The organism is Affinundibacterium baiyunense (assembly GCF_018139645.1).
In the GTDB taxonomy this organism is placed as follows: Bacteria; Pseudomonadota; Gammaproteobacteria; order Burkholderiales; family Burkholderiaceae_D; genus Undibacterium; species Undibacterium baiyunense.
This window is the reverse complement of record NZ_JAGSPM010000003.1, coordinates 346,029-403,699: the sequence shown is the minus strand read 5'-3', so window position 1 is coordinate 403,699 and position 57,671 is coordinate 346,029. Positions and strand designations below refer to the sequence as shown.

Annotated in this window: 42 protein-coding genes (1 of these 42 only partly in view); 20 read left to right on the top strand and 22 right to left on the bottom strand. The window is 45.7% G+C overall.

Going from position 1 to position 57,671, the window contains the following annotated elements; genetic code table 11:
- The 3 genes in view from KDM92_RS07365 to KDM92_RS07355 are tightly spaced (at most 55 nt apart) and all read left to right on the top strand, a layout consistent with a single transcriptional unit that may run on beyond the window.
- Positions 1–252, top strand: partial view of an O-antigen ligase family protein gene (locus KDM92_RS07365; protein ID WP_212683732.1) — the final stretch only. 1,041 nt of this gene lie to the left of the window's left edge; 252 of the gene's 1,293 nt are visible here — the last part of the coding sequence; its start codon lies off the left edge, out of view; it ends in the stop codon at positions 250–252.
- A 48-nt stretch (positions 253–300) separates the two neighbouring features.
- Complete coding sequence (msbA, locus tag KDM92_RS07360) at positions 301–2,070, top strand: lipid A export permease/ATP-binding protein MsbA (protein ID WP_212683731.1); 1,770 nt, start codon at positions 301–303, stop codon at positions 2,068–2,070.
- Positions 2,071–2,125: 55 nt separating this feature from the next.
- Positions 2,126–3,139, top strand: coding sequence for a M28 family peptidase (locus tag KDM92_RS07355; RefSeq protein ID WP_212683730.1), 1,014 nt, complete (start codon positions 2,126–2,128; stop codon positions 3,137–3,139).
- A 21-nt stretch (positions 3,140–3,160) separates the two neighbouring features.
- Here the strand turns inward: KDM92_RS07355 and KDM92_RS07350 are convergent, their stop codons facing one another.
- The 3 genes from KDM92_RS07350 to KDM92_RS07340 all read right to left on the bottom strand — a co-directional run bounded on the left by KDM92_RS07350 (position 3,161) and on the right by KDM92_RS07340 (position 7,303).
- Positions 3,161–3,985, bottom strand: a complete 825-nt coding sequence (locus KDM92_RS07350) for a substrate-binding periplasmic protein (RefSeq protein ID WP_212683729.1) — start codon at positions 3,983–3,985, stop codon at positions 3,161–3,163.
- A gap of 485 nt (positions 3,986–4,470) precedes the next feature.
- Positions 4,471–5,226: a substrate-binding periplasmic protein gene (locus tag KDM92_RS07345; protein ID WP_212683728.1), complete on the bottom strand. Its 756-nt coding sequence runs from the start codon at positions 5,224–5,226 to the stop codon at positions 4,471–4,473.
- 229 nt (positions 5,227–5,455) lie between these two features.
- Positions 5,456–7,303, bottom strand: a complete 1,848-nt coding sequence (locus tag KDM92_RS07340; RefSeq protein WP_212683727.1) for a DUF885 domain-containing protein — start codon at positions 7,301–7,303, stop codon at positions 5,456–5,458.
- Positions 7,304–7,625: 322 nt separating this feature from the next.
- Here KDM92_RS07340 and KDM92_RS07335 point away from each other — a divergent pair, with 322 nt between their 5' ends.
- From KDM92_RS07335 to KDM92_RS07310, 6 genes are all read left to right on the top strand, one after another.
- Positions 7,626–8,759, top strand: coding sequence for a serine hydrolase domain-containing protein (locus KDM92_RS07335; protein WP_212683726.1), 1,134 nt, complete (start codon positions 7,626–7,628; stop codon positions 8,757–8,759).
- Between the two features lie 232 nt (positions 8,760–8,991).
- The gene (locus KDM92_RS07330; RefSeq protein ID WP_212683725.1) at positions 8,992–10,350 is read left to right on the top strand and encodes an HlyD family secretion protein; all 1,359 of its coding nucleotides are present in this window, start codon (positions 8,992–8,994) and stop codon (positions 10,348–10,350) included.
- Positions 10,351–10,536: 186 nt separating this feature from the next.
- Positions 10,537–10,902 carry a hypothetical protein gene (locus KDM92_RS07325; protein ID WP_212683724.1) on the top strand — a complete coding sequence of 122 codons (366 nt, stop codon included), beginning with the start codon at positions 10,537–10,539 and terminating at the stop codon, positions 10,900–10,902.
- Positions 10,903–11,299: 397 nt separating this feature from the next.
- Positions 11,300–12,208 (top strand): retroviral-like aspartic protease family protein, encoded by a 909-nt coding sequence (locus KDM92_RS07320; protein ID WP_212683723.1) that lies wholly within the window; start codon positions 11,300–11,302, stop codon positions 12,206–12,208.
- A gap of 26 nt (positions 12,209–12,234) precedes the next feature.
- A complete protein-coding gene (locus KDM92_RS07315) occupies positions 12,235–14,376 on the top strand; it encodes a peptidase domain-containing ABC transporter (protein ID WP_212683722.1) in 2,142 nt (713 codons plus the stop codon).
- A gap of 112 nt (positions 14,377–14,488) precedes the next feature.
- Positions 14,489–14,758 carry a hypothetical protein gene (locus tag KDM92_RS07310; protein WP_212683721.1) on the top strand — a complete coding sequence of 90 codons (270 nt, stop codon included), beginning with the start codon at positions 14,489–14,491 and terminating at the stop codon, positions 14,756–14,758.
- Positions 14,759–14,964: 206 nt separating this feature from the next.
- On the opposite strand, the gene KDM92_RS07305 is transcribed toward KDM92_RS07310, so the two are convergent.
- From KDM92_RS07305 to KDM92_RS07275, 7 genes are all read right to left on the bottom strand, one after another.
- Positions 14,965–16,431 carry an N-acyl-D-amino-acid deacylase family protein gene (locus KDM92_RS07305; protein ID WP_212683720.1) on the bottom strand — a complete coding sequence of 489 codons (1,467 nt, stop codon included), beginning with the start codon at positions 16,429–16,431 and terminating at the stop codon, positions 14,965–14,967.
- A 34-nt stretch (positions 16,432–16,465) separates the two neighbouring features.
- Positions 16,466–17,785: an amino acid deaminase gene (locus KDM92_RS07300; RefSeq protein WP_212683719.1), complete on the bottom strand. Its 1,320-nt coding sequence runs from the start codon at positions 17,783–17,785 to the stop codon at positions 16,466–16,468.
- Positions 17,786–17,804: 19 nt separating this feature from the next.
- Positions 17,805–19,124 carry a sugar MFS transporter gene (locus tag KDM92_RS07295; protein WP_212683718.1) on the bottom strand — a complete coding sequence of 440 codons (1,320 nt, stop codon included), beginning with the start codon at positions 19,122–19,124 and terminating at the stop codon, positions 17,805–17,807.
- Positions 19,125–20,094: 970 nt separating this feature from the next.
- Positions 20,095–20,868 carry an SDR family oxidoreductase gene (locus KDM92_RS07290; protein WP_212683717.1) on the bottom strand — a complete coding sequence of 258 codons (774 nt, stop codon included), beginning with the start codon at positions 20,866–20,868 and terminating at the stop codon, positions 20,095–20,097.
- Entirely contained in the window at positions 20,869–22,050 is a 1,182-nt protein-coding gene (locus tag KDM92_RS07285; protein WP_212683716.1) for a hypothetical protein, read from the bottom strand.
- Between the two features lie 81 nt (positions 22,051–22,131).
- A complete protein-coding gene (locus KDM92_RS07280; protein WP_212683715.1) occupies positions 22,132–22,524 on the bottom strand; it encodes a RidA family protein in 393 nt (130 codons plus the stop codon).
- 137 nt (positions 22,525–22,661) lie between these two features.
- Positions 22,662–23,663 (bottom strand): 2-dehydro-3-deoxygalactonokinase, encoded by a 1,002-nt coding sequence (locus tag KDM92_RS07275; RefSeq protein ID WP_212683714.1) that lies wholly within the window; start codon positions 23,661–23,663, stop codon positions 22,662–22,664.
- Between the two features lie 428 nt (positions 23,664–24,091).
- On the opposite strand from KDM92_RS07275, the gene gcvA reads away from it, so the two are divergent.
- Both gcvA and KDM92_RS07265 read left to right on the top strand, forming a co-directional pair.
- On the top strand, positions 24,092–24,976 hold the full coding sequence (gene gcvA, locus KDM92_RS07270; protein ID WP_212683713.1) for a transcriptional regulator GcvA: 885 nt from the start codon (positions 24,092–24,094) through the stop codon (positions 24,974–24,976).
- Between the two features lie 103 nt (positions 24,977–25,079).
- Entirely contained in the window at positions 25,080–25,496 is a 417-nt protein-coding gene (locus KDM92_RS07265) for a hypothetical protein (protein WP_212683712.1), read from the top strand.
- A 131-nt stretch (positions 25,497–25,627) separates the two neighbouring features.
- Here the strand turns inward: KDM92_RS07265 and KDM92_RS07260 are convergent, their stop codons facing one another.
- The 6 genes from KDM92_RS07260 to garD all read right to left on the bottom strand — a co-directional run bounded on the left by KDM92_RS07260 (position 25,628) and on the right by garD (position 32,040).
- Positions 25,628–26,191 carry a papain-like cysteine protease family protein gene (locus KDM92_RS07260; RefSeq protein WP_212683711.1) on the bottom strand — a complete coding sequence of 188 codons (564 nt, stop codon included), beginning with the start codon at positions 26,189–26,191 and terminating at the stop codon, positions 25,628–25,630.
- A gap of 106 nt (positions 26,192–26,297) precedes the next feature.
- Entirely contained in the window at positions 26,298–27,026 is a 729-nt protein-coding gene (locus KDM92_RS07255) for a hypothetical protein (RefSeq protein WP_212683710.1), read from the bottom strand.
- A 459-nt stretch (positions 27,027–27,485) separates the two neighbouring features.
- Complete coding sequence (locus KDM92_RS07250) at positions 27,486–28,814, bottom strand: S41 family peptidase (RefSeq protein WP_212683709.1); 1,329 nt, start codon at positions 28,812–28,814, stop codon at positions 27,486–27,488.
- 1 nt (position 28,815) lies between these two features.
- Positions 28,816–29,283: a MarR family winged helix-turn-helix transcriptional regulator gene (locus KDM92_RS07245; RefSeq protein WP_212683708.1), complete on the bottom strand. Its 468-nt coding sequence runs from the start codon at positions 29,281–29,283 to the stop codon at positions 28,816–28,818.
- Between the two features lie 274 nt (positions 29,284–29,557).
- Positions 29,558–30,373, bottom strand: coding sequence for an NAD-dependent epimerase/dehydratase family protein (locus tag KDM92_RS07240; RefSeq protein ID WP_212683707.1), 816 nt, complete (start codon positions 30,371–30,373; stop codon positions 29,558–29,560).
- Between the two features lie 98 nt (positions 30,374–30,471).
- Complete coding sequence (gene garD / locus KDM92_RS07235; protein WP_212683706.1) at positions 30,472–32,040, bottom strand: galactarate dehydratase; 1,569 nt, start codon at positions 32,038–32,040, stop codon at positions 30,472–30,474.
- Between the two features lie 520 nt (positions 32,041–32,560).
- On the opposite strand from garD, the gene KDM92_RS07230 reads away from it, so the two are divergent.
- From KDM92_RS07230 to KDM92_RS07210, 5 genes are all read left to right on the top strand, one after another.
- On the top strand, positions 32,561–33,238 hold the full coding sequence (locus KDM92_RS07230; RefSeq protein ID WP_230408215.1) for a FadR/GntR family transcriptional regulator: 678 nt from the start codon (positions 32,561–32,563) through the stop codon (positions 33,236–33,238).
- A gap of 239 nt (positions 33,239–33,477) precedes the next feature.
- A complete protein-coding gene (locus KDM92_RS07225; RefSeq protein WP_212683704.1) occupies positions 33,478–36,186 on the top strand; it encodes a TonB-dependent receptor plug domain-containing protein in 2,709 nt (902 codons plus the stop codon).
- 259 nt (positions 36,187–36,445) lie between these two features.
- A complete protein-coding gene (locus tag KDM92_RS07220) occupies positions 36,446–37,291 on the top strand; it encodes a rhamnogalacturonan acetylesterase (RefSeq protein ID WP_230408214.1) in 846 nt (281 codons plus the stop codon).
- Positions 37,292–37,296: 5 nt separating this feature from the next.
- A complete protein-coding gene (locus tag KDM92_RS07215) occupies positions 37,297–40,107 on the top strand; it encodes a pectinesterase family protein (protein WP_230408213.1) in 2,811 nt (936 codons plus the stop codon).
- On the top strand, positions 40,107–42,038 hold the full coding sequence (locus tag KDM92_RS07210; protein WP_212683703.1) for a glycoside hydrolase family 28 protein: 1,932 nt from the start codon (positions 40,107–40,109) through the stop codon (positions 42,036–42,038). The genes KDM92_RS07215 and KDM92_RS07210 overlap by 1 nt, the downstream gene beginning before the upstream one ends.
- A gap of 37 nt (positions 42,039–42,075) precedes the next feature.
- On the opposite strand, the gene KDM92_RS07205 is transcribed toward KDM92_RS07210, so the two are convergent.
- Together KDM92_RS07205 and KDM92_RS07200 are read right to left on the bottom strand one after the other, a co-directional pair.
- Positions 42,076–43,113, bottom strand: coding sequence for a LacI family DNA-binding transcriptional regulator (locus tag KDM92_RS07205; RefSeq protein ID WP_212683702.1), 1,038 nt, complete (start codon positions 43,111–43,113; stop codon positions 42,076–42,078).
- Positions 43,114–43,454: 341 nt separating this feature from the next.
- Positions 43,455–45,023, bottom strand: a complete 1,569-nt coding sequence (locus tag KDM92_RS07200) for a tryptophan halogenase family protein (protein ID WP_212683701.1) — start codon at positions 45,021–45,023, stop codon at positions 43,455–43,457.
- A 171-nt stretch (positions 45,024–45,194) separates the two neighbouring features.
- Between KDM92_RS07200 and KDM92_RS07195 the strand changes: the two genes are divergently transcribed.
- The 4 genes from KDM92_RS07195 (at position 45,195) to KDM92_RS07180 (ending at position 51,674) form a co-directional block, all read left to right on the top strand.
- A complete protein-coding gene (locus KDM92_RS07195) occupies positions 45,195–47,642 on the top strand; it encodes a TonB-dependent receptor (RefSeq protein ID WP_212683700.1) in 2,448 nt (815 codons plus the stop codon).
- A gap of 296 nt (positions 47,643–47,938) precedes the next feature.
- Complete coding sequence (locus KDM92_RS07190; protein WP_212683699.1) at positions 47,939–49,273, top strand: GH1 family beta-glucosidase; 1,335 nt, start codon at positions 47,939–47,941, stop codon at positions 49,271–49,273.
- Positions 49,274–49,297: 24 nt separating this feature from the next.
- Positions 49,298–50,383 carry a glucokinase gene (locus KDM92_RS07185; RefSeq protein ID WP_212683698.1) on the top strand — a complete coding sequence of 362 codons (1,086 nt, stop codon included), beginning with the start codon at positions 49,298–49,300 and terminating at the stop codon, positions 50,381–50,383.
- Positions 50,370–51,674: an MFS transporter gene (locus KDM92_RS07180; protein ID WP_189345948.1), complete on the top strand. Its 1,305-nt coding sequence runs from the start codon at positions 50,370–50,372 to the stop codon at positions 51,672–51,674. The genes KDM92_RS07185 and KDM92_RS07180 overlap by 14 nt, the downstream gene beginning before the upstream one ends.
- Positions 51,675–51,730: 56 nt before the next feature.
- On the opposite strand, the gene KDM92_RS07175 is transcribed toward KDM92_RS07180, so the two are convergent.
- The 4 genes from KDM92_RS07175 to KDM92_RS07160 form a co-directional block, all read right to left on the bottom strand.
- Positions 51,731–53,455 carry a glycoside hydrolase family 43 protein gene (locus KDM92_RS07175; protein ID WP_212683697.1) on the bottom strand — a complete coding sequence of 575 codons (1,725 nt, stop codon included), beginning with the start codon at positions 53,453–53,455 and terminating at the stop codon, positions 51,731–51,733.
- A 67-nt stretch (positions 53,456–53,522) separates the two neighbouring features.
- Positions 53,523–54,434, bottom strand: coding sequence for an SMP-30/gluconolactonase/LRE family protein (locus KDM92_RS07170; RefSeq protein ID WP_212683696.1), 912 nt, complete (start codon positions 54,432–54,434; stop codon positions 53,523–53,525).
- A gap of 1 nt (position 54,435) precedes the next feature.
- Positions 54,436–55,821 (bottom strand): MFS transporter, encoded by a 1,386-nt coding sequence (locus tag KDM92_RS07165; RefSeq protein ID WP_212683695.1) that lies wholly within the window; start codon positions 55,819–55,821, stop codon positions 54,436–54,438.
- Between the two features lie 200 nt (positions 55,822–56,021).
- Positions 56,022–57,602 (bottom strand): aldehyde dehydrogenase (NADP(+)), encoded by a 1,581-nt coding sequence (locus KDM92_RS07160; protein WP_212683694.1) that lies wholly within the window; start codon positions 57,600–57,602, stop codon positions 56,022–56,024.
- Positions 57,603–57,671: the final 69 nt, after the last annotated feature.

Below are 57,671 nucleotides of genomic sequence, written 5' to 3'. Positions count from 1 at the left end.
CTGTATTGGTTTGAATTGGGTTTGGGCGGTTTAGTCGCCTTGCTTGCGATTTGGTTGACGCAATTGCGGATCGCCTTTCGTATGGTGAACTCTGAACACAGTGAGCGCGCGATGTTGGTGTCGATGCTCACATTATCTATGATGTTTGCGGCTTGTTTTAACGCGATCTTGCGTGACGGCGTATTTGCTTTCGCGATGCTGATCCTGTTAGCGATACCGATGGCTAGTGTATCGCGTACGAATTCGAAATAGAAACATCAAAATAACTCGAATAAAAAACGAATAAAAAACGAACAAATTATGGCGAAACTGAATAAACCAATTTTGAAAAGATTGTGGAGCTCGGTCACGCAATATCGCGCTTACTTGATTTTAACGGTCTTGACGATGTGCGGTACTGCGCTCACCGAGCTGGCGCTGCCTTGGGGATTAGGCTTATTGCTTGATCACGGCTTTGGTCATAACGCGTCGACTGTGTCGAGCGCATCGAAAGCGCAAGTCGTGAATTTCCCACTATGGTATGTGCCAGCGGTATTGATCGGTATCTTCGTCATTCGCGGGATTTGTACATTCACGACGAGTTATCTTATGAGTCGTATTTCCGTCAATTTGCTCAATGAATTGCGGGCCAAGGTGTTCGACAAATTGTTGCATGTGCCAGTTGGTTTCTATCATGCCGAATCGAGTGGTCGCATCATCAATACCATTATGTTTGAAGCACAGCAAATTGTTGAGATGGTTAAAGTTTCGATCACCACTTTGTTCCGCGATTCTTTGACCGTGATCGTCTTAATGGGCTATCTGATTTGGCTCAACTGGAAATTAACTTTAGTCACGATTATTTTGATTCCAGGTATGACGATCTTGGTGCGCGGCGTGAGTAAGCGCCTGCGCAAATTGAATCATCAATCTTTAGAAGTTAGTGGCGAACTAACGCAAGTGATTGAAGAAACTACGCGTGCCCATCAAGTGATTCGTATTTTTGGTGGACAGCAGTATGAGCAGCAACGCTTTGAAGCGAAAAACAAAAAACTCGGCAGTTTCACAATGAAAAGCACGGTTGCCGTATCGTTCACCACGCCTTTGACACAAATTTTGGCTTCGGTTGCGGTGGCGATTGTGATTATGTTGGCCTTAGCACAAGCGCGTAAAGATGCCACCACCGTCGGTGATTTCGTTACATTTATTACCGCCATGATGATGTTGCTGACACCATTGAAACGCTTGGCAGATTTAAATGGGCCTCTGCAACGTGGTATGGCGGCGGCTGAATCGGTATATAGCATGGTGGACGCAATTCCTGAGAATGAAAGCGGTCAGCTAATTGAAGGACGTGCTTCTGGTCAGCTCAGTTTTAAAGAGTTGAGCTTTACCTATCCAGGGCAAGAACAGCCGGCGCTGAATCAGATTAATTTGAACGTTGAAGCTGGCGAAACGATTGCCTTGGTCGGCATGTCGGGCGGTGGTAAGACTTCATTGGTCAACTTGGTACCGCGCTTTTATGAGCCAGATAGTGGCGAGATCTTGCTTGATGGCGTGGCATTATCCGATTTGTCGCTGAAGAGTTTGCGCCAGCAGATAGCGATGGTCAGTCAAAATGTGATTTTGTTTGATGACACGATTGCCGCCAATATTGCGTATGGCGATGCGAACCCCGATACCGCAAGAATAGCCTATGCGGTTCAAGCAGCGCATCTACAAGAGGTCGTCAATGAAATGCCAGAAGGTTTGCAAACCATGACAGGTGATAACGGTATGCGTTTGTCAGGAGGTCAGCGTCAACGCTTAGCGATCGCTCGCGCAATTTATAAGAATGCACCTATTTTGATTTTAGATGAGGCAACGTCGGCGTTAGATAGTGAATCTGAACGTGCAGTGCAAGCCGCATTAGACGAATTGATGCAAGGCCGCACTACACTCGTGATCGCACATCGTCTATCGACAATTGAACGCGCCAGCAGAATTGTGGTCTTAGTCGAAGGACAGATCGTTGAAGTCGGAACGCATGCGGAATTGTTAGCGAAAGATGCTGCTTATGCTAACTTGTATCGATTACAGTTTGCGGCTTGATTGTGAATTAATAGACTGTTAGACCATCGCTATTTATTTGAAGACAGGAGTAGGTATGTCGAGATTGTTGAAGACTTTGTTATTGAGTGTATTCGCGCTCGGCCTGACTCATAGTGCCTTGTCAGGGGCGACGGATAGCGCGCAAAGTACTGAGTTTCAAGTAAGTTTTATCGACGCAGCAATGAAGCGCTTCACCAAAGCGCCGCATCCGATGGCAAGTGCTGAACAAAAAAAATTAGCGCAAGAGATTAAATCGGGTTTGAGTAAGCATGGCTGGCAAGTACAAAGTCAAAGGTTCAAAACAAAGATTCCGAATTTGGCGCATCATCAATTAGGCGGGCAAGATAAAAAAGCGGTACCGATTAAAGAAGTTGAAGGAGAAAATATCATCGCTATCTCAAAAGGTAGCGAGCGATGCATGGTATTGATTGGTGGTCATTACGACACCAAGTTTTATAAAGACTTTGCATTTGTTGGCGCGAATGATGGCGGTTCTTCAACCGCGGCGATGCAAGAGTTGGCACGGGTAATCCAGCTAATTCGTCGTCAAGAAAGCAGCAAGCCAGCGAGTAAAGAAAGTGGTCGATTCTTAGATTGCAGTATTGCTTTAACTTTCTTTGATGGTGAAGAAGCGACTTTGCCTGAATGGAGTGATGCTGACCGATTATTGGGAATTACCGACAATACGCATGGTTCACGCGCGTTTGCAGCGAGTTTGAGTAAGCAATTTGAAGGGGTAACGTATCAGAATTTGCCGATCAAGGCAGTATTGATTCTGGATATGATAGGCCATAAGAATCAACAACTTTTTATCACGAATGGCTCTAATCCGCAGTTAGCGCAAAAATTACTTGGGCAAAAAACGAATACAAAAATAAGCACGGCGAATATTGCGATTGAAGATGATCATATTCCGTTTGCGCAAATGGGGTTGCCATTTCTTCATATCATTGACTGGACCAACCTCGCCGAGTGGCATACACCAAAAGATACTTTAGAAATTATCTCCAATAAGAATATCGCCGATTTTGGTGATATGTTGGTGCGCTTCCTAAAGCAAAAGCGCTAGCGAAGACGCAAAGCAAATTGCTTATTTGGGTTTGTTGAGTATCCGCGAAATTTCACCATTCTTTTTGCCGCGCATAATCGCCACGTTGAGACGTTTGATAATCGCATCGTGTTTGTGCAAGCCTGCGGCGAAATGCAATTCGTCAACCCGCAAAGGTTTTGCTAACACAGTGAACTTGCTTTCCTCTGTATTTAATACATGCGATTTGTCGGTGTTCTGCATATGCCTCAATAGACTCTCGACTTCACGCGGATCACTCTCTCTAGCGCCAAACAGCATCACATCCATGCGTTGCATTGCCAGTTTTTTTAAACGCGCTACGTGTGAGGCGGTGTCTTCTTCGACTTTGAATAGCCGATTCTTATTGCTATCAAACTCATCACCATAGCTAACACCACGAATCACACCGACAGTTTTTCCTTTTAAGTCATCAATTTTCTCGAACTGAAATTCTTGCTTACTGGAGGTGACTAGCCAGACAAAATTGGCATAGATAAATTCAGAAAACTGCATTGTTTGCAGTCGTTCACTATTTTTTGATAAACCAAACGCTATGCCATAGCCATTGTTGACGTGATTCAGTAATCGCGCCATCGGAAAATATTCCACTTGAAAATTGAGGTTTGCCTCGCGTTCGAAAAAAAGTATGAGTTGGCGAATATCGTCTTTAATCGGGATGATTTCCCCGCGTTCATTTCGAAGTTCGCGAATGAGTAAAGGCAGTTTCTGCGATTGTGCGGCTTGTGTCGTCCAGATCAAGCTCGGGCCAATCAGCGCAATACACAGCAATATCATTTGCTGATAAGTTCGCCATCGTTTGAAATGATTAATTTGTCTGCATGCCATAGTCGAGAGACTTCTCGGTTGAGCTAACTGCGCTGTACTTTTAGAAAAGTATAGTCTGAATTGGATCTTGATGAGCTTGATTCGAGGTTAAATTGCGACGCATGGCCTGAGCAATTGGATCTTAAGGTGAATTTCAGTGCGAGTTTCGATGCGAGATTCAATACCAAAGCAGAGAAAAATAGGCAAAAAAAAGTCATCTCAAGAGGGCTCGAGATGACTGAAAAGGGAGGTTGAAACAATATGTACAAGCTGACTTGGCTAGTCCGTACAATTGCGTCAAGTGAAGTTTGCAATTCTTGCGGGTACTTTGCAATTACTTTGGGATAAACGGCAGGTTTTAGCGACTGGAGTGCAGGAAACGCGGTATTAAAGAATGCAGTTTTGTTTTAAAAGCACGATTTCTAGGGATGGAATAATTTACCTTGCTTGCTAATTAGTTGAAGTTGCTTGTGTTTTGATGTGCTTAAAAAACTAAGCACATCGCATTACTTATAGCTATCGATAATTTTCTGATAGATCCCATTAGCGCGAATTTTTTTTAATCCTTCATTAAATTGCTGACGCAATTCCGCTCGCTGAAATACCACGGCATAAGAGGTTTTTGACTTGATTAAGTCGTGGTAGGTGAGTGCTTCTGAAGTATTGAATTCTTTTGCCAGCAAGCGTTGATGATGTTGAAAGATCGTTTTATCGATGATAATTAATTGCACGCGATCCGCCCAAAACATTTTATTTTGGCTCAGTTGATTGAAAGCTTGGTGGTAATTTTTGGGAAAGCTGCCGTTGGTATCAGGTCGATACTTTGCTTCAAACTCAGGACCAAGATTCTTCCAACCATCTTGCCAAATGATGAAACTAAAGCGTGACAGATCCTGCAAACTTTTAAGTTCAATCGCCTGTTTGCTTTTGCTAATCACCATATTTTGAAATTCTAAATAAGGATCAGAGAAGTAAAGGCTAGGGTCTTTATCGTCTTGCACTGTTGCTGCCGCATCGACTTCTTTCTCTTTGACTGCCTTGATCAAACGAACCTTGGGAATTGTGCTGACTTTAATGGTGTGACCATATTGCCCCATGATCTGGCGCAGTAAATCGATTTCGATACCTTGATCAAGATTATCTTGACGAAAGCAATAAGGAGGTCTATCAGTAGCAAAAGCGATCTTGAGCTCAGCCGCTGCAGCGCTAAGTTGCAGGCATGGCAAACAAAAAAATAATAGGTACTTTAGCAATTGCTTCATACACTTTCATTTTCGCAATGCGGCATATTGAGACCTCTGCACAATTAGTACGCGACTACAGTTTGCGAGTATTGTGCAGACACCTGTTGTGAGCTAAATGTTTTGCGACTTTATTGCATATCGAATATTCAGACCAGTCTTGCAAGAATACCTGATTCAAAATCTTAATACATACAAGACTGTATTTATAAAATGCTCAATCGAATTGAATTGAATCAGGTTTGGCGTTTTATTGAGGCTTGTTTTTTGCTATCCACTTTTCTACTTGTGCTTCTAGAATTGGCATCGGTAAAGTCCCATCACCAATCACAATTTCATGAAACTTCGGCAGGCTAAAATTAGGGCCAAGCGCTTGTTGCGCGCGTGCGCGTAATTCTAGTATTTTGCGAGCACCGATTTTATAGCTGAGTGCTTGTCCTGGCAGAACCATATATCGCTCGATTTGATTTTTAGCTTTGGCTTCGGTGTAGCCGAGGTTTTTTTGCATATAGTCGATCGCGGCTTCTCGTGTCCAGTCTTTGGCGTGTAGTCCTGTATCTACTACCAAGCGCACAGCACGCATGAGTTCGTCATTGAGATGACCAAAATACGATTCAGGATTGTCATAAAAGCCTAACTCATGACCCAGCGTTTCTGCGTACAGTGCCCAACCTTCTGTGAATGCAGCACTGTTGAGATTTTCGGTATTGAATTTTCGGAACTTCGGTAAATCGATTTCTTTTAACAATGCCGCATGTAAATGATGTCCAGGTTGGCCTTCATGTAAAAACAAAGTCACCATGCTAACGCGACTGTATTTTTTAGGATCGTTGACCACGGGCCAGAAGATACCAGGATGCGAACCATCGGCAGACGGTGGTGTGTAGTGATCCGATGCGGTGGCACGGCTCAATTCCGGTTCTAACTGCAACTCCATTTTGCCTTTGGGAAGTAAGCTAAACAAGTTCGGTAACTTCTTTTGCACTTGTGCGTCGATTGCGCGATAAGCGTCCAAAATTTCAGTATCCGTTTGAAACGACTTAAATTTGTCTTGTGCACTAACCCATTGCGGCAAATCAATCGCTGCGCTGGTGTAACCTAGTTTGGGGCCAAGTTCTGCCCATTGTTGTTGAATACGAGCGACTTCTTGTAAGCCAAGTGCATGGATTTGATCTGGTGTTAAATCGGTAGTCGTATTATTTTTAATCCGCATTTGGTACCAAGCCGCGCCATTTGGCAAAGCACTGTAGCCACTGGTGTCGCGTCCTGCTGCCAGATAATCAGTCTCTAAAAAATGCACCAATCTTTGTAAGGCTGGCGTCAGTTTGGTGCGTATGGTTTGGCTGTAAGCTTTGCTCAGTTTTTGCTTATCTGAAGCAGAAAAATGCGCCGGCATATTTTTGATGGGCGTATAAAAAATACTCGCTTCTGCATTGGCATTTGGCAGCGCCTTGAACTGTGGCAGCATCGCTAAGGTAATGGCTTTTGGTTGAACGATGCCTTTTTGTATGCCTTCGCGCATATTTTTAATGGCTTGTTCTACCCAAGCAGGTAATACATTCAAACGCGCCAAATAGGCATAATACTGCGGCACTGTCTTCAAGGGCTGCGAACCATCACCACCAGCAAAATTAGCCAAGGTGCTCGGCACATTGTCCATTTGATTGATGGGCAGCAAATGTTCGGGGAAGTGTTCGAGGTGCAATGCACTGTCTAGTTCATAGGCGAGCAAATCATAATTGAGCTGATCTTTTTCATTGAGTTGTGCTTTTGAAATGCGTTTGAGTTGCGCCTGCATTTTATGCATGAGCGCAAATTGCTTTGCGCGATTTTGTGGCGCGATACTGATCGCTAATTGATTGTCGTAACGGTTGTCACCATTAATGCTGGCATATAACAGCGGATCAAATTTCGCGCGCGATTCGTAAAACGCATCTGCTAATTGATCCAGTTGTTTCTTTGTTTGTAGCTTGCTTGCGGTGATGGTTGCTGAGGACGGCGCTTGTGCAGCGATGCTGAGATTCGGTGTAGTTGTTACGAAGGCCGAGAGTAGGGCGATGCTCAAACATTTTAGTTGCAAGTGTTTCTTGAATGCCATGACATATCCTGTAAGTGAAAGTGGCAGATGACTTTGCGCGGTAATATTTTAGAATTGTTGAATTGCTCAGAATGCTTAGTACAAATCATGTCGTGTAAAACTTTAAGCTGAACAATTTTGCTGGATCAAGATTGAGAATACCGCAGTTTTTGTATTTCGGGCATGAAAGTAGCTCGCCAGACAACACTTGGCTTGATCTTGGTAAGAAACTGTTTTGTCCTGTAATTTTTTGTAAAAAGCGTCTTAACAAAGATGTGCCCGATTTAAGCTGACGATAATCCATTTAAGTTTATGCCTATCGTTTCTTTTATTGAGGTGATGTATGTCGAGAGTGCCATTTGTTCGTGAGCCATTTAAATCGCACCAGCTCACCGCTTTAGTAAGCTTATTGCTGTGTACAGCTTGCGGCGGTGGAAGCGCAACTAGTAATCCAACTACTGCAAGCACACCCACTACATCCACATCGCCGAGTAATAGTTGTTCAGTCACACAACTAGAATCCGAGATGAATAGTCAATTCGCTCAATTGGTAACGGATACGGATTTCTCATTCGGAGTTGAACGTGATGATGGTCGTCGTTATGTGTATCAACGTGGCAGCTCGCGTATGCAAACGGTGTACGAATCTGCTTCAACTTCTAAATTAGTTAGTGCAGTGATTATTTTGCGCTTGGTCGAGCAAGGTTATTTGAAATTAGACGACAAGCCGCAAGACCGCATCGCTACATGGCCAATTGCGCCTACTTCACCATTAGCGACAATGAACTTAGCGAATCTACTGAGTTTTACTTCTGGTTTAACCGACGAACCATTATGCGTAAATGCAGGCCTTATGAATTTTGAATCTTGCGTGCACACGATTGCCAATGTCAATGCGAGTAATCAAATCGTTCCAGGCAGCGAGTTTTACTACTCCAGTACGCATTTGCAGGTGGCGGGATTAATGGCGGTGAAGGCGCGTGGTGTCGCTTCTTGGCAAGACATTTTTAATGAGTTCAAACAACAAACAGGCTTGTTCAAAACGGCAATCTACGATTTGCCCTCGTCGAGTAATCCACGCTTGGCGGGCGGCATGCATTGGACAGGTGAAGAATATCTCGACTTTCTTTCCGCACTCAAAAAAGGTCGTCTACTGAACGCTGCTTCGATGACGCAATTATTGGCAGATCGCACCGCCACCGCAAAATTGGTTTATTCGCCTGCTGCCGCCTTAGGCGAAGTTTGGCATTATGGCTTTGGCTATTGGCATGAATGTCAAAGTACCAGTTTTAACTGCGCACCAGCGACACGTATCTCTAGCCCCGGCGCTTACGGCGCTTATCCATTTTGGGACAGAAGTAAATCCTACGTCGGAATACTCGCTAGACAAGGCGATCTTGGTTCCTTTACCAAAGGTGCGGCACTTGAGCGAGCGATGCGGCCTAAGGTTGAGGCTTGGTTGGCTTGTGCGGGGTGATGGCTGTATTTTTGCCAAATTGCGATGTTTATTTAAGCTGAATTTAAGTTGAATGAAAGATGCATTAATGTAAATACAAATTTATTGTCACGAATTTAGATTGGAGACAAGTAGGAATTTACATACGTTGTTTTCGTGTATAAAAGTATTTAAATAATATTATTTAAATAAAATGCTTGTGTTTTAATTGTCAAAGTAAATTTTTGTTAAAAAATTAAAATGGCAAGTGAACATGAATAACAGCACAGCAATTGCTAAATCAGTTAACAGCCCACTTTTCCGCCCAGAAGTCACGGTAGCACTAGGTAGTCAATGGATGGGCGCGATTCGTCTCGCGCAACCGATTTCAGTTTGGTTAATCGCAGGGGTTGCGCTAGCAGTCGCCATTGCTTTAATCGCCTTTCTTAGCTTCGGTAGCATGACCAAAAAGGCGCGCGTTACGGGCATCACCGTTCCTACTGCGGGTAATATCAGTATCGCTGCGCCGAATGCTGGAATATTGACGCAAAGCCATGTGAAAGAAGGCGATGTAGTTCAAGCAGGGCAAGTTTTATTCACGCTCTCGACCCAAAGACAAAACAGCCAAGGCGAAATCACCGCATTGATCGCGCATCAATTGCGCGCCCGTCAAGACACCTTGATTAGCGAACAACGCTTACGTGAAAGCGCTGCAAACGATAAGAAAATCGTTCTACAGCAGCGATTGGCTAATCTTCAAATCGAATCCGATCAAATTGATCAAGAAATCATGCTAGCCAAACGTCGTTTAAGTTTATCCCAGCAAAGTATCGATAAATTTCAAACCCTGCAAAATAGCGGCTACGTGTCCGCTGCTCAGACCCAACAAAAGCAAGAAGAGAACATTGATTTGTCTACCCGTCTAAGCAATCTTCAACGTAATAAGATCCAATTGCAGACCACACAGGTGAGTGTCCAATCTGAAATCAATACGCTAGCCAATACCTTAGCGACTGAACTAGCACAGCTCAATCGCGCCAAAGCAGGCTTACAACAAGAGATTGCCGAAAATAATAATCGCCACTCCAGCCAAATCACAGCGCCACAAGCGGGTATGGTCACGGCCATTACCAATCAAACCGGACAAAACATCAATGGCGGACAAGTGCTTGCCACTATTATCCCAACGGTGGAGACCAGCAATGCGAATAATGAGCAAGATCAACAAGCGCTAGAAGTGCATCTGTATGCACCCAGTAAAACCGCCGGTTTTGTCAGCGCAGGGCAACAAGTCTTGATCCGCTACAACGCCTATCCATACCAAAAATTCGGCTTGCAAGCTGGTACGGTAATCGATGTCAGCAAAACCCCATTCGCTCCCAACGAATTACCGCAACACCTAGCCAGTACCATCCTTAGTAATGCACAACAAAACATCTTAGGCTTTAACAGTAACGAAGCCTTGTACCGCATCAAAGTCCAACTCAAACAACAGAGCATCAATGCTTATGGACAAGTTCAGGCGATCAAGCCAGGCATGACTTTAGAAGCCGATGTGGTGCAGGATAGACGCAAGATTTGGGAGTGGATCATAGAGCCAGTGTTGGCAGTAACGAGATCGGCTGCGCCATGAGTCAAGCAACGAAACGATGTTTTGAAAAGCAAGTGCGCGCACTTGAAAAGATTTGCAGGTGAGTGAACATAGCCCACTCACCGCAAAAAACCGTACACAGGTATTCGACACCTTGTACGGAGGCAGTAAAACCCATCGGTATAGGATCGATGGTTTCAACTGAACCATGTATAGGAGTAACACAAAATGCGTTTGATTTCAAATGAAGAATTGATGTTTGTAGCGGGTGGCAGCGACGAGGATGATATTCAGAGAGTAGAAATTGTTGGAAATAGAATGAGTGCTGAGGAAGCGGCTGCATACGATATGGAGCTGGGATACCCTAGTATTATTCGGCGAAGAACTCCTGAGGAAAATAGTGCCATTAGTTACTTAGCCGCATTTGGAGGATTTGCTGCTGCCTCAATTGTTACGGGTGGATGCATGTTTGGAGCAGCAGTGGTGTCAGACGGACTTCTGATCCCAGTCGCGACGAAGCCATGCACACTAGCAGGAACTGTCACAGGAATTGCAGTAGGAGCAGCAATAAATAATGCCGTAAGAGAGCAATAATACTTATTGTTATTCAAAACACTCTTCCGATGGAAGAGTGTTTATAAACTAATTGGAAAATGCAAATGAAATTTAATTTAGATTTAAACCTAGTGAAATTATTGGTGATCAATATGGCGTTGGCAATAATGGGATTGCTCCTTATTCATTTTTGCATTGTTGCTATTGAGTGGAAAATGATGGTTTTAATTACAGTTTCTTCTTCTACGGGATCAGCATTATCAGCATGGATACTGTCGCGATATAGCGCACCAAGAAATCGGAAAAATAAATGAAGAATGATAATTATTTTGTAGAAAACTCGGTCCACAAATTGATCTTGTATTTTAATCAAATGGTGATTAGTCGAAACTTTGTTTATAGATCAACCAAGTTAGACTGGTTTTTTTTTCTGACGATGGCAGTTGTATTAAGTCGATATTGTGGTGCAACTGAACTGAATTGTGAATATAAAAATCTTTCGATCATTCCAATTCAATTCTCTGGTAGCTCATTACTGCCCACGATAGAAGGAAAGATCAATCAAAAAGCAGCAACGATGCTGTTGGATACCGGATCTGGCCTTACTTACCTCATGCCGGCTACAGCGGAAAATCTGAATTTGCGTGTCGGGAAACCCACCAGTGTCGCGTATGGGGTTGGCGGTGTTGCGAGTCGGTCTGTAACACGTCCAGATAGTTTTGAGATCGGTGCTATTCGTTCGAATCGACCCTATTTGTTTGTATTAAACCGCATGGGTTTTACTCCTTACTTTGATGCAATCGTTGGTGTTGACTATTTGTTGGCGCTAGATATGGAAGTAGATTTCCAAGCTAAGCAAGTGAAGCTCTATAAAGCAAAAGATTGCACGACTTATCCTAGGCCCGATTGGGCGACTAACGAAGTTGCTTTTTTGGATGTAGATAAAGACGACGATAGACCACAATTTAGGATTAGCTTGAATGGAAAGCTCATGCGAGCCATTGTTGACACAGCCGCAAAGTACACGACCATGAGCCTCAAAGTCGCAGAAAATCTTGGTATTACCGAATCATCTGGCCGCCTCTTGAGTCCTCAGTTTGCGGTTGGTGTCGGTGAGGGAAAATCTCAAACGTGGAAAACAACGATTGATCAAATCGAGATTGGGGACGTTATTTGGAGAAATAAGGAAGTAAGTGTTGGAAATCTTGCCGGAGGCGATGAAAAGGCACCAGAAATCATTCTTGGAAAAGATTTCTTACTTGAACATAGGATTTTGTTTTCCATGGGAAGTCGTCGTTTGTACCTATCCCCGTTCAAAGATTTGTCGAAAGGTCAAACGGACTAAACTTTTTTTGAAAAACAAGATATATCATGACCTCTGCTATTCTCCAAACCGAATCTTCAGAATGTGGCCTAGCATGCCTAGCGATGATCGCCAGCCATTTCGGTTATCACACAGATCTTGCTGATTTACGCAGTCAATTTCCCATTAGCTTAAAGGGAGCAACCCTAGCGCAATTGATGCGTCATGCTTCTACAATCCATCTCAATTCGCGTCCTTTGCGATTGGAACTCGAAGAAATGTCCGAGTTGGCTTTGCCGTGCATTTTGCATTGGAATTTGAACCATTTTGTCGTCCTCAAAAAAGTCAAAAAAGATCTCCGTGGTCGCATTACTTTGATCTTGCTTGATCCGGCAGTGGGTGAGCGTAAAGTGTCTTTGGAAGAAGCATCACAACACTTCACTGGTGTAGCACTGGAACTCAGCCCTAATCCAGAATTTAAAGCGAAAGATGAACGCAAGCAGGTGAATTTGCGTGATTTGACGGGGCCGATTATTGGCTTGCGTCGGGCGATAGTACAAATGCTTGCTTTGGCTTTTGCTTTGGAGATATTTGCGGTCGTTGCACCCTTGTTTAATCAGTTTGTGATTGATGATGTGATCGTCAGTGGCGATCGTGAATTATTGGTTGTATTGGTGTTTGGTTTTGCATTATTAATGGTGACACAAACCGCGATCGGTCTGGCGCGTAGTTGGTTTTTGATGCGCTGGAGTATGGATGTCAGCATGCAATGGTCGGCGCGGGTGTTGGCGCATTTGGTGCGTCTCCCGGTTAGCTATTTTGAAAAGCGCCATTTGGGCGATGTCGTATCCCGATTTGGCAGTATCGGTGCAATTCAAAACACGTTGACCAGCATGTTTTTAGAAACCGCCTTAGATGGTTTGATGGTGATCATGGCGCTGGGCATGATGGTGATGTACAGCGTGAAGTTGACTTTGTTGGTGGTAGCCGCGGTCTTTATTTATGCGCTATTGCGTTGGGCGTTTTATCAACCGTTTCGTGAAGCCTCGCAAGAGCGTCTGATTTTGTCGGCTAAAGAAAGCAGCCATTTTTTAGAAACCATGCGGGCGATTACGCCTTTGAAATTGTTTGGGCGCGAGACCGAGCGCTTAGCGCGTTGGCAAAATCTGAAAATGGATGTTCAGAATCGCGATATTAAAACGCAAAAAATGTCTATTCTGTTCAGCGTGAGTAATACCTTTATCTTTGGCATACAAGGTTTACTGCTGTTTTACATCGGTGCAGGTTTGGTGATGGAGAACGCCTTAACCGTGGGTATGCTGATGGCGTTCTCTAGCTATGCAGGCACCTTCACCGGACGGATTTCTAATTTGATCAGTTTATTCGTCAGCTATAAAATGTTGAGTATGCACAGCGAGCGTTTGGCCGATATCATTTTAGAAGAAGCGGAGAAAGAGGCACTGGTCGAGACTGATGTGTCGAGGATTCAAGCGAGTGTTACGCTAAAAAATGTGAAGTTTCGTTATGCGGATGGTGAACCTTGGGTGTTAAATGGTGTGAATCTGACGATTCCTGCTGGACAGAGCATCGCTTTGGTTGGGCCTTCTGGCTGTGGCAAAACGACTTTGTGTAAAATTATTTTGGGTTTGCTTAAACCGACGGAAGGCGAAGTCTTGATCGACCAAATTCCGATTACGCAATTAGGGCTGAGCACCTACCGTAAGCTAGTCGGAACCGTGATGCAAGAAGATGTTTTGTTGGCGGGATCGATCAGCGACAACATCGCATTTTTTGATAGTCACAGCAATCAACCGCAAGTCGAACAATGTGCGAAGGCTGCTGCTATTCATCAAGATATTGTTGCGATGCCGATGGGGTATCAAACCTTAGTCGGTGATATGGGAAGCAGCTTGTCGGGTGGTCAAAAGCAGCGTGTCTTATTAGCCAGAGCTTTGTATAAGCAACCAAAAATTTTGGCGCTGGGTGAAGCGACTAGCCACTTGGATATCGACAACGAACAGCGCGTCAATCAAGCGCTCTCGCAGTTATCCTTAACTCGCATCATGGTGGCGCATCGACCAGAAACAATCAGTGCTGCTGAGCGGGTGGTGATGTTAAAAGATGGGCTGGTGGTGGAAGTTCGTGCCGCAACGAACTCTTTTGCAAATGATCATGTTGCGAAAAATGACGATGACACTTTGGTGGCGTGATTGATCAGAGTTTGATGCTTATGCACTTGATTAAAACTCAGTCGCTGTCAGTGAATTTTCATTTAAGATACTGTTGATTGAGTTGGATTTGACAACTATGGACCAAATATTTATGAGCACAACACTTTTTTTAGCTATACAAACTTTGGTGCTCTTTCTATTTGCGATGTCTTTGCTACCTTGGCTGCTTAAACGAGGCCATTGGGCAGTGTCAGTGATTGTACCCATCGTTGTTTTTTTGATTTTTGCTCAAATTAATCCAAATAATTTTGATCTTATCGGACGGCTTTGGCGTGGATTGGGAATCGGTGTTCTTTGTGTGATCTGGGGTATTGCGAACTTCTACCTATCGAAACGCGCCGAAAAAGAATCAACGACATAAACAAGAGAATGAGGAAAAATTTTTAAGCATTTTGCTTTTGGTTTGCGAATGCCGTTCAGCGGAGCAAGTAAGTGTAAAGCTAATTATTGTGACGGCAGGAATCTAGCGATCTCACAATTTGCAGATACCTGGCTCATGCCTTCGTGTTTTTTGGTAGTTCCCTTATTACTGGCTAACCGCACACTAACACTGCTGTGTGCTTCACTTTAAGTTTGATTTGGAAAGCGTTCGCTTTGTCGATCTAAAAAACGTCCTGCTCTAATCGTACTTGATTTGCCGTTTGCCAAGGCTATTGTGCCATTGACTAATACCCAATGAATGCCCGTTGCTGCTTGTTTCGGTGATGCAAATGTCGCTTGATCCGAGATGCTTGCCGGATCAAAAACGACTAAATCCGCCCAGCAATTGAGGGCAATACGCCCGCGTTGCTTTAGTCCAAAATGGTCTGCCGATAGCGTGGTCATGCGGCGTACTGCTTCTGCTAGTGTGAACAGTTTTTTGTCACGGCTATAGTGACCTAGCACGCGTGGGAACGCGCCCCATAGGCGTGGGTGTGGGTGACTGTCGTGCGGCAAACCGTCGGACCCTATCATGGTGTGTGGATAGCTCAATACTCTTTCCACATCGTCTTCACGCATTTGAAAATACACAGCGCCAGCTGGATGCAAGCGTCGCGCTGCTGTTTTTTGATCGACGCCCCATTCGGCTGCGATGTCCGCTAGATCACGTCCTTGCATTTCTGGATGTGGTTGCGAGAAGCTAATCATGATGCGAATCACGCCATCGACATAATCAGGATCAAGCACGGTGGAACCAGCGGTGTATGGATAAGCATCGAGTCCAATCGCTTGTGTCTTGCGGCGCTCGGTTACGTAAGCTAATGTTTCTGTGCTGCGCCCCCAGTTAGCGGGGCCAGCACACTTATGATGCGAGAGGATGACGGGTAATTTAGCGGCTTGTCCTGCGTCGCATGCCTCAGCCAATGCATCGAGCACGCCATTATATTCATCGCGAATATGCGACGTATAAACGCCGCCAGCAGCTGCACTGATTTTGGCTAAAGCAATGACTTCAGAATTGTCTGCAGCTTTGCTGGTTTGATAAAACAAACCTGAGCTAAAACCTAATGCCCCCGCATGCATGCCAGCGGCGAGTATGTCTTGCATGACTTTGATTTCTTCCTCAGTTGCGCCACGCGCTAAATCTGCAACGGCATTGACTCGCAAAGTCGAATGGCCAATTAACATGCCAACGTTGACTGCCGGCTGCGCTTGTTTTACTGCTTTCGCATACTCTTGAACGCTGGCATAACGATAGTCTTTTTGTGTGCCGATTAAACTTAATGGTGCAGGTGGTATTTTGTCGGCGAGCCACGGCGATAGACTGATGCCGCAATTGCCTGTGATAACGGTCGTTACGCCTTGTGTGAGTTTGGGTAACATGGCGGGTGCATCAATTACTTCACGGTCATCGTGCGTATGTACATCGATAAAACCAGGAGCAACGACTAGTCCGGTGGCGTCTAGAGTTTCATAGCCGTGCAAACTCAGTGCAGGAGCAATCGCGACGATCTTTTGATCTGCGATGGCGATGTCAGCACGGTAAGGCGCAGTGCCACTGCCGTCGATGACGTCTGCGTTGCGGATGATGATGTCGTAGGTGACTGTTTGCATGACTTTGTCGTTCGGGCGTGACCCGCTCCCCATATCAGAAGAAAGTATTGATCGCCGATTGCACTTGATACTCATCGTCGACCACTAAGATCAAGGGCCATTTATCAAAAGTTGTACACGGATGGGAAATGCCACAGGCGACTAGATCACCGACTTGCAGTGTTTCGCAGATAGTGCTGTCTTTTGGCAAGCGCAAATAGGCGTGTTGGTCATTCATTTTTTCTATCTTGCAGCCCGCCGGCAAATCGATTGGAGCCGATGTCTTACCTGGTCGATGCGTTTGCACTGGAAATGGTAAATCGATGTCATAAGAGGCATCGCGCTTGCCCATCGTTAGGATCGCTAGATCAGGTTCTGGGCGCGATTGCACCATGCTCCAGACTTCTAAGGCTGGGCGCAAATTATCTTCGTCAACAGCGCTTTCTCGCGCTTGCATCTCATGCAGCAAGTGATGGTAGAAACCATGATCATGGGTAATGTAGCAGCCACTTCTTAAGATCGCTGTCACAGGACGTGAAAGTTGCAGCTTGGTTTCAAAGCCGCGTCCGACCAAATCAAAATATGCCGAGCCTCCAGCGGATAGCAAAATGTGCTCACCGCCAAATAAGCCTTCGGTGTCGGCTTGCTGTGTGAGTGCGACCAAATCATTGATGAATGTGCGGACTGCGAGCAAGTCTTGATCGCGGTGTTTGCCTACTAGTAGGCCTTCATAGCCTTCAATTCCGGCTAATTGCAAGTAAGGGCTTTGATGAATCGCACGCGCCACAGCTAAAGCATCAGCTTGACTGCGGCAACCCGTGCGCCCACCTGCGAAACCAAGCTCAACCAACAGCGGCAACTGGCGCGTGATTCCGGATTGTTGTACTTGTGTGGCGATGCGTTCGACGCCATCAAGTGAGTCGGTTAGCGCAAAGAATTCAAAGCTTGGATCTGCTTGCATCAATGCCAGTACGGCTTGCGTGTCGCTGCGACTAATTAACTGGTTCGCTAATAAGACGCGTTTCACACCAAAGCGATGCGCAATCAAAGTTTGATTCACCGTCGCTAGCGTAATTCCCCACGCGCCATTTTGTAATTGCATATCAAATAGCTGTGGTGACATGGTAGTTTTTCCATGCGGTGCTAATACGACTTGCATACGCGCGCAGAATTGTTTCATCCACGCTAGATTATGTTGCAAGGCCGTTTGCTTTAGTACCGCCACTGGAAAACTAGTATCTGCGTTTAAGACATTCCAATTTTGTTTTGGAATGTCTTGTTGTTGCAAAGCGCTCTTTAGTGCCAAGCCTTTGGTACCGGGCAGTAGGACTTGTTGTTGTAATGAGTCGAGATTCAGCGTGTGTGTAGTTGACATGGTGATTCAAGTAAAAAAATTATTTCCAGCTAGTGATCTTGTGCCCTTTGATCGCATAAAACAAGATCATGGCGTAGCAAGGTAGCATCATCCAATAAGCACTTTGTGCACCGCTACGATCGGAGAAGTGGCCATATACCATAGGCAGAATCGCGCCACCTGCAATGCCCATGATCAGCAGGGCGGAACCCGCCGCAGTGTACTTGCCTAGACCTTCAAGCGCTAAAGGCCAAACCGCAGGCCAGACTAGTGCATTAGAAAAACCCAAAAGAGCCAGAAACATCACTGAATTGGGTACGACCGGAACTCCTGCCCAACCCACTAAAGCTTGCGCAATGCTATTGTCAGTCGATGAGCTTAAAGCGACGCCCGCGGTAAAAAGAATACCGCTCAGTGCAGATAAAATCAGTGCGCTTTTTTGTGATAACAATTTAGGAATCGCGACCGCGCCAAGTAAATAGCCAACCACCATAAAACCCATGGTGTAAGAGGTCAATTTTAGAAAATGTTCAACTCCGAGATGTTGGCCATACAAACCTATCGTATCGCCCGCGATCACTTCAACACCAACATACGCAAATAAAGTCACTGCACCTAACACCAGCTGCGGAAATCGCAGCACGCCAAAGCGGGTGGTACTACTACTTTCGTCATCTTGTAAATCGAGATCAGGTAAAGAAGAAAAATGAATGATCGCCATGAAAATAAGCAAGCCTATTGCCATCACGATATAGGGCATAACTAAACGTGCGGCGAGATCATCGCGCAATGCTTCACGTGCAGCATGATCCATCGCCGCTAACGCCGCTGTTGAAGTTGTGCTTTGATCGATCCCAGACAAAATCAATGCGGTGAACACCATCGGTACAACTATGCCAGCGCCTTTGTTAAACAAACCCATGATACTGATACGCATCGCCGCGCTTTCACGTGAACCTATGCAAACGATATAGGGATTGATCGCGGTTTGCATCAAGGTCATGCCAGTAGCAAGCGTGAACAAGGCAAGCAGGAATAAGCCGTAGTAACTGGTTTTAGCAGCGGGAATGAACATTAACGCACCGATTGCCATCACACCAAGGCTTGCGGTCATGCCATTCTTGTAGCCGATGCGACTGAGTACCGCTGCAGATGGCAGCGCCATGACGGTATAGGCAATATAGAACGCAAAGGTGACCCATAGCGCTTGGAAGTCATTGAGGTCGCAAACGATTTTTAGAAAGGGAATGAGTGAGCCATTGAGCCAAGTCACAAAGCCGAGAATGAAAAACAATAGGGCGATGAAAAACATGGCGACTATGACTTGTTTTTTAGATTGAGTTGGTGCGTTGATGGTCATGGTTTTTCCGTTTTTTTGTTGGTGGTTCTCGGTGAGTTGAGAGTGTCTCTTTTGGTTTGTTTGTTGCTATAAATCTTGTTCCGTTTTTTTACTGGTGATAGTGCAATTGACCGTTTTTGGTTGAAATTGTTTTTATAAGTTGCATTAAGTTGGTTGCTGAATCTTTATTTTTCTTGATATATCTTTTTGGTTGCTCATCGTTTGCTGGTCGGGGGTAGCCCGACAGCTACTTACTTTTCTTTGCTTCGCCAAAGAAAAAGTAAGCAAAAGAAAGGCGACCGTAGACTCGCCCCTTCGGGGTGCTTACGCTCCGCTTCAGCATAATTTGTGCATCACAAAAAATGGGAAAGTGTTGAAACTCGCCTTCGGCTCAAACAACAACACTTTCTTATCCATTTTCTGTGACGCACAAATTACATCGTCTCAAACGGGGGTAGGTCAAAAGCAAAGTCAAAAGCAAAGTCAAAAACAAAGTCAAAAACAAAGTCAAAAACAAAGTCAAAAACAAAGTCAAAAACAACAACCATCAACGGCTAATAGAAAAATGAGATACCGTCGATACTTCAATTTCTTTCAGCTACCCCTCGCTGCATGTAACGTCATTCCCGCGAAGGCAGGGATGACGCCCCGATTTTTCTAGCTCTATTGAACGACATCGCGGTTGATACTGTTTGTGTTGCTGTTGTTTTTGACTTTGCTTTTATCCACTTCTGACACTGCCAATTGTGCGAGACAGAAAATGGATAAAGAAAGCTTCGATGTCTGAGCCGCAGGCGAGTTTCGAAGCTTTCCCATTTTTTGTCTTGCACAATTGGGAACCCGAAGGGCAGTGGCAGCGTGGTCGCCTTCTTTTGCTTACTTTTCTTGGCGAAGCAAGAAAAGTGAGTGGCTGTTGGGCCACCCCCGACCAACAGACCCTAAGCAATCCAAAATCCAAAACCAGCGATCAAACAAAAAAACAACCCAACCCCTAAATCTCCTCCTGCGTCAACTCCCGAGCAAATACCTGATTCCCCGCCATCAATCCACCATCCACTGGCAACACCACTCCCGTGATTACTCTCGCCGCATCAGACGCCAAAAACATGACCGCATCTGCAATATCCTCAGGCGTCGCAAAATCACGTAAGGGATACCATTTTTTTAAATCCTCAAAAACCTGCGGATTTTTATCGACGCGGGCTTGCCAAGCTTGGGTCTTGACTGTGCCTGGGCACACCATATTCGCCCGTATCCCAAAGCGTCCAAATTCCATCGCCAGTGCTTTGGTATAGCTAATCAAACCAGCTTTCGCTACGCTATACGCCGGATGTCCAAACGAAGTCATGCCATTCACGCTACCGATAATTACGATATTCCCTTTGCCTGCTGCTTGCATTGCTGGGCGAACTGCTTCGACGGAGTGGAAGGTACCGTTCAGGTTCAAATCCATGTCTTGCTTCCAGCTGTCTTCTGTGGTGCTTTGCAAAGTCAATGCTTGTGCGGCGCCTGCGTTGGCGACTAAGACATGTACTTCACCGTGTTTTGCTACCGCAAGATGTAAAGCTTGTTTTAGTTGTTCTGCATTTGTGATATCGGCCAGTACCGCGGTGCATTTTTCTATACCAAGTTGTTCAACTAAAGCGTTTAATTGTGCCGCTTCGCGATCTTGTGCATACACATGGTCCCCCGCGTTCACAAAGGCTTGGCAGAGTGCACGACCTATGCCGCCACAGGCTCCGGTGATGAGAATATTTTTGGCCATTTAATTTTGTTCCTTGAGCGTGTTCGCTAAATGATCAAGCTGGTACTGCGGTAGTAAGCCGTAGTTGTAGAAAGCAAAGTCTCGAATGCCTAAAGCTTGTATGCCTTTAATTGCGGGTGCTAAATCTGCACCTTGATTGAGATCGGGTAAGCCAGGGCGCAAGATCGCACGTATTTTTTCTGGGTTGCCAATTTGGCGTAGGCTTTCCCAAGCGTCGGCGATGGCACGATTGGCGCTTGGCTCATAAAATGGAATTTCGAGATAGTCAGCGACTTCAGATAGCGCTTTTAGATCACTACCTTCGGTCCAGCATGCGGCTGTTGGGCGTTGTACTGTGGGTATCACGGCTAACTCGCATTCACTTGGAATTGCTGCACGAATCGCACTGACTAGCTGCGTCACACGATCTTGTCGTATACTGATGAACGCTAATAATTCAGGATCGCTTAATAGATCGGATTGGGTCCAACTAGCTGCTTGATCTGTCTGAGCATCGGCAGGTAGCGCCAGATAATTATGAATGTTGGCTTGCACTCGCGTTTGTAGCGTATCAATTGCGATGCCTTTTTCTTTTGCTGCGCTGGTACATGCATCGCAAAAACACATTCCTAGCATGTTATCTAACCACGTATTGCTCGCCACTTGTGCAAACTCATGGTGATAGCCATGTGCATATGGTTGCCAGCCAGGAGTTTCTAACACGATGCTGTTCAAGGCATGTTGATGGCTTAAATCTTTACACAAATTCACCGCATAATCGAACACCGCCGTGTGCATTGGACACAAACTATAAACGTAGGGATCACCGTAGGCATTTTTTACGGTGTATTGTGGGAATGCAGTGCCCAAGCGGGTGTTGTGTAACAGTACAGTCCAAGCATGAACTTTTAATCTGCCGTCTTGCAATAAAGCCGGTAGTACAGCACGCATTGCTTGATCACTATGCGCTTGCGGTTTGATTTCGCCATACGCTTGAAGATTTGGATCAAAATAAGTCACGCCATCTTCTGGAAAAATTACGCGTGGTGGATGCTTGGCATGTGGACGTATAAATTTACCGGCATGATAAGCAGTCGCTACCGTCACATCAGTGATGCCCATACCGAGCATTTCATCAACAAACTGAGAAACGCCAATATCAGCAATATCCCAAGCGTAGGTATAGAGAGAGCGGTAGGCCATCTTGTCGGCATCCTTGAATTAGTGGTAAAACAGTGATGAATTTGAGTGTCGGTAGCAAGGCTGAAGGTGCTTTAGAGTGGCTTAAAGCGGTTTATAGGCGGTGACTTCAATCTCAACTTTGCAATCAACCATCATGGCCGATTGCACGCATGAACGTGCTGGTGGATGTTCGCCAAAATACTCGGTGTAAATACGATTAAAGGTCCAGAAGTCACGTGTATCGTCAAGCCATACGCTGACTTTGACCACATCACTTAGTTCGCAACCTGCTAGAGCTAATACTTTTTTAACGTTTTCCATGGTGCGGCGGGTTTGTGATTCGATGCCGCCAGTTTCGATTTCACCATTCTCTTTCATCGCTACTTGTCCGGAACAAAACACAAAATCGCCAGCACGAACTGCTGGTGAAAAAGGTAGTCGTTGTCCACCTGCACCGGATGGGATATTGCCAAGGCGAGTGATTTCTTTTGTCATGTTGTACTCATCAAAAAATAGTCATTACTGTGATTGCGCGGCGGGGCACAGCATACTTGTCTCGCGCGCTCTCGTCATTGATCGTCGTATGGGTAAATTCCCTAATTTACTTCGCTTAATAGCCTAAGCTTTTCACATCACTTAATTAAGCCGCGTGCGGAGGCAACTAAAATTGCGCCCTGTCCTGCTAAATGGGCTTGGGTTTCATCCGACACGACGGTGATTTTTCCAGAGAAATAATCGTCGTTATTGATCAAAATCGCCAAGGCTTCTTTCATGATGGGTTTGCCGCATACGATCACTGGTGTGCCGGGCATCATCTTGATTGCCGTGCTATTTTTGAGCGTCAATAAGTCAGCACCAAGGATTGCGCCCAACAAGAAATTGGCGCGATCATTACGTTCATAAATCGTGAATTGATCTAGTGTGCGCACGTTAAAGCAGGTGCGTCCCAAACCGATAGTCTGCGCTGATTGCGCACCAGCCAACAGCATCTCTTGATTGATGGAGGTCGCAAATTGCGAATCGAGAGATTGCGCCAAAATAGTATTGTGTGTGATCACATACATCAGTTCGCCAGCAAGTGTGGTGACGCAACCAGTGATACGATTTTTATCGTCAATGCAAACAAACTTGGAGTGTGAACCAGGCATCACCATCATGGCGGGACCTGTTATACAGAGTTGATCAATCACACTCATGACTTCAACTTCTTCACCGCGCATCATGTCCATTGCTTCGCAATTATGCAAGCCGATGTTCTCTACTACATTGCGCACGCCCGGTACAAACCAGATCGGTTTTGAAAACACTTCAGGAATCGTCACCGATACCATGCCTCGTGCTAGTTGCTGTAAACCAGCGGGCGCCAATACGTGCGGCAATTCAAATAATCCGACATTGGAACTAATCATGCCAGAGCCGATCACAAGATCGATTTGTTCTGCATCGACCTGCGCGCTGGCGAGGGTTTTATTGATGGTGTTGCGCACCCCATTTTGTAATTTTTCTCGATTGCCAGTGATCGCGGTATCGCGCACGCCAACCTCGCAAGCCTCGTGAGCCAGCACTTGATGGTCTCGCCATAAAGTGACGCGGGTATTGGTGGTGCCGGTGTCGATGGTAATGATATGAGTCATGTCGAATAAGACCTAAATGAAATTAGTGTGTTGCAGTACGACAGCTTTAACTTCGTGATGCCGAAATCGATGGCATCCCACTAGAAACCGATGTGTCGTAGTGCAACTTAATTAGATGTTTAGCAGCTTAACGGTGCAAAGGCGAGGGAGCAAGCGAGGAATATTTGAGATGTCATTAAAAAAATCTAAATGAAATTGGATTTGCTAACTGATCAGTCTGGCAAGATTCTCATATTTATAGACGAGACCATGATTTGGCGCTAATTTTATCGCAATTGTAATTTTAATAAAATGATCATTACTGCTTAATTTAAGTTCGAAAATTTCCTGATAGAACGAGGTTTTAGGGACAACAATTAAATTTCAAGCTTTCATTAAATTTTATTAAATGAAGTTCTGATATGGTATCGGTTTTCAACGAGGGTAATATGTCTAAACGTCTTCCACCACTAAACGCATTGAAGGTTTTTGAAGTCGCTGCACGGCGATTAAACTTCACGCGTGCGGCGGAAGAATTACATGTGACCAATGCTGCGGTGAGCCATCAAATCAAGTTATTGGAAGATTTTTTGGGATTGGATTTATTCCAGCGCAGCAATAATGTATTGAAATTAACCGAGGCGGGTGAGCGCTATTTGCCGCGTATTCGTGAGGGTTTTAAGATTTTTCAACAAGCGACGGATACGCTGCTCAATGATAATAATGTCTTGCTTCGTGTTGGCGTACCACCTTCATTTGGTTCTAAATGGTTGGTTCCGCGCTTATATCGTTTTCTAAATCGTCATCCGCATATTCGTGTTGAAATCGTCTCCGAAGTCGATCGTAGTTATCGTGATTGCGATATCTCTATTGATTTTCGTCGTACACAATTTGCTGATTTTCGGATTGAACCATTTATCGCAACCGAAGTGTTTCCAGTGTGTAGTCCTGCCATTGCAAATAACATTGCGCAGCCTGCTGATTTAAGTAAACAAACCTTGCTGCACGAAGTCAGTGCAATGAATGATCCCGATTATCCAAGTTGGCAATCTTGGTTTTCAACCCTGGGTGTGAATGATAAAGATGTACGTAAGGGCCCCTTATTCACACTCGCTTTGATGGCGTTGCAAGCGGCAATTGATGGTCAGGGTGTGGCCTTAGGGCAGGCATTATTGGTTGAGTATGATATTGCCGCAGGGCGTTTGGTTCGGCCATTTCATGTGGAGACACCGCTGCGCTTGGATTATTACCTGATCTATGCGGCGGACATGAAAGAGAATGCCGCATTCGTGGCTTTTCACCAATGGCTGATCAGCGAAGCACAATCGCGTTGATTTGGGCGCTATTTAGGTCTCTATCAGTATCGAGCTAACTTTTTTTCTAAGCTTTCCTGCATCTTTGCTCTCATCATACTTTGATCACGTTTCTGGTTTTTCTATGGGTTTATTCGCACCGCATATTCTAGTTTTGAACACGGCATCGTTGTCAAACGCGATGCCAGCGAATTTGATGACTGAGAGAAATGCATGGCTCAGCGCGATGAAAAAACAAATACTGGCATTATGTTTTCCAGACGAATTTTCGAAGGAAGAATTTGCTGATACCCCAAGCACTTGCGCGGTGATTTGTCTTGAAAATTTGCATTCAGCACAGTCTTGCTTAGCTTATAAAGAACTTATTTTCTTCGGCAAATCTGCAGTATGTATTGAGCATGCTTTGCGTTGTTCTGGCCATGCGGAAAGCATGATGGTGATTGGAACTCGCTCGCTTGAGCATGTCGCATTGCAGTTAGATATTTGTCTGCACCGATTTTTAAAATCACTTGAAAAGTCAGTTGATCAAAATAAGCACTAAACATCACCTGTAGAAATCAGTTATAAGAAAACAAATCGAATCACTCCAACCACCGAGACGCAAGTAGCCAAGAAAAAACAACGCGCAATCCATCTTCATCACATCAAAGATTGCGCGATGATTTCAAATCATTAGTTGGTCACAGCAGTGTTATACCAATAGCGATCAGAGGCAGACGCTGTGCTCGCATAGGTTCTCACATAAGCGCCATTGCCAGGCCACGGATCATTTATGTACAAAGTTGCGCCATTGTTGGTGTAACCTTTGACGACAACAAAATGACCGCCACCACCGGTCCACTGCCATAGCAAAACATAAGGGCGATTGGCATTGATTTTTGCAGTTGAGTTTGCTTGTGACAGGCGACCAACTACCGAGGAGTTCACACCCCAACCATTCAAAATATAGGTGATGGTATTGGTTGGTTTGGGTTGATTGGCAGGGCTGTTCCAATTAAACGTAGTATTGCCACAAGCGTAGTTGATACCGATTGCGTAATTGACTTCTGCACATTGGCTTGGCATTTTGCCGAAGAAATTGAGTACCATTTGACTAGCGCCTGCCCAGCACCATTGGCTATGTTCTTGCACGCGCAAAGGAACGTTGAGATTTTTTGTTTGTGCAGAAGCATAACTACTGACTGCTAACACAGCCACTATAGAAAGAAGTTGTAATCGATGAATTATTTTTTTCATGGTCTTGTCTCCGAGACGGAATGAGCTTGATCATCACATAGCATAGCGATGTTGGATCAAACGGTTTTTTAATTGAGAATAGATTTCAAATAGATGATGCTGATGTTTATTTGCCAAAGCGCTCTAAGTGATTGCGTACCGCATTTTGCAAAGCCGGCAGCACATCTTGACTCGCAGCCAGTGGCGTTTCCGCATTGACCGCTTGAGTGCTGCGCAAAGATTGGCGTGCTGCGAGCAGGGGAGCAAAACGGGCGCGGCCTTCCATGTCTTTCACTTCCATGAAATCGGCAGTCGCTTGATAAATGCGAATAAAACGGAAAGCGTTTTTTCCCGCGAAATTTTGTGTTGAGACATGCAAGTCTTGCGCCAATTTTGCAGCACCAGCGCCATTTACTTGCCACTTGCCATTGATCTTTTCCAACTCAAGTAAGGCAACCGGATTGTTATCGACCAGCACTACAAAATTCCATACACCAGTGCCCATCAACATTTGATCAAATGGTCTTCCACCAGCCAATAGAGTTTGTGGATGGGCAGAATACACTTCAAAGCCAAGTCCCAATGTTGCATTTTTTAATTCGGAAATATCGCTGACATCGAATGGAAATCCATCCGGCAATTCGTCATTTTTAATGTCTTTGCTAATTTCAGAAATCAAATTACGTAAACCAAGATTGGCCGCATTACGTATACCAACAGGTTCTCTGGCGGCGGATGCTTTCGCTACCGCTTGTGCATCAAAACTTAGGCGTGCACTACCTGCACCTTGTGCAAGCACTGGAATAGACGTCAACATCGCTATGCTGATCGCTAAAGATTTTAGGGGAAATTTCATCGCTGTTTTCCTAGTGTAAATAGTTGTATGAGTAAAACACTTAAGCGAAATGACTAAGCGTTTCTTATCGGTATGCGGCTGAAACCATGCACCGCATTGGCATTACACGAGATTTAGGATGAGGAAAAAGCTGACTTAAACGAAAAGGAATAATGCAGATTTATATGAAGTGGCTCCACATCGGTTAGGTAGCACAGTGCATATCTGGTGGATTGGCAAAAAAGGTGAAAAGCGAAGCGTACAGAATTCGATTGGCGCCAAATTTAAAATGGCATTCTGAATCAAGATAGAAAACACAATTAACTGATTCTATGTTTTTACTACGCCACAAATTGTGAGTAAGCAAAATCAGTGTTCACTAAAGAGCAGGTAGTCGCAGAAAATGATGGCAACTTCTATACTTTTATGTCGGTTTTTTAAGTTCGACAAAAAAACGATATTGATCGAATTTAGTAAAAGTTAGTTCGTCACCCGCATCGATACAAACTCACTACCATTGTCGTTAATTATCTTTAAGTTGACTTGATCATTTGTGCCATGAATAAATTCGATACGAAAGTAGTCGAATTCGTCCACGCGAAAAAGATTTTCAGACATGGGAATTAGCTTGCAATTCGTACCTTTCCAACGCAAGTAAAGCTGCCCATCTTCGAAGATAATGGATTTTCCTTCGTAGTTTCCAACAAATTTCTTTAAGTGCTCTTCGGTAATTTGTATAGGTTTTAGGTTTGATTTTGCGGTCGCAAGATGCCATTTGTAGCTTGATGAATTTGCTGAATCAGTCAGCATGAGTTTCTCTAAAGCAAGCGCGTGCGCTATTGGCAAAGCTTGCGTGGCTGCTACCTTTAAGTCTGGGGCTACACCAACGCCTTCCCAGTTTGTTTGGGTTCTAGGATCGACTGGTCTTGCGTTTGGAATATGCGCGTAGAATCTTTTATCAATTATTTTTCCCGTCCACATATTTGCACCACCGCCTGTGGTTTCTCCTATTACGGTAGCTCTTTTTGTACTTTGCATTGAGTATGAAAAACCTTCAGATGCGGAGAACGAGAATTGACTAGTGAGAATGTAAACTGGTAGCTCTGGTCTACGTCGTCCTTCAACATAAGGAAAGGTAAGGTATTGTTTATGATCAGTCTTGTTACCTTGCCGTGTATAAAAATCAAATAAGAGTGTCGCTTCATCGTTGAAAAAGAAACTAGTCAAATATTGAGCTAAGTCTGATGCTCCACCTCGGTTGTATCGCAGATCAATAATGATTGCTGATGTTCCTTCAAAGAAGCGCATTGTGCTATTCAAGGTTTGAGCAGCATTTTTAAGGTCATAAAATCCAGTCAAATTTAGGTATCCGATGTTGCCGTCTAAAATTCGAAGTTCTTTGAAACCGAAATTATCTTGTCGTGCTTTATCTAGTTCTTTTTGCTCAAGATATTTTTCGTCCTCTTTACTCAACTTTGCTCGCGATTCATCTTCTGTGCGTTCAGGATCAAAAAACAAGTTGAAATGCTTGTCTTTAATCACGGACATGATGTCGTTTGTTAAGGCTTCTGCATATTTGTTTGGATCTGAAATTTTTTCATATGATCCACTTCTTTGCCTTGCATCGAGAAAGTCGACCGCTTTATGAGCCTTATCTGGAAAAATATAGTTTTCTAATAAGTTTGTTTTTAGCGATTGCAGCACCGCATATTTTTCGTTAGCCGTAAATTCGGGATATTTCTTTTGTGCATGTGATTCAAGATTGTTAAATACGGAAAGTAACAACAATATACGAATAAGAATCTTCATTTTATCGTCCGATTTTTTTTTGATGCGCCTCTTTTAACCGAGCGGCAAACGGCTTTTCTTCGAGTCGGGATGTAGCTGCTTTTATTATTTCAGTAAGAGAATGGGGAAGTTCGGATTCAAGTTCTTTTATTGCCTCGGTTGTTGCATCCCAATGAGCGGTAAGTAGTGGCAACATAGCTCGGCCATGATCTGTGAATCTCACAAATTTATGACGTCCATCTTTACTTTCAGAATTCACTTTCACAATGTCATCTTTCACCATCAGGGCAATGGTTTGGGTTGCCGCTGGTTGTGTAATGCCCGCTAACTTCGCAATCTGATTGATTGTAAGTGGTTCAGACTCGGTCAAGGCTCTTACGATAGGTGTATATCGTGGCCGATACCTCAGACCTGCCTCGGTATACGTCGAGGCGACTGCTGAGTCTAGTAAGTCAATTAAATGACGTAATCGTGTTCCAAGTTTTTCCATAAAGGAAAGTATATGCGCACTTATATAAGTGCGCAAGTAAAAATTAATTTACTCTAAATCGAGACGGTTTTCCTATGGGAAACTCGAAATAGCTAATGGTGTAGTTGTAGGGGGGGATTGGTGCTGGAGGCGGGGTGCTGGATATTATTTGAGAATCAAAACTAAAATTGCATCATATACACCTCGGTGCAAAGCATGGTTGATTGCGCCGAGGTGTTGAATAGCATTGATATGCGTTTCGATTGTTGGCCTTTGATTCGTGATTTTCGATTCGCTATATGTACTGCGGACCCGTCAGTAAAAATCCGCCACCTTGATAGATAGTGGTGATGTCGTCCTTTTCTGGATAGTCTCCATTGTCTGGGAATTTATGCGCGAATTGTGTTGAACTGTCTTTTGCTTGGTAGCCAAGATGACTTGCATAGCGGTTGTCCCACCAACTTGCGGGGTTGTCTGACATACCAAATGCAATCGTATGACCAACGCGTGGCGTGAACAGGCAGCAGCGCAGCATTTCTACCAAATCGTCATAGCTAAAGTAAGTGACTAGCATCCGCTTATTGATAGGCTCTGGGAAGGAAGAGCCTATGCGTAGGCAGACTGTCTCGATACCGAACCTATCATAGTAATAGCGCGATAAATCTTCGCCAAAACATTTGCTAATACCGTACATGCCATCAGGGCGGCGTGGGCTATTGGCGTCGATGTAATCGGTGGTTTTGTAGAATCCAACTGCATGGTTCGAACTTGCAAATACCACACGCTTGACACCCGCTTGATGAACAGCTTCATAGATGTTGTACGTACCTTGAATATTGGCACGCATGATGGCTTCAAAATTATTCTCAGTCGAGATGCCACCAAAGTGCAAAACAACATCGACATCTTTCATCAAAGCATGTACCGCTGCTTTATCAGACAGATCACATTGCACCACCTCTTCACCGGCTTGTGCGGCGCCCATATCGCTAATATCGCTTAAGCGTACGATCTCTGCCCAAGGCTTGATACGCTCGCGCAAAATGCGTCCGAGACCACCTGCTGCACCGGTTAATAAAATACGTTTAAATGGTTTTTGATTTGTCGTCATGGTCGTTCTCAACTATTTTGTATTATTAAATTCCTTCTCCTGCATGTGGGAGAAGAGATTTATCACGGTTAAATCTTTTTGTATTATTGGTGTCGTCATCAAGTAATTGGTGCAGGATTAAATAACACCAGCGCATTGTGTAACTTCCAGTACTCTGCCCAGGTCTTTTTACCACTAGCGACTTCTAGCATGAAGTGAAACAATTCCCAGCCCAATTCTTCAATCGTCGCTTCACCGCTGGCGATACGACCAGCGTTAATGTCCATTAGATCATGCCAACGTCGTGCTAAATCATTACGGGTAGCGACTTTAATTACCGGGACAGCAGCTAAGCCGTAAGGTGTTCCACGGCCCGTAGTAAAAATATGCAAATTCATGCCGGCGGCAGTTTGCAGTGTGCCACAGATAAAATCACTGGCCGGCGTGGCTGCATAGATTAAGCCCTTTTGTGTCAATTTTTCACCCGGTGATAATACGCCAGTGATCGCAGCACTGCCCGATTTCACAATTGAGCCCATGGCTTTTTCCACGATGTTCGATAGCCCGCCTTTTTTGTTGCCTGGCGTCGTATTGGCACTGCGATCGACACCGCCACGTTTGAGGTATTGATCATACCAATCCATCTCGCGGATCATGGCCTCGGCGATTTCTGGCGTTGCTGCGCGTGAGGTTAGTTGATCAATCCCATCACGTACTTCAGTCACCTCTGAAAACATCACGGTCGCGCCAGCACGTACTAATAAATCCGTTGCAAAACCTACCGCTGGATTGGCAGTAACGCCAGAGAATGCATCACTGCCGCCACATTGCACACCCACCACTAACTCAGAGGCTGGGCAGGTTTCGCGTTGACGTTGATTGAGTGTCGCTAAGTGTTTCTCAGCGGTTTGCATAATACTTGTGATCATGCTTTGAAAACCAATATGGCCAGCGTCTTGCAAGCACACTACATCGGGTTCGGTCTGCGTTTGTGCTTGTGCTTGTACCTGAATCGGGATCACTGATTTTGGAAACAATCGAGTCGGTTGTAATTTCTCGCAACCTAAACTGACCACCATAGTCTGTCCGCCAAAATTAGGATTGAGGCTAATGTTGCGTACTGTGCGTATTGGTATCATCGCATCCGGAGCATCAATCGCCACACCGCAGCCATAGCTATGCTCTAGTCCAACGACATCATCGACGTTCGGATACTTGGGTAATAGTTCTTCTTTAATTCGTTTGACCGCATAGTCAACCACGCCAGCCACACATTGCACTGTGGTGGTAATAGCTAAAATATTGCGCGTGCCAACACTGCCATCGGGATTGCGAAAGCCTTGAAAGGTATAACCTTCTAATGCCGTTAACTCAGGTGCTTTACGGTTCGCGATAGGAAGATTGTGAAGCTCGCGCGCTGGCGGCAACTGCACCATGTTTTCTTGGATCCAACTACCTGCGGCGATATCAGTTTGCGCATAGCCAATCGCCACGTTGTAACGGGTAATCGCTTGATCTTTGGCGATATCGATCAACGCAAGTTTATGTCCTTGTGGTACTGCTTCTATTAAGCGTAAGCCGTTTTGAAATTGCGTGCCTGCGGGCAGGCCGCCGTCGTTGACGACGATGGCGACGTTATCCTTTTCATGCATGCGTATGAATAAGGGAGTCGGTGTATCTGCAGCCATCTTTTCCTCTCTTCCAGTCTTTTTATTCGTCGTACTTTTTTGCCTTAGTCACACATCGTTGAATTTGCCAGTGGATTTTTTGATTCTGGTCTGACCAGTATTCTGTAATCTATTTGTCGTTTCACGACTACAAAAATCCTAACTAGTTATTCAGTTGTGATGCCAATCGAATGCACATGGTTGAAGTCTCGTCCGTGTTGCATTGCTGTTGTTTTTCTTGCTTATTTCTGGGTACTGCTACTGTGATCTTGATGGCTTAAGGAAAAAGACGCGCGTTGTACGCGATCGATTTCGACTCTCTTTGGAGCTTTCTTGATGTGGTGAGTATGCCACCAAAAAAAATATTTGGCTAGTCCACATTGCAAAATTGGTCTAACCACATTAGAATGGTCTTACCAAATGCGGCAAAATAGAGACAGCTAGATTGGCGCTGATAGGCTTTCAAGAGTGCAGCTTAACAAGTGGATAAGTGGAAGTAAGCACAGGTGGTAATTAAGAAGACGATGCAATGAGTAAAAAAATGTTTTCCGCAAGCGAACACGAGCCGCGCCTATATCGCGTGGTGGCAAATCGCATTCAATCTTTGATCGCGGAAGCAGGATTAGTTGCGGGAGATCGTTTGCCGTCGGAGCGTGAGTTAGCGGCGCGCTTGCAAGTCAGTCGCGCTTCGCTACGCGAGGCGGTACTGGCATTGGAATTAGGTGGCGTGCTTGAGGTACGCGGTGGCTCTGGTGTGTATTTATGCGATGAGCAGGTGGAAGAAGCGATACCTGAAGTCGGGCCCGGCCCATTTGAAGTATTGTCAGCGCGTCGTTTGATTGAATCAGAAGTGGTGGCGATTGCGGCGCGAGTTGCTACTGATAGTGCGATTGATGCGATTTGGAAAGCCGTATTAGAGATGGAAAAGCATCACCACAACCCAGCCAGTAATGAGCAAGCGGATCGTGAATTTCATTTATCGATTGCGCGTGCTACTGGTAATAGTGCCTTGGTTGGCACGATGGAATATTTGTGGAATCAGCGCGGTAGTTTATGGCATCGCTTGAAGGAACATTTTCAGACCGAAGAATTGCGTCAGCAAACCTTAGGTGATCATCGCCAAATTTTACAAGCGATTGTGGCACATGATCCAGCCGAGGCGCGGCGTGCCATGCGCGCACATCTTGAGCGCGTGACTAGAACTTTTTCACGCGGTTAGTGATGAATTGATCGCACTTCGTGCAGTGTTTTTGTTTGTAAGTGATATGCAATCGCTAGGCGCAAGATAGCGAACAGAATTTGTAGTAAAAATTGACCGCTCAGACCTCGGTGCAGCACGCTGCCCTTCGTCGCGACGGCAACGGGTACGCGAGGTACGCCGAATAAGGTCTCACCGTGCAAAGAGAAAAAATACTCGGCGATGGATGGGCTTCAATTTAAAAATAGTAGGAGACAGTGATGCAATTTAGCATGAAAAATTCAAAGAAATCACCAGTAAAACAATTGGCCTTGTCCGCAATTACCATTGCTGTAATGGGTCTGATGCAACAAGCTTCCGCGCAAGAACCCATGCGCGTTGAGGTAACAGGTTCGTCGATCAAACGCCTTGCAAGTGAAGCATCTTTACCGATCACCAGCGTATCTGGTGAAGAATTTGAAAAACGTGGCATGACCACCTTAGCCGACTTGATGATGGCACTGCCGCAATCAAACTCATTGGCACCATCAAACGCTGGTTCTGGCACAAATATCAATTTGCGTGGTCTGGGCGTGAATCGTACTTTGGTTTTATTAAATGGTCGTCGTCTCGCCAATGAAGCGATTGCCGATGGCTATGCAAATCTTGATGTGATCCCAATGAGCGCAATTGCTCGCGTTGAAATTTTGAACGATGGCGCTTCTTCGATTTATGGTTCCGACGCAATTGGTGGCGTAGTTAACTTCATTACCAAACGTGATTTTAAAGGCGCCACGATTACAGGTCAGATTCTTGATCCGCAACGTGAAGGTGGTGGCGATGAGAAACGCATCAGTGCGACCGTTGGTGCGGGTGACTTGCAAAAAGATGGTTGGAACGTATACGCAACGATAGATGGTTTGCGTCGTAGTCGTTTGGCTGCATCTGATCGCGCTGAATTGACTTCGAATGAGTTGCTAAGCAGCATCGGTCGTGCGCCTTCATTGGCGAGTGGTGGCTTTGCTAGCCCTGCAAACTTTACGATTCCTAGCAATAAATCGTTTGCAGCAGCCAATCCTTATTATTCTAGCGGTTGCTTAGCGCCATACTCGATTCAAGGCGGTAAGAATACCTGCGTTATCGATAATCGCAATTACAACACCGCGATTTATGGTCGTGAACAATTAACCTTCTTCGCGAAGGCGACTAAAAAAATCAGTGACGATCACATTTTTTCTGTCGATTATTCTCGCGGCCAAGGTCAAATTTTTGGCACCAAAATTCCAACCACCAGTTTGGCTGCGAATGGCGTCACTGCTTTATTGCCATCAACCAGTAAATGGTATCCAGGCGGTAGCGGTGGTGTGCCTGCGGTAGCGGGTACCAATGGTGCTCCTTTATTGGTTACGTGGAGTGTAGCGGATGCCGGCATGTACATTACTAAAGACGAGCAAGTGAATCAGCGCTTGAATTTTTCTGATGAAGGTGTGATCGGTGGCTGGGATTACAAAGCTGGTTTAGTGATTGGTATTAGTGATCGCGTTGCTTATCTTGATTCTGGCGCATTAGATGGTCCGAAATTGTTGTCAGGTATTTCTACCGGCGTGCTGAATCCATTTGGATTGCAAGATGCCACTGGTAAAGCTTATCTCGATAGTATTTCACTCAATGGTCAAAAGTTGCGTGTTTCGCAAAGTACATTTACTGGTGTTGAATTAACTTTGAGTAAGCCAATCATGACTTTGTCAGCTGGCTCAGTTGGTTTGGCATTGGGTGCGGATTTCCATCGCGATACTACCGAAGATGTAAAAACCGATGTCGGCTTAGCGGCAACCTATGCAGCCTCCACACCTTCTCGTGGTCAGGGTGCGCGCAATGTCGCAGCTTTGTTCGCTGAATTGGAAATTCCTGTTACTAAGGCATTAAACGTTAACTTGGCTTTGCGCGATGATCATTTTAGTGACTTCGGTAATACGCTTAATCCAAAAGCGAGTTTCCGTTATCAACCAAATTCCATGATCATGTTCCGTGGTTCAGCGAATACGGGTTTCCGTGCACCGACTTTGTTTGATCGTTACGGTTATCGCCTGCCAGGTGCAACGACAACGACTTCATCAGCATGGGATGATCCTTTGCAATGCCCAAGTGCGACACCTGCGATTGCTAATACGGGTAAACCCTTGCCTGGGCTGGTTGCAGCGACGGTATGTAATGTGAAATTGCCTAAGCAAACCGGTAGTAATGCCGAGTTGGTGCCAGAAACCTCGGTCGGTGGCACCTTGGGTATGGTGATTGAACCAATGAAGAATTTGACGATGTCGTTTGACTACTGGCGTGTCACGATGGACGATATGCTGGCGAACTTGCCCGAGCAAGCTTACTTCTTAAATCCAAGCAAGTATGCGGCTTTCTTTGTACGTGATGAAACGGGCAAATTGTTGTACATCAAAAATACGACGATGAATTTGGGTGGTCAAAAAGCGGCGGGTATAGACGTGGCAACCAACTACACTTTCCCCAAATCTGATTTGGGCACATTTAAAGTGCAGTTGAACGGTACTTACTTAACGCAGTTCGACAATCAATTGGAAAAAGGTGGTGAATGGGCATCCAATATCGGTCGCTTTGGATTGGCTAGCAATGGCACGACTAGTAGTTTGCCAATTATCACTTTCCGTTGGAAACATAACTTGGCCTTGTCATGGTCAAACGGTAACTGGACATCACAGCTGACGCAGAACTACAACACGGGCTATCACGATCAGAATTTGGTCGCTGCGCAGTATCACCGTGATATCGAGCAATACACTGTGTACAACTTCACGATGAGTTATAAAGGCTTTAAAAACTTTAACATCGTATTCGGTGTGAATAATTTGTTTGATGTGAACCCACCAGTGACTAATCATAGTGGATACAACGGTTATTTGAGTAGTGCGGCTAGCCCATTAGGACGTGCTTTCAATACCCGTGTTACCTATACGTTCTAAATGACTCGTTCTAAATGAAGCGCTTTCATTTTTTAATTAGGTCGTAAAGGATGGTCAACTGCGTGTTTGTGCTAGAGCTTGAATAAGTCTAGAGAAAATCACAGGTTGACCACAAGAAAAAGCCCGGTATTCAAGCTGATCATATTGATCAAAAGATGCCGGGTTTTTTTTGATTTTGCTTCGATAAAAATACTGCTTGTTAGCTAATTAGCTTGTTCTTCGATTAGATAAAAAGCTAAATTACGAATATGGATCGACTATGAAACATCTTTTTTCTTCACATCATTTCCGTACCTTTCTGCGTATCACCTCCATCAGCTTAGCTTTATCGATGGCACACAGCAGTCACGCACAAACTCAGCTGCCATCAAGTGCCCCGCAATTGCGTGTGATTCTTGTCGGTGATTCGACTATGGCGACTAAGAGTGGCTACGGCGATGCTTTGTGCGCGCGTTTTAAGCCGGAGGTTGATTGTGTCAACTTGGCGCGTGGTGGTCGTAGTTCTGGCAGTTTTCGTGCCGAGGGTTTATGGAATCGTGTACAAGAATTATTAACGCAATCGGCTACTAGCGGCATCGGCACTTATGTCTTGATTCAGTTCGGACATAATGATCAACCCGGTAAGCCAGGACGATCGACCGATTTGGTCACCGAATTTCCAGTGAATATGACGCGTTATGTCAATGAAGTGAAACAATGGGGTGGGGTGCCGGTATTGTTGACACCATTAACACGACGTAGTTTTCGCAATGGTGTATTAGAAAATAACTTGAAGCCGTGGGCGGATGCGATCGAAGTGGTTGCACAACAGACGCAAACGGTGTTGCTACCTTTGAATGCAGAAAGTCATGCAGCAGTGCAAGCGATGGGAGAAGCTGAGGCAGATACTTTGGCCGTTGCGCCGCCACCTCCACCGGCTGCAAAAGTAGAGTCAGGTGCTACTGTTGATCCAAATAAAATCGAACCGCAAGGCGCGGCAAAGTCGGCTTTCGACCGCACCCATGTTGGCGTGAAAGGTGCTGCTTTTTTTGCGAATATGGTTGAAGGCCAATTGCGCCGTCAGATTGATGCAATGAGTCGGTTTTTACGAGCAGCAGGAGAATAATTGTCATGACTAACTTCAAAAAAATCGAATTATTCAAGCCTAAGCATGCCTTGCTGATGATCGCCATGACGACTACTTTGAATGCGCCAAGTAGTCGCGCACAAGATACCCGACAAGTCAGTGAACCACGTTTGCCCGCCGTATGCACGGTGCTAACAGCAAGCCAAGTCTATGCAGAAGGTTTGCGACAATTAGACACCGCAAGAATTCAGGCTGCATTAAATGCTTGTCCAGCAGGGCAAGCAGTGCAGCTGGCGGCGAACAACGAAAAAGATAGCTTTCACTCCGGTCCATTGCAGATCCCTAGTGGCGTTAGTTTGATCGTGGATCGCGATGCAACCTTGTATGCGAGTACCGATGCGGATCTATACGATAAAGGTGGTAAAACCTGTGGCGTGAATGCGCAGAAAGGCCGTACTTGTACTCCATTTATTACGATCGATCAGGCACGTGGTAGTGGAATCTATGGCGATGGGGTGATCGACGGACAAGGTGGTCAATTAGTGCAAGGCAAGAGCGAAACTTGGTGGCAAATGGCGCGTCGTGCACAACGTGAAAAAAATGAGCACAATATTCCGCGCTTGATTGAAATTAAGAAATCGCAAGACATCACGTTTTATCGCATACGTTTGCGTAATTCACCGAATTTTCATGTGACGGTCAGTCAAACCGATGGTTTTACTGCGTGGGGCGTCAAGATTGATACGCCAGCAGATGCACGTAATACAGACGGCATTGATCCTATCTCTTCACGCAATATCACGATAGCGCATAGTTATATTCGTACTGGTGACGACAATATCGCGATTAAAGGCGGTAATGGTGGCGCGACCGAAAATGTCTCTATCTTGAATAATCACTTCTACAGTGGTCATGGCATGTCAATCGGTAGCGAAACCAACAGTGGTGTGCGACGTATTTTAGTGAAGAATCTTAGTTTAGATGGTACGACATCGGGCTTGCGTATCAAGAGCGATGTTTCGCGCGGTGGCGTGGTTGAGCAAGTACGTTATGAAGATGTTTGCATACGTAATAGCAAGCGCCCGATTGATTTAGATACGCGCTACGATCGAACTGCAGTTGGTGACAAGATTCCTACATATAAGGCGATTGTGTTTGATCGCGTACATAGTTTAACGCCTGGACGTATCGTGTTGCGCGCTTATGATCAAGCGCATCCGATGTATGTCTCCTTCGCACAAAGTAGTGTCGCAGCCAATTCGCCACAGTTGATACAGTTTGCTAATTTACAGATAGCGCAAAAGAACATCACAGTTGCTGAACAAGCGGAAAATCTGGTTTGGGACAATCCATCGAGTTCTGTGTGCGCTAATCGTTTTGCGGATTTTCCTGTGCATACACCATTCGATTTTCGGCCACAATTAAGTAGCCAGCAGGCGCAAGCGTATACGATAGAGAATGTGTTGCGTAGTACTGGGCCAGCTGATAAGCCCCTTATCGATCCGTGGAATCCTTTGTCAGACGAACTGGCGACTGCGACTAAGTTACCAGTTGATTATGTGGTGGATGCGAATGCGCTTGCAGATGGCAAGACGCAATTTAACACGGTACAAGCGGCGATCAATCAAGCGGTATTAGATGGGCGTCAACTGCTAGCTGCGAAATCGAAAAAAGCGCGTTTATATATCTTAGTAAAACCAGGTACTTATCGTGAGTTGATGTATGTGCCAGCAACCGCAGTGCCAATTACCTTGTACTCGAATGAAAGTGATGCGCAAAAAACCAAGATAGCAGCGAGTGCGCATGCTGCTTTACTAGGGACTGCATATAGTCATCGTTATGCTGCGCAGTTCGCACAAGTCGATCCTAGTATTCAAGAAATGTATGCTTCTCTAAAAGACCGCCCAGTGATCGGTACTAGCGGGTCAGCGATTGCGTGGATACGTGGTCATGGATTCCAAGCGAAGAACATCACATTTCAAAATACTTATAACAAAGATCAAGTCGATACCAACGCAGAATGTCCGAACACCGTTTGTGGCGCCACCGCTGGCACCGCGCCTGTGGTGGTAGTTCAGCATCAAGCAGTCGCGCTGATGGTTGAGGGCGCGGATAAAGTGCAATTTGAAAATGTCCGTGTATTGGGATTCCAAGATACTTTGTTTTTAAGATCCAGTGCGATTGCCCATACAGCACGTAGTTTCTTTCATCGATCTTATGTCGAAGGAAATGTCGATTTCATTTTTGGTGATACCACCGCTTATTTTTATCGTTCAGAAATCAAGTCGCTCGGTGATCGCTCAACGTCGTACGTAACAGCACCGAATACCAATGTGCGTACACCTTACGGCTTTGTGTTTAATGAAGTCAATTTTACGCACGATGGCAGCGCAAATGCTTTGGCTGGCAAATTCTACTTAGGGCGTCAGTGGTTTCATACACAAAAATGTACACCGTATGCCACTATCAATGTGGCGTCGTATCGTTGCACATTAGCCGACGTCGATGCGTATCAGGCACCGCTTGGCACCATTTCTAAGAAGGTATTGGAGACAGTTGGTAAGACGGTGATTTTGAATTCCAGCATCGGTGAACATATCCATGCGCAACATCCTTGGGCAGATTGGAATAAAAAGGGTAGCTTGGCTTTTCGCCCAGCACAATTTTCTGTTGCCGATTTCTGGCGCAATTTACAGCAAGCCGGACTCGATCCTGTGCAACATTTAGGCTATGACAGTATGGAGAGTTTGGCACCTGCAACTACAGGAATCTTTTTGTCAGAATTCAATAACACGCATCGCGTTCTACCGGCCGCAGTAAGTTTGCAAAAGAACCAAGTAAGCGAGGTCAAGTAATGCATATCAAAATTAACCAAACCAAAGTCAACCAAACCAAAGTTATTCCAACAATCGACAAAGAGAATAGTCGTCGCCGTTTTTTGCGCAACACGACCTTTGCAGGTGTTGCTTTGGGTAGCGCTAGCTTGGCGCAGGCACAGCCAGTACATTCTCAGGTAGAGGATCAGGATCAAGGTTTGATGGCTGATCCATGGGGAGCGGCGCAAAAGATTATTGATCGATTTGCTCAGCCTTTACAGTTTCGTGATCAAGATTTTTTAATCACACAGTATGGAGCGCAGCAATGTGAATTGATGCAATTGAAAGCTTGGGTTTCTTTTGAATCGCAAGCGATGTTGCAGACGCCTATCAAGGATGCCTTCGATAGTTATCCTGCGATTAATGCGGCAATTCAAGCTTGCCATCAAGCGGGTGGAGGACGTGTTCTCATCCCTAGTGGAAATTGGTATTGCGCCGGACCGATTGTGCTTCTTACGAACGTGCATGTGCATTTGCAAGCAGGAGCGCATATTTATTTTAGTCATCAGCCAGATGATTATGCAAAATATGGCAGCGTCAATTGTGGCGCAAACGGAAAATTAGTGATCTCGCGTTGGCAAAGCAATGATTGCTTAAATTACTCCCCTATGTTGTATGCGTTTGGGCAAACCAATATTGCCTTAACAGGCGAGGGCGATAGCAGTATTTTAGATGGCCAAGCTGGTGTGCCATTTAATGCCGAGGGTGATTGCTGGTGGACATGGAAAGGTAAACAACGCACGATTAATTCGATAGGGCAGGGAACGACGCCCAATTTCGTCGCGGGAAAAATGTCGGAGAACACCGTCAATCCTAACAATGCCAAATCTTTGCGTGAGATTACGCAGATCGATGAAGCGCAAGCACAGTTGATCCAAGGAGAAGGCGACCGCTGGCGCGCTGATGCAGCTTACTTGCCCGCTTTGTCTGAAGCCAATGTGCCTTTGTCTAAACGGGTATTTGGCAAAGGCCACTTCTTGCGTCCACCTTTGATTCAATTGATTGGTTGCGACAAAGTGTTATTGCAAGGGTATCAGGCGAAAGACGCACCGTTTTGGGTGCATCATCCAGTCAATTGTCGTGATTTAAAAATTGCGAACGTGCTGGTGAATAGTCATGGCCCGAATAGTGATGGTTTTGATCCTGAAGCTTGTGAAAACGTGTTGGTCGATGCTTGTACTTTTGATTCTGGCGATGATTGCATTGCGATTAAAGCAGGTAAGAATCGCGATACTCAATACGGCCCTTCACAGCACATGGTGATTCAAAATTGTACGATGCAAAGTGGGCATGGCGCGATTACTTTAGGTAGTGAAATGGCGGGCGGGATTGAGCATATCTATGCCCAAAATCTACTATTTGAAAACAAGAACTGGGCGACGAATCCTTTGAATATCGCGATTCGTTTAAAGACCAATATGAATCGTGGTGGTTTCTTGCGTCATTTCTATGTGCGCAATGTGACGATCCCAAATGGTGTGCAACTGAGTCCATCTTACTATGCCTTCCTACCCAATTCTCCGTTCGCTGCAAAAACTGTAGCCAGTGCTGCTGGCGCTGTCGTCGTATTTGATTGTGATTACGCACCCGTTGCTGACAATGTGAGAACACGTCCACCAGAGGTGCGGAATATTCAACTATCTAATGTGAAAGTTGGAAATGTACTGGCAAAATCTGGATCATATTCTTGCTACCAAGCGATCGTTATCTTGGGACCAGTCGCATCAGACTACAATGGTGCCAAACCGATGCCAGCGGTGTTGCCGGTATCGAATGTGCAGATAGAAAACTGTGACTTTGGCCAAACTGTAAATCAGACCCAAGCCATGTTTTTATACAATGTAAAAGGCTTGCAACTCAAGAATGTAAAGATCAACGGCAAGGTGCGTGATCAAACGATTGATAGTTAAGTGGCGCAAGAGTGATGTGTTTGCTCTTGCGGTCTGATTAACGCATGCGTTTTGTGGTTTCTCGAACGACTAATTCAAGTGGTGGAATACTCGCATCAAAATGCTCGCCATTGATAATGCTGAGTAATGCTTTGGTGGCGACGCGGCCTATTTCATACAAAGGTTGCTTGACAGTAGTGAGTGGCGGTGTGGTGTAAGACGAGCCAGGCAAATCATCGAATCCGACCAATGAAATATCTTCGGGAACGCGTATGCCTTTACGATATAAGCTCAGGCGTGCGCCATAGGCACTGAGATCATTTGCAGCGCAGATGGCGGTGAATTGTTGTTGGCTCTCAAACAAATGATTTACCGCACGCATGCCACTACTTTCGTGGAAATCGCCTTCGACCACTAATTTTTGGTCGAAGGGAATATCGGCTTCGCGCAAGGCACGTGTATAGCCAGTTAAACGTTCAGCGGCATCACAATTATTTGCTGGCCCGGTAATGAAGGCGATGCGTCGATGGCCGAGTTCGATCAGATGGCGCACTGCTAACCACGCACCATGTTCATTATCGAGTTTAAAGCCGAGCGCTTTATCAGTATGAATGGCTCGCCCGGTGGAGACGATTGGGCGATGCTGTGAAAATTTTAAAACAGATTCGTCGGTAATTCGTCCCGACAAAAGAATAATGCCATCTACTTTTCTGGCAATTAGTAGTCGAATTCTTTCTATTTCTTCCGCTGCATTCCAGTGACCACTGACAATGACAGAGGCGTAGCCTGTACCTTTGAGCGCATCGTCAACACCATGCAAAGTTTCGTCAAAAAACGGACTGGAAATATCTTGCACGACGATACCTATCGTCATCGACTTTCCCTTTTTTAAGCCTTGCGCCATTTGATTGGGGGCGAAGTTGGTTTTGGCGATGGCATCCATTACTGCTTGCCGCTTATCTTCCGATACTTTGGCAGTCCCATTCAGAATGCGCGATACCGTACTCGGGGATACACCAGCAACACGTGCGACCTCAATTAAAGTTGTGGGCGCTTCATTGCTGTCGTTCGTACTGGAATTAATCTGTTGATTCATGAAATTCGACTTCTGGTCGCATCAATAAGGTTGGCGATACAGCGCATCCATGTTGGCGGATGCAGCATCATTTTTCTTGTTTTATGTATGAAAAGGGTTTCAAGCCAATTTTCCCGAAGAATAGCACAGAATAATGGATAACTTATTTAACTAACATGATTTCTTCTCGTATTTGTGCTTAATCTGGCACAGCTCATAAATTATTAAGAAAAGAAGATGCCGTATTTTAAATGTATTTTATCTATCATTGCGTGATTATCTGTTTTTTAGAAGACAAAGCTTTTGCTGCTTGATTTAGCTTCGTCTATGTTGAAATCGTTTTCAAGAGTGCAGTTTGACTATCATTGCCTTGCGCAAATCTGTGCAATCAACTGGCGATGATCTGGTAAATCGTTTGCTGCAAACTCACGCATCTTTTCGATATTGCGAAACTCTTCTTGCGCAGCCTTTATCTCATCAGCGCGAATCAAGTTTGCGGGGAGTTGGGTCTTAAATTCCATACCATACAAAACATATTGCCAGCTTGAGGGTGGATACATTTCTAGATCGGTAATGAAGTCTAAGCGTGAGGGTGGACGACCTTGCCACATGCTGAGTTTGTCGCGTAGAGACGCAGGAATCGATGCTGCAGCTGTGTTGTCGCGCCAAAATGCAGAGTCGCTTCGTTGACTCAGACAATAGTGCAGCTTAATAAACTCTACAATGCGTTCATATCGCTGCGCCATCAGATGATTGAAAGTTTTGGCGACAGGTGCATACTCTCCATTGTAAGGAAACAGGTAACTCAACAAATAAGCTGCAGTTTCGATTAACCCGATCCCTGATGATTCAAGTGGTTCCAGAAAACCGCCCGAAAGACCAATCGCCACACAGTTGTGTATCCATTGCGTAGGTCGATAGCCAAGTTCAAGTTGCAACTGACGTGGCTGTAAATCTGCCATGCTGCCGCCGACATAGTGACGCAGCACTTGTTCTGCTTCATCGGCGTCAGTATGGCGGCTTGAATACACATAGCCTATGCCGCGTCTTTGTTGCAATCCGATATCCCAGATCCATCCAGCTTGCTGTGCGGTAGAAATCGTAAAAGATGGAATCGGACTCTGCTCTTGTGGGTAGGGCACTTGCACCGCCAAGGCACGATCAACAAATAGAACATCGTTGACACTATGAAAAGGAGAGCCTAAAGCCTCGCCGATTAAACGCGCCCGAAAGCCAGTGCAGTCGATGTATAAATCCGCCTGAATTTGTCCATGCTCTTGACTATGCAAGGAGGCGATTGCGCCACTCTCTGCTAACTGCACCGCATCGATATTTCCAAGTAGATGCTGCACACCCAAGCTGCGCGCATGCTCCGCAAGCAAGTTAGCGAAACGGCCTGCATCAAAGTGATAGGCGTAATTCATTGGCCCGAGAAAATCTTTATCGGTACTGCGTTTCGGTGCTCGCCCAGATTCTGCCAAATAGGTTTGCATCGTTACCGCGTCTGCGAACGTGCGATCTTTTCCAGCGAGACCATGTAACCAGTAAGGTAGTAATTCTGGCATGCCTGCGCGTTGGCTTGGTTGGCTAAATGGATGAAAGTAGTAATTCTTCGAGGATGGCGTAGAACTTGCAGATTCGGTCGGTGCGGTTGGTGTATGCACCCAATCACGAAATTGAATGCCTTGCTTAAAAGTCGCATGACATTCGCGGATAAAGCGTGCTTCGCTGATACCAATCGCTGCCAGGGTGCCGCGAATCGAGGGGAAACTACCTTCACCAACGCCAATAATGCCAATTTCAGGTGATTCGATAAGGCTGATTTTTATCTGCTTGTTGTCAGATGTTGACAGTGTTTTTGCTAGAAAAGCAGCGCTCAGCCAGCCAGCTGTGCCTCCGCCCACAATCAAGATATGCATGCTTTTTGGCATAAGGGGTCTCCGTTGGTTTTTATCAGGATTTTTAGTACCACTTGAAATTCTTGTTGACATCATTTTTAATCGAAATGTATCATGAAAACGTTTTCACAGTAAATGAAATCGTTTTCACGACCAGTTTAGATGTTAAAACCGAGTGAACAAATAAATCCTAATGGAGACAAGATGAAAACCACTGTATTAAAAACAAAGCAGCGCGCTAGCACCCCGATACAATTCGCTGTGTTGGCATTAATCGCAGGCGCAAGTGTTGCGCATGCACAGACTACGGCTACCGCCGACAGCACCAAGACGAGCTCGGCACAAACTGCCGCAGCCGCAAATAATTCCGAAAAAATTATCGAAGTATTGGTCACAGGTACCAAGCGAACTACTTCATTGCAACGCACTCCTGTTGCGATTACAGCTTTAAATTCTGCTGCACTGGAAGACAATCATGTGCAGACTCTGCAAGACATCGTCAATTTAGTTCCTGGTTTTTCGGCAACAGCACAAGGCGATCACGGTGTAATGACCATGACCATGCGCGGTGTTGGTAACGATAGTGCGAAAACCGAATATGCCGATCCAGAAGTTGCTTCATTTGTAGATGGCATTTATTCACCACGACCAGAGGGTGCCACCGCTTTGTTGTTTGATCTTGAAGCGATTGAGATTTTGCGTGGACCACAAGGAACACTGTGGGGACGTAATGCGACCGTTGGTGCAGTGAATATGCAAACCACCAAGCCAGTGATAGGAAAATCATTTGGCAATGCGGAACTGGGTATTGGTAGTTATAAACGGCTAGGGATGCGCGGCGCATTTAATGTGCCGGTTAGCGATACGATGGCCTTACGCTTTGCTTTCGTCAACGAGCAACATGATGGCTATGTGGATTATCAAACAATGCCGACGATTCCTTTGAGTAGTCAGCGTGCAGCTTTTCTCGCCAGTGGCGGAAAATTGTCGGACTTCCAGCCAATTAATACCGCCTTGTTCGTCACCGGTGGTAAAAAATATGGTGCACAGAATCAAACTGCAGCGCGACTCTCAATGTTGTGGAAACCAACGTCCACAAGTAAATGGGATTTGTCTTATGAGAAGTTTGCGGATCGTGGCGCACCACATATGAACTTGATGCAAACACCGCGAGCAGGGCAGAAGATGTGGTCCGCGCTGATCGATACCGCACCGAATATTCACCGCGATTCTGATGCGATTCGTAGTCGTTTTGAAACCGCATTGAGTGATGATGTGTCGCTTGCCTATATCGCAGGTTACGCGAAATTTAGTGGTTCTCAAACTTTTGATGGTGATGCAGGTGTGGTGGTACCGACTAGCTTTACTACGGGCGGTAGCCATCGTCAGCACAATACCAATTCATCCAACTATACAAACTATAGTCATGAGTTAGAAGTCCAATCTACAGGCAAGAAAGAAGTCGATTGGTTACTTGGTTTGTACTATGCCGCAGAAGACAATAACATCCGTTTTGATCTGCCAATTATGAATGGTACGCAACAAGGCACCGTGGGTTGGCAAGGTTCCTTTATTCAACCCAAAGAAACTGTCGCTTCTAAGGCAATTTTCGGTCAAGCGACGTGGAATGTTTCTGATGAATTACATTTGACTGCGGGTGCGCGTTACACCAAAGACGATCGTGCCAATATCGGTGGACGTGGTTATGGTTGGGCAAATTATCCAGCTACGCCAGATACGGTGGCACAGATTCCAGTGAATCAAAACGTCAATCCTTGGGAGCCGAATTCTGGTTTTGGTAGCCCAGGTTTGAATGATGGTAAGTACTCTGGTAGCAAGCTGACTGGATTGGCGCGTATTAGCTACGATCTGGATAAGAACAATATGCTCTACACCAGCATTTCGACCGGCTATAAATCAGGTGGCCTGCAAGATGGTGGTCGTACTTACGCACCAGAAACGCTGACCAACTACGAGTTCGGTACCAAGCACACCTTGTTGGATGGTGCGGTCAAAATTAGTAATGCAATTTTTTACGAGAATTTCAAAGACTATCAATTTTCTGCTCCTGTCACCAATCCGGATGGAAGTCGAACATTGGCGACCACCAGTGCTGAAGGCGCAAAAATTGCAGGCTTTGAAACCGAAATCGCTGCTAAGTTAAGTAAAGACGACAGAATTCAATTGTCTTTAGCCTACACTCCAAAAGCCAAACTCGGCAAATTATTAGCAGGGTCGAATGACTATGTAATCCCAACTTGCGAAGCGGATAAAACGGTGTCGAACTGTGTTGATGTGACTGGTGTGACGATGGCGCATACACCAAAAATCCAAATGCAGATTCAATATCAACATACCTTCCATCTGAGCCAAGGAACCTTAACTCCACGTGTGAGTGTGCACTATGAAACAGAAAGTAATCTCAGCGTGTTTAGTGATTACTTCGGCGCACCAGACAAACAAAAAGCCTATTCACGTACCGACTTAGGTTTGCGTTATGAAGGGGATAAATTCTATATGGACTTCTTCGTTCGCAATGCAACGAATGCCAACGTGAAGACGAGTGCACAGAACGGCAACACCGGTGGTATTTGGGTCGCACAGTATTTGCCACCACGCACAGTAGGGATGAATGCTGGATTTAATTTCTAAATTGTTGAGAGCGATGACTTTTTAGATTAATTCAGATTGGGCAGCACCCAGTTCAAGGGGCATCGACAGGTTTAATAATCGGTCGATGCCTACTATGAATTTTTATCACCTTTATTTCTCATTTTATTTCGTCACTTTTTTATTAACGACGTATTTGATCAAGTTCACAGATTTGTACAGCTTAAGATAAGTTCGCTTTGGCCTAGTCAATTGATTGTTGGCTACAGCTTCTCTTAAGTACCGTGCATTGTCTGTGCTGGATTTTTTACGCCTGTACTTGGATTCATTGGATCACTATGACGCACACATCGCACTTTCCCGCCGACTTTCAATGGGGTGTTGCCACCAGCGCTTTTCAAATCGAGGGGGCCGCACACGAAGATGGTAAGGGGTCATCAATTTGGGATCGTTTTTGCGAGAATCCCAATAATATTAAAGACCAGAGCAATGGCTTGATCGCTTGTGATCATTATCATCGTTATCAAGAGGATGTCGATTTAATGGCATCGCTTAAATTGGATACTTATCGTTTTTCTATGGCATGGCCGCGCGTTCAGGCGCTAGGGAAGGGCGCTTGGAACGAGGCGGGTTTTGATTTTTATGATCGCTTGCTTGATGCCTTGGCGAAGAAAAATATTGCAGCCCATTTGACTTTGTATCACTGGGATTTGCCTCAGGCTTTGCAAGATGCTGGTGGATGGTTGTCGCGAGATACGACTTATCGCTTCGCCGATTATGCGCAAGAGGTAGCGCGTCGCTTCGGTAATCGGGTAGCGAGTATTGCGACTCACAATGAGCCATGGTGCACTGCGAATTTAGGCCATGGAAATGCACAGTTCGCTCCCGGTATCGCGGATGAGAAAAGTGCGATACAAGTATCACATCATCTATTGCTCTCACATGGTTTAGCGATGTCGGCGATGCGTGCAGAACACGTGAATGCTGATCTAGGCATTGTCTTAAATCAGTGGACCGCCGATGCGGCAACAGCAAGCGATGCTGATCGGGCGATGGCCGAGTTGGAATATGCACGCTCGGTGCAATGGTTTATGGATCCGATTTTTAAAGGACGTTATCCTGAGCTAGCCCTGCGCGCGCATGGTGATAAAGCACCGATCGTTCACGCTGGCGATATGGAAGTGATTCATCAAGCGATTGATTTTCTTGGTGTGAACTACTATTTCCGCGCGTGGTGCTCGGCGGCGAATCCGCCTATTCCCGCTCCAGCCTTACAAGGTGTGACTGATATGGGCTGGGAGATTTATCCGCAAGGTTTGACGGAGTTATTGATCGCCTTACAGGCCGAGTACAAATTGCCACCGATTTATATCACCGAAAACGGTATGGCAGCTGCTGACCAAATTGTCGATGGAAAGGTTGCAGATACTGCACGCATTGAATATGTCCGCAAACATCTGGATGCATTGTCGCAAGCGATTGATGCAGGGGTGGATGTGAGAGGCTATTTTTTGTGGAGCTTACTCGACAATTTTGAATGGAACTCTGGTTATTCAAAACGCTTCGGCATCGTTCATGTGGATTACGCGACACAAACACGTCAATTAAAAGACAGTGCGATTTGGTATCGTGATTTCGTCACCCAACAACGAGCTAAGCGTGCTAGGGCGTGAGCGCTGATAGTGAAAGGATTTGGTATGCAAGAATCTCAACAAATTCATGAAGCACGCTTATTAGCGGATATTGGTGGTACTAACGCACGTTTTGCATTGGAGTTGGCATCCGGCGCTATTTGTCGCATCCAAACTCTGGCAACGTTGGATTTTCCGCGGTTTGAAGATGCGGCACTTCATTATCTGCAAATGCATGCAGACCTGACGGTGCGTCATGCGGTGATTGCGATTGCCAATCCGGTTGGACAAGATGCGATTAAGATGACGAATCATCACTGGGCATTTTCTGTTGCTGCTGCCAAACAGACCTTGGGGTTGCATACTCTGTTGATGGTCAATGATTTCTCGGCATTGGCGATGGCGGTTCCGACTTTACAGGTCAATGAGTTACGCAAAATTGGCGGAGGCTACGCGCGTAAAGATAGTGTGATTGGAATATTAGGCGCAGGCACTGGCTTGGGCGTCGGTGCTTTGGTACCAGACCAAGGTGCTTGGAAGTCACTGCAAAGCGAAGGTGGACATGTGGCATTCTCTCCTGCTGATGAGCGCGAGGTCGCGGTGTTGCGTTATTGTTGGGAACAGTATCAACACGTATCAACCGAGCGTCTCGCATCGGGACCCGGAATTGCATTAATTCATGCGGCCTTGGCGGCATCTGCAGGGCGCGTCATTGATCATACCTTAACGACAGAAATGATCGTTGCCAATGGCTTGAATGGCGATGCAGTTTGCTTAGAGACGCTGGATTGTTTTTGCGGTATGCTCGGCACCTTTGCAGCCAACTTAGCGGTGACTTTGTTTGCGCAAGGCGGGATTTATATTGGTGGCGGTGTGGTACCGCGTTTGGGTGGTTTTTTTGCGCGCTCTTCATTTCGTCATTGTTTTGAAAAGAAGGGCCGTTTTTCTGACTTCACAGCACAGATACCAACCTATGTGATCACGGCACAGCAACCAGCATTGACGGGCGCATCAGTACTGCTAGCGCAGCACTTGCAAGGGCATAGTCGTGCTTTGCCTATCGTTTCGGCAACACCGCACTCAGAAATAAAGAGTAGCTTGGTACAGCTTGAAAAATCAATCAATCGGGATAAAGATTATGCAGCGATTTAACAGCGCTCGTTCACCATTGTTGTGGGTACCAACTGGCTACTTCACGATGGCCTTGGGTTTTATGATGCTGACCAATGTAAGTGCCATCATGTTTAAAAACTTGGGCATGGATAATGGCAGAGCGGCACAGTATTCCAGCATGTTTATTCTGGCTTACACCATTAAACCGCTGTTTGCGCCGTTTGTTGAAATGTATAAGACCAAGAAATTCTTTGTCTTGTGTGCGCAAGTATTGATCGGCTTGGGGTTTGCAGGTGTTGCATTTGCGATGTCTTTGCCGGATTACATGTTGGTATTGATCCCGCTGTTTTGGATATTGTCATTTGTCGGCGCCACACAAGATATTGCCAGTGATGGTGTGTATGTGACTTCGCTTGATGCACGCAGCCAATCTTTATATTGCGGAATTCAAAGTCTGAGCTGGAACATCGGCCCGATTGTTGCTGCTGGCGGCTTGGTTTATTTGAGTGGACGTTTGCATACGGATGTGTTTCAGCATAGTAGTACCAGCTTTGGCCCAGCATGGATAGAGGCATGGCGGATTATTTTTCTACTGGTTGCTGGACTGACCTTATTGATGGCGGTGTGGCATTGGCGTGTGATGCCAGATGGTGAGCGCGCTAGTAATACACCTGATAGCGTTTCTGCGACGGTTGGCATTATCGTTGATTCATTTCGCAGCTTTTTTGAGAAACGCGATGTATGGCGCATGATTGCGTTTGCATTTTTATTTCGATTAAGTATTGGCTTCCTAGAGAAAATTGGCCCCTTCTTTATGGTTGATCCTACTAGCAAGGGTGGCCTCGGCTTGTCGAATGAATTACTTGGCATTATTTATGGTACCTATGGTCTTGCTGCTGTTTTATTGGGATCACTATTAGGTGGCTGGTTGGTTGCAAGACGAGGTTTGAAATCAACTTTATTCTGGCTTTGCTGTGCGGTGAATATTCCAAATGTGACTTTTCTGATCATGAGTATTTATCTGCCAGAGAATTTGTATTGGATAGGCGCTGGCGTGATTATTGAGAAGTTCTTTTTTGGCTTCGGCTCGGTTGGCTTTATGATTTATTTGATGCAAGAACTCGCACCGGGAAAATACACCACCACACATTATGCCTATGGCACTGGCTTGATGGGCTTGTGTGGTTTGCTGACGGGTGTATTAAGTGGACATTTACAAGAATATCTCGGCTACGTCAGTTACTTTGTGCTGGTGATGGTAGCAACGATTCCTTCTTTTATCGCTTGTTGGTATGCACCGTTCCATGTATCGGATCAGCGTACGCAATAGCTTATTCTCGTCATTTGTCTTTGCAATCTATTTTTGTGAGTTATCAGTAACCAGTGTTAGTAATTTGTTCTGGGGCTCATACGAAAATCAGCAAAGTCTGCAAATCTGTTTGTCGACTTTGCTTGGTTGCCGTTCGTGTTGTCAACTAGCGTGGAGCTTGCTACATCGCTAGTGCTCATATGGAATAAGCCAACTTTCGCTCCTACCCAACGTCCTGGTGATGCGTTAAATTCGGTATCGAAAGCGGTAAAATGCTCTCCTTGTTCGCTGTAATAAAACTGCGCCATGCCTGCTGAATTGAGTGCAATTTTTAAATGGATTTCGGCTCGCTTTATGATTTTTGAATGCACAAGTTTTTCCTGACAGCGTAGATTTAAGTTCGCACTCCTGCAGGTACGGTATTGCAGCAAAAAATGGTCTTGATGTTTTTCTAGTCCTATCCAAGCATAATGCAAACCGTACAAGACCAAGCCAGCACGATCACCATTGATGTTGGTATTGAGTTTAAGTTTTACGCTAGCGTTGAATGCCGGTGCGGGGAGTTTTTGTAAAAGGATGGCAGGGTAATCGATTAAGCTTGAAGTCGTCGATGTCGACGCAGCGAGTGCTTGCGGATAAAGACGTAGATGATTTTTATTTGCCGTGAGTGAATACCAATCGCTGTTCCAATTGGCATTCCATTGCCATTGCAAGCCTAGAGTCGGACTCGAAAAATCATCAGAGCTGGGTGGATTTGCCAAGCTAGTTAAGGGCGATTCCAATACCGGTTTTTCCCAAGTATCGACAGGTTCGCCGATGCCAGTTGTTGGGTGCATCTTTCCCATTACTGGCCAATCATCTTTCCATTGCATCGGTTGTAAATGCACAATGCGACCATACGCACGCTTATCTTGAAAATGATAAAACCAATCGCGGCCATCTTCTGCAGTGACCTTTGCACCTTGATGCGGTCCATTTGTTTTGCTATCACCTTGTGCTAACACGATTTTTTCTTCATAAGGGCCAAGGATATTCTTCGCACGAAACACGGATTGCCAGCCAAATTCGACGCCGCCGGCAGGTGCAAAAATGTAGTACCAAGCATTGCGTTTATATAATTTAGGGCCTTCTAAGGTTTTGTATCCAGGTAGTTGATTGCCATCGACGACAAGTGTGCCTTTGTCGTCCAAGAGCTTGCTGGCATCGGGAGCCATCGCTCGTAGCGTCAGTTGATTATTAAAGCCGGCACGACTTTTCGCCCAGGCGTGTAATAGCCACGCCTTTCCATCTTCATCCCATAACGGCGTCGGGTCGATTAAACCTTTGCCTGCAACCAAGAGATGCGGTGTACTCCATGGCCCAGTAAATTCTTTGGCGGTCATGACATAGATACCAAAATCAGGATCTGGATAAAAAATCCAAAATTTGCCATCATGAAAACGCAAGCTAGGTGCCCATACACCTTTGCCGTGTTGTGGTGTGCGGAAGTTTTCTGCGGGTATCAGATTTGGTAAGGCATGGCCGACGATGCGCCAATGAATCATATCCTCGGATTGCAATAGTGGTAGTCCAGGTGCGCTATTGAAGCTAGAGGCTGTCATGTAGTAGTGCTTGCCAACACGTATTACGTCGGGGTCGGAATAATCTGCGTGGATAATTGGATTGCGATAGCGACCATTGCCGAGATCTGGTTCCCACACCTGCTTGGAATCCGCTTGCTGGTGGTGTTGTGCATGCACTGGCTGGGCAAGCAAGAAGACGGACGACAATAAGCAGTAGAGTGCTTTATCAAAGCAGTTCATGACTTTCCTTTGTAGAGTTCTTTGGTGCAGTGAATGATGTCGCTGGTCGTACTAATGTAGCTAAGGTCTATCCAGCAAACGCAGTTTCCGCATAACCTTGTACACCGGGCTGAAGTAGAATCGTGGCACCCGCCCATGGATCATCTGGTGCCTGTCCTGCGGCGATCGAAGCGACCATCAAGGTATCAAGTTTGTCGCCGCCAAAGCAGCACATGGTGGGCTTTTTCATTGGTACGATGATTTGCCGATCCAGCTTTCCTTCGGGGGTGAAGCGTAAAACTAAGCCTGCATCATTCGCGCAAATCCAATAGCATCCATCGACATCCATCGCGGCGCCATCAGGCCGACCAGCCATCGTTTTCATGTCGACAAACACGCGTTGATTGTGGGGGACACCGTGATCGGTGTCGTAATCAAATGTCCAAATGAGTTGGCTATTCGGGTGCGAATCGGATAAGTACATGGTGCGACCGTCAGGCGACCAAGCCAGCCCATTTTGCACAAACAGGTTGGAGATGATGGGTGCTGAGATGCCATGTTCTTTGCTATAACGATAGAGATGACCAGCGGCGCGTGGTTCCGGCATGTCAATTAACATGGTGCCGCTCCAAAAGCGACCTTGACGATCACAGCGTCCATCGTTGAAGCGCATGCCGACTTCCGATGCGATGGGGGCAGCTAATTTTTTGGCTTGAACGTTACCATTACTTTCTAGATGTAGATGGAAGATACCACTCTCCATTCCGGCAATAAAACCAGCATTGCTGTGTGGTGTCAGACAGCCTATCATTTCTGCGGTTTGCCAGCGTGATACCGCACCGCTAGAGCCGTCTAAGCGCCAAATAGTTTTTGCAGTGATGTCAACCCAATACCAAGCCCCTTCTTTGGCGACCCAGATCGGGCTCTCACCCACACCGCAACGAATCGTCGTGTGCGGTGCTGTAACGCGGATGATATCTGGGGTTTGTGTGCTTACCATATTAGAGATCGCTAATTACTTTGTATTTTGGAACCAAGGTTTTCATCACACTCCACGCGACTAAATAGGCTAGTGCACAGATTGCAAACATCACGGTATAGCCAGTCTGCAATTGACCTTGATTGCCATAGTAGTCAAATAACCAGCCGCCGAGTTTGGTAATTAAGACGCCACCCAAGCCACCCGCCATACCACCAATACCAACCACCGATGCGACTGCTTTTTTCGGGAACATATCAGAAACCGTCGTAAAGATATTCGCCGACCAAGCTTGATGCGCCGACGCGCCGATGCCAATCAAAATCACCGGAACCCAGAAACTCAAGTAACCCAAAGGTTGTGCTAGCAAAACGACCAAAGGTAAAACCGCAATCATCAACATTGCCTTCATACGACCATCATAGGGCGCATCACCGCGATTAATAAAATAAGTTGGCAACCATCCACCGCCAATACTGCCAACCATGGTCATACTGTACAACACCGCCAGAGGAACGACGAACTCGGTGGTCTTCATACCGTATTGCGCTGCTAAGTATTTTGGTAACCAAAATAAGAAGAACCACCAAACGCCATCGGTCATAAATTTACCAAAAGCGAAGGCCCAAGTCTGACGATAGGCGAGCAATTGAAACCAAGAGAATTTCTTACCATCGTCACTTTGTTCAACGACGCCATCGGTAATTTGGTCATAATTGATATACGCTAGTTCTTCTGCAGATAAGCGCTTTTGTTGTTCTGGTTTATCATAAAAAAACATCCACGCACCGAGCCAAATAAAACCAACCGCGCCAACAATAATAAAGGTCGCTTGCCAACCCCAAGCAGCAGCGATCAGTGGTACGGCGATCGGTGCTAACACCGCGCCAATATTCGCGCCGGAGTTAAAAATACCAGTCGCAAAAGAGCGTTCTTTTTTAGGGAAGTATTCAGCGGTCGCTTTAATCGCCGCGGGGAAATTGCCGGCTTCACCTAAGGCCAAGACGGCGCGAGAAATCATAAAGCCGGCAATTGAAACCGGTACTGCGGCTAAGCCTAAGGCGGTGGCAATGCTGTTGATCGCCTCGCCAAAGAAGATCGCATACGCATGCATGATGGCACCGAGCGACCACACCGTAATCGCCAAGATAAACGCTTTTTTAGTACCAATCTTATCGATAAATCGACCGGCAAATAACATCGAGATCGCATACACAAATTGGAAAGCTGCGGTGATATTTGCGTAATCACTATTGGTCCAGCCAAATTCTTTGCTCAAATCCGGTGCCAGTAAACTCAATACCTGACGATCAAGATAATTGATGGTAGTTGCAAAGAACAATAGAGCGCAGATGGTCCATCGATATTTGCCTATGCCTGTAGCATGGACTTGTGCATGTGTTGACATATTTGTCTCCGGTTTTATTGTTTTTGGTACTGCTGTTAATCTGTATTTTGAATATTGAGGCGAGTGCAAGCCGCGCCGCCAAAACGTCGTTTTGGCGTGATTTGGCTACAATTTAGCGACAGGCGGCGCGGGTTGCACCCGCCCTACAATTTTCACCATCTTTCTCCCATGATTGAGAGAAGGACGTTTTGCATCAAGCTTTACTTCGCTGGCACAGTCAATTCACCATTGATCACACGTGGAATGGCAAACGGATTCGCGTCTTGCAAGCTGGTTGGCAACAGATCCGCAGGGAACTCTTGATAGCAGACGGGACGCAAGAAGCGATCAATCGCAGTAGCACCGACCGATGTTGAGCGGCTATCTGAGGTCGATGGGAAAGGACCTCCATGCACCATCGCATGACAAACTTCCACACCAGTTGGGAAGCCGTTAAACAAGATACGACCGGCTTTGCGTTCCAAGCTTGGCAGCAAGGATTTTGCAATCGTGTAATCAGTAGACGTAGCGTGTACGGTCGCTGTCAATTGACCTTCGATGTGTTCTGCGATTGCCTGCATTTCTGCCAAATCTTTGCAGCGAATCAAGAGCGAAGATGGGCCAAATACTTCATCGTGCAAGGCGCTATTGTTTAAGAAATCTTTGGCTACGCAGACTGCGAGATTCGCTTGTGCCGCGCAAGGTGTGCTTGCTGCTAGGCCTTGTGCGACAACTTCAACGCCAGCCACTTGATTCAAACGTTCTACGCCAGAACTGTAGGCTTGATGTATGCCTGGCGTCAGCATTGTCGCTGCAGGTTTGACTTGCAACGCTACTGTCGCAGCTTCGATAAAGCTTTGTAGTTCTGGGCTTTCGAGCGCAATCAGCATGCCAGGGTTGGTACAGAATTGTCCCGCACCCATGGTCAAAGAATCAGCAAAGCCTTGGGCGATCGCTGCGCCTTTGGTTTTTAAGGCATCTGGCAACAAGAAAACCGGATTGATGCTGCTCATCTCTGCATATACAGGAATCGGTTCTGCACGTGCCGCAGCGGTACGCACCAAGGCCATACCGCCTTGACGTGAACCGGTGAAACCAACGGCTTTAATCGCAGGGTGAGCAACCAAGCTTTGGCCAATTTGACGACCATCACCAATCAACATCGAGAACACACCTGCCAAGCCGCATTCATTCGCTGCTTGTTGTATCGCTTTACCGACTAATTCAGACGTACCAAGGTGCGCGCTATGGGCTTTGACCACAACTGGGCAACCCGCTGCTAAAGCTGATGCAGTATCACCACCCGCAACAGAAAACGCTAAAGGGAAATTACTTGCACCGAACACTGCCACTGGACCTAAACCGATTTTGCGCATACGCAAGTCAGGACGCGGTGGTACGCGTTCTGGCAGAGCGGAATCAAGGGTAGCAGACAGATACGCGCCATCACGTACGACTTTCGCAAATAGACGCAATTGATTCATGGTGCGACCACGTTCACCTTCTAAACGCGCAACTGGCAACCCTGTTTCTTGGTGTGCGCGGTCGATCAGGGTATTGCCTAATGCCAGAATGTTGTCAGCGATTTTTTCTAAAAAGCTGGCTCGTTTTTCTGGCGTGGTTTCACGATAGCTGTCGAATGTGGCTGCTGCCAATAGACAAGCTTGATCGACTTCATCCTTGGTTGCCAAACCAAATGCGGGTTCGAATTCGCTATTGGTGGCTGGGTTGATCGCCTTGATCGTCCCCGCGCTACCGAAAATGGTTTGCTGGCCTATGACCATGCTTCCAGTGATTTGCATGCATTACTCCTTCATTCTTAATCAGGACTTACGTAAAACAGACGCTGGCGTCGTTGTGTTCGCCTCGCC

Coding starts and splice junctions, on each gene's coding strand:
- KDM92_RS07335 (WP_212683726.1), top strand. CDS start 7,626: ATGTCGAGAGTGCCATTTGTTCGTGAGCCATTTAAATCGCACCAGCTC.
- msbA (WP_212683731.1), top strand. CDS start 301: ATGGCGAAACTGAATAAACCAATTTTGAAAAGATTGTGGAGCTCGGTC.
- KDM92_RS07175 (WP_212683697.1), bottom strand. CDS start 53,455: ATGAACTGCTTTGATAAAGCACTCTACTGCTTATTGTCGTCCGTCTTC.
- KDM92_RS07160 (WP_212683694.1), bottom strand. CDS start 57,602: ATGCAAATCACTGGAAGCATGGTCATAGGCCAGCAAACCATTTTCGGT.
- KDM92_RS07190 (WP_212683699.1), top strand. CDS start 47,939: ATGACGCACACATCGCACTTTCCCGCCGACTTTCAATGGGGTGTTGCC.
- KDM92_RS07255 (WP_212683710.1), bottom strand. CDS start 27,026: ATGAAATTTCCCCTAAAATCTTTAGCGATCAGCATAGCGATGTTGACG.
- KDM92_RS07205 (WP_212683702.1), bottom strand. CDS start 43,113: ATGAATCAACAGATTAATTCCAGTACGAACGACAGCAATGAAGCGCCC.
- KDM92_RS07210 (WP_212683703.1), top strand. CDS start 40,107: ATGCATATCAAAATTAACCAAACCAAAGTCAACCAAACCAAAGTTATT.
- KDM92_RS07185 (WP_212683698.1), top strand. CDS start 49,298: ATGCAAGAATCTCAACAAATTCATGAAGCACGCTTATTAGCGGATATT.
- KDM92_RS07300 (WP_212683719.1), bottom strand. CDS start 17,785: ATGTCAACTACACACACGCTGAATCTCGACTCATTACAACAACAAGTC.
- KDM92_RS07250 (WP_212683709.1), bottom strand. CDS start 28,814: ATGAAGATTCTTATTCGTATATTGTTGTTACTTTCCGTATTTAACAAT.
- KDM92_RS07315 (WP_212683722.1), top strand. CDS start 12,235: ATGACCTCTGCTATTCTCCAAACCGAATCTTCAGAATGTGGCCTAGCA.
- KDM92_RS07280 (WP_212683715.1), bottom strand. CDS start 22,524: ATGACAAAAGAAATCACTCGCCTTGGCAATATCCCATCCGGTGCAGGT.
- KDM92_RS07275 (WP_212683714.1), bottom strand. CDS start 23,663: ATGACTCATATCATTACCATCGACACCGGCACCACCAATACCCGCGTC.
- KDM92_RS07345 (WP_212683728.1), bottom strand. CDS start 5,226: ATGAAGCAATTGCTAAAGTACCTATTATTTTTTTGTTTGCCATGCCTG.
- KDM92_RS07355 (WP_212683730.1), top strand. CDS start 2,126: ATGTCGAGATTGTTGAAGACTTTGTTATTGAGTGTATTCGCGCTCGGC.
- KDM92_RS07240 (WP_212683707.1), bottom strand. CDS start 30,373: ATGACGACAAATCAAAAACCATTTAAACGTATTTTATTAACCGGTGCA.
- KDM92_RS07325 (WP_212683724.1), top strand. CDS start 10,537: ATGCGTTTGATTTCAAATGAAGAATTGATGTTTGTAGCGGGTGGCAGC.
- KDM92_RS07320 (WP_212683723.1), top strand. CDS start 11,300: ATGGCAGTTGTATTAAGTCGATATTGTGGTGCAACTGAACTGAATTGT.
- KDM92_RS07215 (WP_230408213.1), top strand. CDS start 37,297: ATGACTAACTTCAAAAAAATCGAATTATTCAAGCCTAAGCATGCCTTG.
- KDM92_RS07245 (WP_212683708.1), bottom strand. CDS start 29,283: ATGGAAAAACTTGGAACACGATTACGTCATTTAATTGACTTACTAGAC.
- KDM92_RS07260 (WP_212683711.1), bottom strand. CDS start 26,191: ATGAAAAAAATAATTCATCGATTACAACTTCTTTCTATAGTGGCTGTG.
- KDM92_RS07305 (WP_212683720.1), bottom strand. CDS start 16,431: ATGCAAACAGTCACCTACGACATCATCATCCGCAACGCAGACGTCATC.
- gcvA (WP_212683713.1), top strand. CDS start 24,092: ATGTCTAAACGTCTTCCACCACTAAACGCATTGAAGGTTTTTGAAGTC.
- KDM92_RS07350 (WP_212683729.1), bottom strand. CDS start 3,985: ATGGCATGCAGACAAATTAATCATTTCAAACGATGGCGAACTTATCAG.
- KDM92_RS07220 (WP_230408214.1), top strand. CDS start 36,446: ATGAAACATCTTTTTTCTTCACATCATTTCCGTACCTTTCTGCGTATC.
- KDM92_RS07290 (WP_212683717.1), bottom strand. CDS start 20,868: ATGGCCAAAAATATTCTCATCACCGGAGCCTGTGGCGGCATAGGTCGT.
- KDM92_RS07285 (WP_212683716.1), bottom strand. CDS start 22,050: ATGGCCTACCGCTCTCTCTATACCTACGCTTGGGATATTGCTGATATT.
- KDM92_RS07195 (WP_212683700.1), top strand. CDS start 45,195: ATGAAAACCACTGTATTAAAAACAAAGCAGCGCGCTAGCACCCCGATA.
- KDM92_RS07200 (WP_212683701.1), bottom strand. CDS start 45,023: ATGCCAAAAAGCATGCATATCTTGATTGTGGGCGGAGGCACAGCTGGC.
- KDM92_RS07180 (WP_189345948.1), top strand. CDS start 50,370: ATGCAGCGATTTAACAGCGCTCGTTCACCATTGTTGTGGGTACCAACT.
- KDM92_RS07265 (WP_212683712.1), top strand. CDS start 25,080: ATGGGTTTATTCGCACCGCATATTCTAGTTTTGAACACGGCATCGTTG.
- garD (WP_212683706.1), bottom strand. CDS start 32,040: ATGGCTGCAGATACACCGACTCCCTTATTCATACGCATGCATGAAAAG.
- KDM92_RS07225 (WP_212683704.1), top strand. CDS start 33,478: ATGCAATTTAGCATGAAAAATTCAAAGAAATCACCAGTAAAACAATTG.
- KDM92_RS07165 (WP_212683695.1), bottom strand. CDS start 55,821: ATGTCAACACATGCACAAGTCCATGCTACAGGCATAGGCAAATATCGA.
- KDM92_RS07230 (WP_230408215.1), top strand. CDS start 32,561: ATGTTTTCCGCAAGCGAACACGAGCCGCGCCTATATCGCGTGGTGGCA.
- KDM92_RS07295 (WP_212683718.1), bottom strand. CDS start 19,124: ATGACCATCAACGCACCAACTCAATCTAAAAAACAAGTCATAGTCGCC.
- KDM92_RS07170 (WP_212683696.1), bottom strand. CDS start 54,434: ATGGTAAGCACACAAACCCCAGATATCATCCGCGTTACAGCACCGCAC.
- KDM92_RS07340 (WP_212683727.1), bottom strand. CDS start 7,303: ATGGCATTCAAGAAACACTTGCAACTAAAATGTTTGAGCATCGCCCTA.
- KDM92_RS07330 (WP_212683725.1), top strand. CDS start 8,992: ATGAATAACAGCACAGCAATTGCTAAATCAGTTAACAGCCCACTTTTC.
- KDM92_RS07310 (WP_212683721.1), top strand. CDS start 14,489: ATGAGCACAACACTTTTTTTAGCTATACAAACTTTGGTGCTCTTTCTA.